The 55,597-nt window shown below is 65.3% G+C and carries 57 protein-coding genes and 2 tRNA genes (1 of these 59 running past the window's edge); 20 read left to right on the top strand and 39 right to left on the bottom strand.

The window, feature by feature from the left end; all coding sequences use genetic code 11:
* Positions 1 to 186 precede the first annotated feature (186 nt).
* From F1609_RS16755 to F1609_RS16765, 3 genes are all read right to left on the bottom strand, one after another.
* Positions 187 to 363, bottom strand: coding sequence for a hypothetical protein (locus tag F1609_RS16755; RefSeq protein WP_167077513.1), 177 nt, complete (start codon positions 361 to 363; stop codon positions 187 to 189).
* Between the two features lie 62 nt (positions 364 to 425).
* Positions 426 to 815, bottom strand: coding sequence for a Cu(I)-responsive transcriptional regulator (gene cueR / locus F1609_RS16760; protein ID WP_167077692.1), 390 nt, complete (start codon positions 813 to 815; stop codon positions 426 to 428).
* A gap of 20 nt (positions 816 to 835) precedes the next feature.
* Entirely contained in the window at positions 836 to 3,034 is a 2,199-nt protein-coding gene (locus F1609_RS16765) for a heavy metal translocating P-type ATPase (RefSeq protein ID WP_167077553.1), read from the bottom strand.
* 138 nt (positions 3,035 to 3,172) lie between these two features.
* Here F1609_RS16765 and F1609_RS16770 point away from each other — a divergent pair, with 138 nt between their 5' ends.
* Genes F1609_RS16770 through F1609_RS16795 form a run of 6 tightly spaced genes read left to right on the top strand, consistent with a single transcriptional unit; the run spans position 3,173 to position 7,461 of the window.
* Positions 3,173 to 3,370: a heavy-metal-associated domain-containing protein gene (locus tag F1609_RS16770; protein ID WP_167077554.1), complete on the top strand. Its 198-nt coding sequence runs from the start codon at positions 3,173 to 3,175 to the stop codon at positions 3,368 to 3,370.
* Positions 3,371 to 3,414: 44 nt separating this feature from the next.
* Positions 3,415 to 3,771 (top strand): hypothetical protein, encoded by a 357-nt coding sequence (locus F1609_RS16775; protein ID WP_167077555.1) that lies wholly within the window; start codon positions 3,415 to 3,417, stop codon positions 3,769 to 3,771.
* Between the two features lie 56 nt (positions 3,772 to 3,827).
* Positions 3,828 to 4,169, top strand: a complete 342-nt coding sequence (locus F1609_RS16780; protein WP_167077556.1) for a hypothetical protein — start codon at positions 3,828 to 3,830, stop codon at positions 4,167 to 4,169.
* Between the two features lie 2 nt (positions 4,170 to 4,171).
* On the top strand, positions 4,172 to 5,596 hold the full coding sequence (locus F1609_RS16785) for a TolC family protein (protein ID WP_167077557.1): 1,425 nt from the start codon (positions 4,172 to 4,174) through the stop codon (positions 5,594 to 5,596).
* Positions 5,597 to 5,609: 13 nt separating this feature from the next.
* Positions 5,610 to 7,004, top strand: a complete 1,395-nt coding sequence (locus tag F1609_RS16790) for a multicopper oxidase family protein (protein ID WP_167077558.1) — start codon at positions 5,610 to 5,612, stop codon at positions 7,002 to 7,004.
* Between the two features lie 28 nt (positions 7,005 to 7,032).
* Complete coding sequence (locus F1609_RS16795) at positions 7,033 to 7,461, top strand: nuclear transport factor 2 family protein (protein WP_167077559.1); 429 nt, start codon at positions 7,033 to 7,035, stop codon at positions 7,459 to 7,461.
* A gap of 1 nt (position 7,462) precedes the next feature.
* Here the strand turns inward: F1609_RS16795 and F1609_RS16800 are convergent, their stop codons facing one another.
* The 6 genes from F1609_RS16800 to F1609_RS16825 form a co-directional block, all read right to left on the bottom strand.
* Positions 7,463 to 7,984, bottom strand: coding sequence for a GNAT family N-acetyltransferase (locus F1609_RS16800; RefSeq protein WP_167077560.1), 522 nt, complete (start codon positions 7,982 to 7,984; stop codon positions 7,463 to 7,465).
* 40 nt (positions 7,985 to 8,024) lie between these two features.
* Complete coding sequence (locus tag F1609_RS16805; protein ID WP_187363043.1) at positions 8,025 to 8,918, bottom strand: SMP-30/gluconolactonase/LRE family protein; 894 nt, start codon at positions 8,916 to 8,918, stop codon at positions 8,025 to 8,027.
* A 7-nt stretch (positions 8,919 to 8,925) separates the two neighbouring features.
* Positions 8,926 to 10,293, bottom strand: a complete 1,368-nt coding sequence (locus F1609_RS16810; protein WP_167077561.1) for an MFS transporter — start codon at positions 10,291 to 10,293, stop codon at positions 8,926 to 8,928.
* An 89-nt stretch (positions 10,294 to 10,382) separates the two neighbouring features.
* Positions 10,383 to 11,963: an aldehyde dehydrogenase (NADP(+)) gene (locus F1609_RS16815; protein WP_167077562.1), complete on the bottom strand. Its 1,581-nt coding sequence runs from the start codon at positions 11,961 to 11,963 to the stop codon at positions 10,383 to 10,385.
* A gap of 20 nt (positions 11,964 to 11,983) precedes the next feature.
* Entirely contained in the window at positions 11,984 to 12,895 is a 912-nt protein-coding gene (gene kdgD / locus F1609_RS16820; RefSeq protein WP_167077563.1) for a 5-dehydro-4-deoxyglucarate dehydratase, read from the bottom strand.
* Positions 12,896 to 13,111: 216 nt separating this feature from the next.
* The gene (locus F1609_RS16825; protein WP_166876257.1) at positions 13,112 to 13,867 is read right to left on the bottom strand and encodes a FadR/GntR family transcriptional regulator; all 756 of its coding nucleotides are present in this window, start codon (positions 13,865 to 13,867) and stop codon (positions 13,112 to 13,114) included.
* Between the two features lie 95 nt (positions 13,868 to 13,962).
* Here F1609_RS16825 and F1609_RS16830 point away from each other — a divergent pair, with 95 nt between their 5' ends.
* Both F1609_RS16830 and F1609_RS16835 read left to right on the top strand, forming a co-directional pair.
* On the top strand, positions 13,963 to 14,229 hold the full coding sequence (locus F1609_RS16830; protein WP_167077564.1) for a YkgJ family cysteine cluster protein: 267 nt from the start codon (positions 13,963 to 13,965) through the stop codon (positions 14,227 to 14,229).
* A 32-nt stretch (positions 14,230 to 14,261) separates the two neighbouring features.
* Positions 14,262 to 14,648: a hypothetical protein gene (locus tag F1609_RS16835; protein ID WP_167077565.1), complete on the top strand. Its 387-nt coding sequence runs from the start codon at positions 14,262 to 14,264 to the stop codon at positions 14,646 to 14,648.
* Here the strand turns inward: F1609_RS16835 and F1609_RS16840 are convergent.
* The 3 genes from F1609_RS16840 to F1609_RS16850 form a co-directional block, all read right to left on the bottom strand.
* On the bottom strand, positions 14,594 to 15,100 hold the full coding sequence (locus F1609_RS16840) for a GDSL-type esterase/lipase family protein (RefSeq protein ID WP_167077694.1): 507 nt from the start codon (positions 15,098 to 15,100) through the stop codon (positions 14,594 to 14,596). The genes F1609_RS16835 and F1609_RS16840 overlap by 55 nt on opposite strands.
* Before the next feature lie 218 nt (positions 15,101 to 15,318).
* On the bottom strand, positions 15,319 to 16,650 hold the full coding sequence (locus tag F1609_RS16845) for a glycoside hydrolase 5 family protein (RefSeq protein ID WP_167077566.1): 1,332 nt from the start codon (positions 16,648 to 16,650) through the stop codon (positions 15,319 to 15,321).
* A gap of 6 nt (positions 16,651 to 16,656) precedes the next feature.
* Positions 16,657 to 18,900, bottom strand: coding sequence for a glycoside hydrolase family 3 C-terminal domain-containing protein (locus F1609_RS16850; protein WP_167077567.1), 2,244 nt, complete (start codon positions 18,898 to 18,900; stop codon positions 16,657 to 16,659).
* A gap of 369 nt (positions 18,901 to 19,269) precedes the next feature.
* On the opposite strand from F1609_RS16850, the gene F1609_RS16855 reads away from it, so the two are divergent.
* From F1609_RS16855 to recQ, 6 genes are all read left to right on the top strand, one after another.
* Complete coding sequence (locus F1609_RS16855) at positions 19,270 to 20,289, top strand: LacI family DNA-binding transcriptional regulator (RefSeq protein ID WP_167077568.1); 1,020 nt, start codon at positions 19,270 to 19,272, stop codon at positions 20,287 to 20,289.
* Between the two features lie 104 nt (positions 20,290 to 20,393).
* Positions 20,394 to 21,602 (top strand): AGE family epimerase/isomerase, encoded by a 1,209-nt coding sequence (locus tag F1609_RS16860; RefSeq protein WP_167077569.1) that lies wholly within the window; start codon positions 20,394 to 20,396, stop codon positions 21,600 to 21,602.
* A 1-nt stretch (position 21,603) separates the two neighbouring features.
* Complete coding sequence (locus F1609_RS16865; protein ID WP_167077570.1) at positions 21,604 to 22,533, top strand: carbohydrate kinase family protein; 930 nt, start codon at positions 21,604 to 21,606, stop codon at positions 22,531 to 22,533.
* Between the two features lie 96 nt (positions 22,534 to 22,629).
* Positions 22,630 to 23,391, top strand: coding sequence for a YoaK family protein (locus tag F1609_RS16870; RefSeq protein WP_167077571.1), 762 nt, complete (start codon positions 22,630 to 22,632; stop codon positions 23,389 to 23,391).
* 138 nt (positions 23,392 to 23,529) lie between these two features.
* Positions 23,530 to 24,363, top strand: a complete 834-nt coding sequence (locus tag F1609_RS16875; RefSeq protein WP_167077695.1) for an undecaprenyl-diphosphate phosphatase — start codon at positions 23,530 to 23,532, stop codon at positions 24,361 to 24,363.
* The gene (gene recQ / locus F1609_RS16880) at positions 24,363 to 26,186 is read left to right on the top strand and encodes a DNA helicase RecQ (protein WP_167077572.1); all 1,824 of its coding nucleotides are present in this window, start codon (positions 24,363 to 24,365) and stop codon (positions 26,184 to 26,186) included. Before F1609_RS16875 ends, recQ begins: the two co-directional genes overlap by 1 nt.
* Here the strand turns inward: recQ and F1609_RS16885 are convergent.
* Complete coding sequence (locus tag F1609_RS16885) at positions 26,170 to 27,075, bottom strand: helix-turn-helix domain-containing protein (RefSeq protein WP_167077573.1); 906 nt, start codon at positions 27,073 to 27,075, stop codon at positions 26,170 to 26,172. The two genes, recQ and F1609_RS16885, sit on opposite strands and share 17 nt — an antisense overlap.
* A gap of 101 nt (positions 27,076 to 27,176) precedes the next feature.
* On the opposite strand from F1609_RS16885, the gene F1609_RS16890 reads away from it, so the two are divergent.
* Entirely contained in the window at positions 27,177 to 28,106 is a 930-nt protein-coding gene (locus F1609_RS16890; protein ID WP_167077696.1) for a DMT family transporter, read from the top strand.
* On the opposite strand, the gene F1609_RS16895 is transcribed toward F1609_RS16890, so the two are convergent.
* The 19 genes from F1609_RS16895 to F1609_RS16985 all read right to left on the bottom strand — a co-directional run bounded on the left by F1609_RS16895 (position 28,030) and on the right by F1609_RS16985 (position 47,373).
* On the bottom strand, positions 28,030 to 29,205 hold the full coding sequence (locus F1609_RS16895; RefSeq protein WP_167077574.1) for a DUF418 domain-containing protein: 1,176 nt from the start codon (positions 29,203 to 29,205) through the stop codon (positions 28,030 to 28,032). The genes F1609_RS16890 and F1609_RS16895 overlap by 77 nt on opposite strands.
* Positions 29,206 to 29,331: 126 nt before the next feature.
* Positions 29,332 to 30,012: a tRNA (guanosine(46)-N7)-methyltransferase TrmB gene (gene trmB, locus F1609_RS16900; protein WP_167077697.1), complete on the bottom strand. Its 681-nt coding sequence runs from the start codon at positions 30,010 to 30,012 to the stop codon at positions 29,332 to 29,334.
* 80 nt (positions 30,013 to 30,092) lie between these two features.
* Positions 30,093 to 30,347 carry a hypothetical protein gene (locus tag F1609_RS16905; protein WP_167077575.1) on the bottom strand — a complete coding sequence of 85 codons (255 nt, stop codon included), beginning with the start codon at positions 30,345 to 30,347 and terminating at the stop codon, positions 30,093 to 30,095.
* Positions 30,344 to 30,730 (bottom strand): hypothetical protein, encoded by a 387-nt coding sequence (locus F1609_RS16910; RefSeq protein WP_167077576.1) that lies wholly within the window; start codon positions 30,728 to 30,730, stop codon positions 30,344 to 30,346. The genes F1609_RS16905 and F1609_RS16910 overlap by 4 nt, the downstream gene beginning before the upstream one ends.
* Positions 30,727 to 31,242, bottom strand: coding sequence for a glycoside hydrolase family 19 protein (locus tag F1609_RS16915; RefSeq protein WP_167077577.1), 516 nt, complete (start codon positions 31,240 to 31,242; stop codon positions 30,727 to 30,729). The genes F1609_RS16910 and F1609_RS16915 overlap by 4 nt, the downstream gene beginning before the upstream one ends.
* Positions 31,232 to 31,480 (bottom strand): hypothetical protein, encoded by a 249-nt coding sequence (locus tag F1609_RS16920; protein ID WP_167077578.1) that lies wholly within the window; start codon positions 31,478 to 31,480, stop codon positions 31,232 to 31,234. Before F1609_RS16920 ends, F1609_RS16915 begins: the two co-directional genes overlap by 11 nt.
* 4 nt (positions 31,481 to 31,484) lie before the next feature.
* A complete protein-coding gene (locus F1609_RS16925) occupies positions 31,485 to 31,817 on the bottom strand; it encodes a hypothetical protein (protein ID WP_167077579.1) in 333 nt (110 codons plus the stop codon).
* 44 nt (positions 31,818 to 31,861) lie between these two features.
* Positions 31,862 to 32,527: a hypothetical protein gene (locus F1609_RS16930; RefSeq protein WP_167077580.1), complete on the bottom strand. Its 666-nt coding sequence runs from the start codon at positions 32,525 to 32,527 to the stop codon at positions 31,862 to 31,864.
* Positions 32,527 to 33,732 (bottom strand): hypothetical protein, encoded by a 1,206-nt coding sequence (locus F1609_RS16935; RefSeq protein ID WP_167077581.1) that lies wholly within the window; start codon positions 33,730 to 33,732, stop codon positions 32,527 to 32,529. Before F1609_RS16935 ends, F1609_RS16930 begins: the two co-directional genes overlap by 1 nt.
* Positions 33,732 to 34,658: a hypothetical protein gene (locus F1609_RS16940; protein ID WP_167077582.1), complete on the bottom strand. Its 927-nt coding sequence runs from the start codon at positions 34,656 to 34,658 to the stop codon at positions 33,732 to 33,734. Before F1609_RS16940 ends, F1609_RS16935 begins: the two co-directional genes overlap by 1 nt.
* Positions 34,655 to 40,354, bottom strand: coding sequence for a coiled-coil domain-containing protein (locus F1609_RS16945; protein WP_167077583.1), 5,700 nt, complete (start codon positions 40,352 to 40,354; stop codon positions 34,655 to 34,657). Before F1609_RS16945 ends, F1609_RS16940 begins: the two co-directional genes overlap by 4 nt.
* Positions 40,355 to 40,377: 23 nt before the next feature.
* Positions 40,378 to 40,632: a phage tail assembly chaperone gene (locus F1609_RS16950; protein WP_167077584.1), complete on the bottom strand. Its 255-nt coding sequence runs from the start codon at positions 40,630 to 40,632 to the stop codon at positions 40,378 to 40,380.
* Positions 40,633 to 40,700: 68 nt separating this feature from the next.
* Positions 40,701 to 41,153 carry a hypothetical protein gene (locus F1609_RS16955; protein WP_167077585.1) on the bottom strand — a complete coding sequence of 151 codons (453 nt, stop codon included), beginning with the start codon at positions 41,151 to 41,153 and terminating at the stop codon, positions 40,701 to 40,703.
* Between the two features lie 178 nt (positions 41,154 to 41,331).
* The gene (locus F1609_RS16960; RefSeq protein WP_167077586.1) at positions 41,332 to 42,543 is read right to left on the bottom strand and encodes a phage tail tube protein; all 1,212 of its coding nucleotides are present in this window, start codon (positions 42,541 to 42,543) and stop codon (positions 41,332 to 41,334) included.
* A 216-nt stretch (positions 42,544 to 42,759) separates the two neighbouring features.
* The gene (locus F1609_RS16965; RefSeq protein ID WP_167077587.1) at positions 42,760 to 43,377 is read right to left on the bottom strand and encodes a hypothetical protein; all 618 of its coding nucleotides are present in this window, start codon (positions 43,375 to 43,377) and stop codon (positions 42,760 to 42,762) included.
* Positions 43,378 to 43,808: 431 nt separating this feature from the next.
* Positions 43,809 to 44,765 carry a toprim domain-containing protein gene (locus F1609_RS16970; protein ID WP_167077588.1) on the bottom strand — a complete coding sequence of 319 codons (957 nt, stop codon included), beginning with the start codon at positions 44,763 to 44,765 and terminating at the stop codon, positions 43,809 to 43,811.
* Positions 44,762 to 46,216: a DEAD/DEAH box helicase gene (locus F1609_RS16975; protein WP_167077589.1), complete on the bottom strand. Its 1,455-nt coding sequence runs from the start codon at positions 46,214 to 46,216 to the stop codon at positions 44,762 to 44,764. Before F1609_RS16975 ends, F1609_RS16970 begins: the two co-directional genes overlap by 4 nt.
* A complete protein-coding gene (locus F1609_RS16980; RefSeq protein WP_167077590.1) occupies positions 46,203 to 47,150 on the bottom strand; it encodes a ParB/RepB/Spo0J family partition protein in 948 nt (315 codons plus the stop codon). The genes F1609_RS16975 and F1609_RS16980 overlap by 14 nt, the downstream gene beginning before the upstream one ends.
* A 7-nt stretch (positions 47,151 to 47,157) precedes the next feature.
* On the bottom strand, positions 47,158 to 47,373 hold the full coding sequence (locus F1609_RS16985) for a helix-turn-helix domain-containing protein (RefSeq protein WP_167077591.1): 216 nt from the start codon (positions 47,371 to 47,373) through the stop codon (positions 47,158 to 47,160).
* Positions 47,374 to 47,462: 89 nt separating this feature from the next.
* Between F1609_RS16985 and F1609_RS16990 the strand changes: the two genes are divergently transcribed.
* The 4 genes from F1609_RS16990 to F1609_RS17005 all read left to right on the top strand — a co-directional run bounded on the left by F1609_RS16990 (position 47,463) and on the right by F1609_RS17005 (position 49,276).
* Entirely contained in the window at positions 47,463 to 48,185 is a 723-nt protein-coding gene (locus F1609_RS16990; protein ID WP_167077592.1) for a LexA family transcriptional regulator, read from the top strand.
* On the top strand, positions 48,185 to 48,487 hold the full coding sequence (locus F1609_RS16995) for a hypothetical protein (protein ID WP_167077593.1): 303 nt from the start codon (positions 48,185 to 48,187) through the stop codon (positions 48,485 to 48,487). The genes F1609_RS16990 and F1609_RS16995 overlap by 1 nt, the downstream gene beginning before the upstream one ends.
* Positions 48,488 to 48,632: 145 nt before the next feature.
* On the top strand, positions 48,633 to 48,788 hold the full coding sequence (locus F1609_RS17000) for a hypothetical protein (RefSeq protein ID WP_167077594.1): 156 nt from the start codon (positions 48,633 to 48,635) through the stop codon (positions 48,786 to 48,788).
* 47 nt (positions 48,789 to 48,835) lie between these two features.
* Entirely contained in the window at positions 48,836 to 49,276 is a 441-nt protein-coding gene (locus F1609_RS17005; protein WP_206752959.1) for a hypothetical protein, read from the top strand.
* Positions 49,277 to 49,354: 78 nt separating this feature from the next.
* Here the strand turns inward: F1609_RS17005 and F1609_RS17010 are convergent, their stop codons facing one another.
* The 4 genes from F1609_RS17010 to F1609_RS17025 form a co-directional block, all read right to left on the bottom strand.
* Positions 49,355 to 49,777 carry a hypothetical protein gene (locus F1609_RS17010; RefSeq protein ID WP_167077596.1) on the bottom strand — a complete coding sequence of 141 codons (423 nt, stop codon included), beginning with the start codon at positions 49,775 to 49,777 and terminating at the stop codon, positions 49,355 to 49,357.
* A gap of 20 nt (positions 49,778 to 49,797) precedes the next feature.
* Complete coding sequence (locus F1609_RS17015) at positions 49,798 to 50,259, bottom strand: hypothetical protein (protein ID WP_167077597.1); 462 nt, start codon at positions 50,257 to 50,259, stop codon at positions 49,798 to 49,800.
* 94 nt (positions 50,260 to 50,353) lie between these two features.
* Positions 50,354 to 50,427: transfer RNA gene (locus tag F1609_RS17020), tRNA-Gly, on the bottom strand.
* Positions 50,428 to 50,514: 87 nt separating this feature from the next.
* Positions 50,515 to 50,590: transfer RNA gene (locus tag F1609_RS17025), tRNA-Arg, on the bottom strand.
* A 277-nt stretch (positions 50,591 to 50,867) separates the two neighbouring features.
* Here F1609_RS17025 and F1609_RS17030 point away from each other — a divergent pair.
* Positions 50,868 to 51,998, top strand: coding sequence for a hypothetical protein (locus F1609_RS17030; RefSeq protein WP_167077598.1), 1,131 nt, complete (start codon positions 50,868 to 50,870; stop codon positions 51,996 to 51,998).
* 25 nt (positions 51,999 to 52,023) lie between these two features.
* Here F1609_RS17030 and F1609_RS17035 read toward each other — a convergent pair whose 3' ends face one another.
* From F1609_RS17035 to F1609_RS17045, 3 genes are all read right to left on the bottom strand, one after another.
* Positions 52,024 to 53,505: a UdgX family uracil-DNA binding protein gene (locus tag F1609_RS17035; RefSeq protein WP_167077599.1), complete on the bottom strand. Its 1,482-nt coding sequence runs from the start codon at positions 53,503 to 53,505 to the stop codon at positions 52,024 to 52,026.
* Entirely contained in the window at positions 53,481 to 54,713 is a 1,233-nt protein-coding gene (locus F1609_RS17040; RefSeq protein WP_167077600.1) for a putative DNA modification/repair radical SAM protein, read from the bottom strand. The genes F1609_RS17035 and F1609_RS17040 overlap by 25 nt, the downstream gene beginning before the upstream one ends.
* 90 nt (positions 54,714 to 54,803) lie before the next feature.
* A protein-coding gene (locus tag F1609_RS17045; RefSeq protein WP_167077601.1) for a putative bifunctional diguanylate cyclase/phosphodiesterase crosses the window boundary here: on the bottom strand, positions 54,804 to 55,597 show its end. The gene runs 1,441 nt beyond the window's last position; only the last 794 of its 2,235 coding nucleotides appear in the window; its start codon lies beyond the right edge, outside the window; its stop codon occupies positions 54,804 to 54,806.

Consider the following 55,597-nt stretch of genomic DNA (forward strand, 5'->3'; position numbering starts at 1 on the left):
CCTGGGACAGGGAGCCTGCTTTCCCGCCTAAAAACATTTCCTAAAGCAACATCCTCACGTATGCTCCTGCTACGGAGAACAGTTCATTTTTGAGGATGCGATGACGGCACAGTCGGACCCATTAATCTGCCAGGGATGCGGTGCCCAGCTGACTTACGCGGCCGGCTTGCAGGCATTGCAATGCGCTTATTGCGAGACGGTCACGCCGATCCCGCGCGCCGCAGCGATGGCCGGGAAGACCGGGCAACGGATCATTCCGCTCTCGGTCGACGACAAGGCCTTCGCATTCGGGGTGCTGCGCTCCTTGTCGCTGAACCATGAGGTGCCGGACGACATGGTCGAGCGCGCCGTGCTGTCGGTCAAAGCTTCCTACCTGCCCTGCCTGGCCCACGACGTCTCGTACACCGCCTCGTGGACAGCCTCGTTCACCCAAGCGACAAATCATCCAGGATCGGGCAATCCGGCCGTTCGTCGCCATGGCAGGCGCCGGCCAGCTTTTCCAGGGTGCGCTTCATGGCTTCCATCTCGCCGATCTTGCGGTCGAGTTCGGCGATGTGCTGCCTGGCCATCGCCCGCACATCCTTGCTGGCCCGATGCTTGTCCTGCCACAAGGCCAGCAGGGTCTTGATCTGTTCCAGCGAAAAGCCCAGCGCCCGGCTGCGGTGGATGAATAGCAGCACCTGCACATCTTGCGGCCCATACACGCGATAGCCGGCATCGGTGCGCTGCGCCTCGCCGATCAACCCGATCGACTCGTAGTGCCGGATCATCTTGGCCGACACGCCCGAGGCCTTGGCCGTGTCGCCGATATTCATCGTCGTCATAGTCATCGTCGTCATGCTGCGTCTCCCCCTGCGCTTCCCGCTACCCAGCGCTTGAGCAGCAGCGCATTGCTGACCACCGATACGCTCGAAAACGCCATCGCCGCCCCCGCAATCATCGGGTTGAGCAAGCCGAACGCGGCCAGCGGCACGCCGATCACGTTGAACACGAAGGCCCAGAACAGGTTCTGGCGAATCTTGCTGTAGGTGCGGCGCGAGATGTCGATGGCGTCGACCAGCAGGCGCGGGTCGCCCCGCATCAGGGTCACGCCGGCGGTGTGCATCGCCACGTCGGTGCCGCTGCCCATGGCCACGCCGATATCGGCCGCCGCCAGGGCCGGCGCATCGTTGATGCCGTCGCCCACCATCGCCACCCGTTCGCCTTTGGCGCGCAGGGCCGCGATGATTGCCGCCTTGCCTTCAGGCAGCACCTGCGCGTGGACCTCGTCGATGCCGAGCTGGTCCGCGATGTGGCGCGCGCTGCCGGGATTGTCGCCGCTCAGCATCACGGTGCGGATGCCGGCCGCGTGCAGCCGCTCGACCGCTTGCCGGCTCTCGGGCTTGAGGGCGTCGCCGAAGGCCAGCATGCCGAGCAGGCGCGTGCCATCGGCCAGCCACGAGACCGTCTCGCCGGCCGCCTCGCGCGCCTGCCCTTGCACGGCCAGGGCGGCGAGGTCGACGCCGTGCTGGCGCATCAGTGCGGCGTTACCCAGCAGCAGCGCGCGCCCATCGACCGTGGCGGCAACGCCCAGCCCGGCCAGGGCACGCGTGCCGACAGCCGGCGCCAGGGTCATGCCCGCTTCCCGCGCCGCGTCGCCCACTGCGCGCGCCAGCGGATGTTCGCTGCCCTGCTGCACGGCGGCGGCCAGCGCCAGCAAGGTGTGCTGGTCGCCGTGCGCGGGGACAGTCGCGGTCAGGCGCGGCTTGCCGGCGGTCAGGGTGCCGGTCTTGTCGAACGCCACGACGGTGACGCCGTGCAAGAGTTCCAGGGCCTCGGCATCCTTGATCAGGATGCCGTATCTGGCGGCCACGCCGGTGCCGGCCATGATCGCCGTCGGCGTCGCCAGCCCCAGCGCGCACGGACAGGCGATCACCAGCACCGCCACCGCGTTGAGCAGCGCCGCGCTCCAGTCGCCGTTGGCCAGCCACCAGCCGATGAAGGTTACAAGCGCGATAAGCACGATGGCCGGCACGAACACGGCGCTGACCTTGTCCACCAGGCGCTGGATCGGCGCCTTGGCCGCCTGCGCGTCCTCGACCGCACGGATGATGCGTGCCAGCACGGTTTCGGCGCCGATGGCGCTGGCGCGGGCGAGCAGCAAGCCTTCGCCGTTGACCGCCCCGCCGATCACGCGCGCGCCCACGGTTTTGCTCACGGGCAGGCTTTCGCCGGTCAGCATCGATTCATCGGCGTGGCTGGCGCCTTCGATGACGTCGCCATCCATCGGAATGCGTTCGCCGGGGCGGATCACAACCTCGTCGCCGACCTTCAGTTTGCTGATCGGAATGTCGCTTTCCACGCCGTTGCGGCGTACCCTTGCCGTTTCCGGGCGCAGCGACTGGAGGGCGCGGATCGCTTCGGTGGTCTGGCGCTTGGCGCGCGTTTCCAGCCATTTGCCCAGCCGCACCAGGGTGATCACCACGGCGGACGCCTCGAAATACAGGTGCGCGCCGTGATGCTGCTGGCCCAGCCACTGGTACAGGCTCAGGCCGTATGCGGCCGAGGTGCCGAGCGCGACCAGCAAGTCCATGTTGCCGCTTCTGGCCAACAATGCTTTCCAGGCGGAACGGTAAAAGCGCGCGCCGATCCAGAACTGCACCGGCGTGGCCAGCAGCCATTGGATCCAGGCGGGCAACATCCAGTCAATTCCCGCAGCGGCCAGCAGCATCGGCGCGAGCAAGGGGATGGTGAGGGCGGCGGCGATCGCGATTTCCATCGGCTCGGACAGTCCGCGCCGCGGCGCCACGGGGGCGGCCACCTCGGCCGGCGCGTTGGCCGAGTAGCCGGCGCGCTCGACCGCCGCGATCAGCTGGGCCGGATCGAGCGCTGCGCCGGTAATTAATACTTTCTCGGTGGCCAGGTTGACGGTGGCGCCCTGCACGCCGGGGACCGCGCGCAAGGCTTTTTCGACCCGTCCGGCGCACGAGGCGCACGTCATGCCGCCAACCTCCAGCGTGGTTTCGGCGGCGTCCTGCATTGTCATGGTCGTCATTTCAAGCTCCTGTTACATTCGCATGCCACCATCATTAAGCTTCCCATTATAGTAAGGTCAAGCGAAAAAACCGCTTGACCTTCCCACAGTGGGAACGTCGACAATGACTTCATTCCATTCACCAACAGGAGTGTTGCCATGATCAAGCTGAGTATTCCCGAGATGAGCTGCGGCCATTGCGCCGGCGTCATCACCAAGACCGTCAAGGAGCTCGACCAGGATGCCGTCGTGACATTCGACATGCCTGCGCGCACCATTGAGCTGGACACGACGGCGGCGCGGGACGAGGTGCTCGCCAGCCTGGCCGAGGCCGGCTATCCCGCCAAGGCCGCTTGATCCGCACGGCGCGGCCCTGATTTTCCATGTGCTAGACTTTGTCCATGAAGTGCTTCCGAACATTGCTGGTGTGGCTGATGCTGCTCGCGATTCCCTTGCAGGGTTTCGCAGCGGCATCGTCGGCGCTGTGCGAAGCGGCCGCCGCGCCGCTCGCCAGCCATGTCGCCGTCGCCAGCATGGACGAGGGCCACTGCGCCGGGCCGGACAGCGCCGCACCGGACAGCACCGCCAAGTGCAGTAACTGCGCTTTCTGCTGCGTGGGCATGGCCATCGCGCCGGCATGTCCCGCAGCAGGCGCCGCGCCCCCGCTGGCCTCCGAATTGATTGCCTACGCCGCCATGCACGTGACGGCGCACATCCCGGGCGGCCTGGAACGCCCTCCTCACTCCCCGATCGCCTGAATGCCCTTGGTCCGTCCACGGACCAGCGTCTTTTAACCAACACGATTGAGGTTGTCATGAATTCCCTTCGCCTGATATGGCCGCTGCTGCTTGCCTGCGCCGCGCCGGCGCTGGCGCAAACGCGCGCCGCGCCACCTGCCTACGACTCGGCGTTTGCCGGGTACCGCACCTACCGGGAGCCGCAAGCGGCCTCCTGGAAGGACACCAACGAACAACTGCTCAAGCGGCCCGCCCGGATGGGCCACATGGGTCACATGAACCACAACATGGACGCCGCCAAAAAACCGGATGCGCCCAAGCTTGACGATCCCCATGCCGGGCACGATATGAGCGGCATGAAAAAGAGCGCGGAGCCGGCCAGAGCCGCGCCGCACCACGGCCACCAGCACAAGGAGTGACGATGCGACGACTATCTACTCCGCTGCGCCGTATCGCGCTGGCCGGCATCTGCGCCTTTGCTGCCGGCTGCGCCTCCTTCTCGCCAGACGGCGGCTACGCCGGGGTGCGCCAGTTCGCGCAGCAGCGTACTGGAGACGCCATTCCCGCCAGCGCACCCGGCACTGACACCGGCAATGTCGAACAGCAGGTCGCGGCCTTGCTGGCCAAGCCCTTGTCGGCCGAAGACGCGGTCACCATCGCGCTGCTCAATAACCGCGGCCTGCAAGCAGGCTACGCGGAACTCGGTATCGCCGAGGCGGACCTGGTGCAGGCCGGCCGCATCGCCAATCCGGTGCTTAGTTTCGGCCGCATGAAAAGCCACGAGGGCGTCGAGATCGAGCGCACGCTGATGCTGCCCGTGATTGGCCTGTTGACCATGCCGGTCGCTACCCGCCTCGAACGGCGCCGTTACGAACAGGCGCAACTGCGCGCCGCCGGCGAGGTGCTGCGCACCGCCGACGCCACCCGGCGCGCCTGGTACGGTGCGGTCGCCGCCCAGCAAAGCGCCGAGTACATGGAGCAGGTAAAAAACGCCGCCGAAGCGAGCGCCGAACTGGCGCGCCGCATGGCGCTGGCCGGCAACTGGAGCCGCCTGCAGCATGCGCGCGAGCAGGCGTTCTACGCCGATGCGGTGGCCGGTCTGGCGCGCGCGCGCCAGGTCCGCACCCTGGAACGCGAACAGCTCACGCGCCTGCTGGGCGTGTCGAACCCGGCTGCCTTCACCCTGCCCGCACGCCTGCCCGACCTGCCAGGGGCCCCGCGCGAGGTGCACGATGCCGAAGCCCAGGCCATGGGCAACCGGCTCGACATGCTCATGGCGCAGAAGGAACTGGCCGGACTGGCATCGTCGCTGGGCTTGAGCCGCGCCACCCGCTTCGTCAACCTGCTCGACCTGAGCTACCTGCGCAACACCGGCGAGACCGGCGAGCGCGCCACCGGCTACGAAATCGAACTGCAGATTCCCCTGTTCGACTGGGGCGGCGCCAGGGTGGCCAAGGCCGAGGCAATGTACATGCAGGCCGTGCACCGCGCCGCCGGCCTGGCTGTCGACGCCCGTTCGCAGGTACGCGAAAGCTATAGCGGCTACCGCACCGCCTACGACCTGGCGCGCCACTACCGCGACGAAGTGGTGCCGCTCAAAAAACGCATCGCCGACGAACAGCTGCTGCGCTACAACGGCATGCTGATCAGCGTCTTCGAACTGCTGGCCGACGCGCGCGAGCAGGTCGTCGCCGTCAACGCCGCCATCGAAGCGCAGCGCGACTACTGGATCGCCGACGCCGCCCTGCAAGCGGCGCTGACCGGCAGCGGCGACGCCGCAGCCGCAGGAACCGCCACGCCACGCGCCGGCAGCGCAGCGCCCGGCGCCGCTCCGGCCCCACACTGAAAGGACATGCAACATGGTCTCACGTAGAAATTTCTTCACTGGCGCGGGCGCGCTTGCGGTCAGCACGGCGCTGGTCTCGCGCGCCGGCGCCGCCTCGCTGCCGGAAGCGGTCATCATGGACAAGGCGGCGACCCAGCCGCCTTTAACGCCGCCCAACGGCCGCCCGTACAACCCGGTGGTCACCCTCAATGGCTGGACCCTGCCGTGGCGGATGAAAGACGGCGTCAAGGAATTCCACCTTGTCGCCGAGCCGGTGGTGCGCGAAATCGCACCCGGCATGAAGGCCAACCTGTGGGGTTACAACGGCCAGTCGCCAGGACCGACCATCGAAGTGGTGGAAGGCGACCGGGTACGCATTTTCGTCACCAACAAGCTGCCCGAGCACACCAGCGTGCACTGGCACGGCCAGCGCCTGCCGAACGGCATGGACGGCGTGACCGGGCTGACCCAGCCCGGCATCGATCCAGGCAAGACCTTCGTCTACGAATTCGTGGCCAGGCGTCCAGGCACTTTCATGTACCACCCGCACGCCGATGAAATGACGCAGATGGCGATGGGGATGATGGGCTTCTGGATCACCCACCCCAAGGACCACAACTTCATGCGGGTCGACCGCGACTTCTGCTTTTTACTGAACGCTTACGACATCGACCCGGGCAGCTACACGCCCAAGGTCAACACGATGCTCGACTTTAACCTGTGGACCTTCAACAGCCGCGCCTTTCCCGGGATCGACCCGATGGTGATCGCGCACAACGACAAGGTACGCATCCGGGTCGGCAACCTGACCATGACCAACCACCCGATCCACATGCACGGCCACGAATTCACGGTCACCGGCACCGATGGCGGCTGGACCCCGCCGGCGTCGCGCTGGCCGGAAGTGACGACCGATATCGCGGTCGGCCAGATGCGCGCGATCGAGTTCGTCGCCAGCGAGCCGGGCGACTGGGCCTTCCACTGCCACAAATCGCACCACACCATGAACGCCATGGGCCACGACGTGCCGACCCTGATCGGGGTCGACCAGCGCGAGGTGCTCGGCAAGATCAACAAGCTGGTGCCGGGCTACATGGTCATGGGCGACAAGGGCATGGCGGACATGGGCGAGATGGAGATGCCGCTGCCGGACAACACGCTGCCGATGATGACCGGCTACGGCCCGTTTGGCGGCATCGGCATGGGCGGCATGTTCACCGTGATGAAGGTGCGCAAAGGCCTGGCGCGCGGCGACTACAAGGACCCGGGCTGGTACAAGCATCCGCCGGGCAGCGTGGCATACGAGTGGAAGGAAGGCGGGATCGCCAGGCCGGAGCCGCTGCGTGCCCCGGATGCCGACAACATGGCGGCGAAACCGGGCGAGAAGGTGCTGCAAGTGACCAAACCGGGCAAAAATCATGCACACTGACGCTTTTTTCAACCATTGAAAGAAGCTGATGCGCCAATTCGTTCTGCTTGCCGTCCTCGGACTGGCATCGCTCCAGGCCCTGGCGGCGACGCCTGGCGAAACGCTGGCGGCCTTCCACGCCGCCCTGCACGCGGGCGACGAGGCGCGCGCGATGACGCTGCTCAGCCCCGAGGCGGTCATTTACGAGGCCGGTCACGTGGAACGTTCGCGCAGCGAGTATGCCGATCACCATCTGGCCAACGATATTGCCTTCGCCAGGGTGACCACGCGCAGGGTGGTACGGCATAAGGAACGGTTCGAGGGCAATCTGGCGATTTTGCTCGACGAGGTCGAAACCAGGGGGGCCTTCAAGGGCAAGACCGTCAATGCGGTCGGCACCGAAACGGCCATCCTGGAGAAAAAGGGCGACGGCTGGGTGGTGCTGCATTTTCACTGGTCGTCGCGCAAGGCCAAATAGGTCAGTCCAGGTCCGCCAGTGCGCGCCACATGTGGACCTTGGACAGATAGCGTGCGCCGAGTGCGATGGCGTACGGCTCCACGCCGAACGTGGAAAAACCGAGCCGCTGGTACAGGCTGCGGGCGGACGCATTGGCTTCGGTGACCGTGAGCTGGATGATTTTTGCATGCGGACGCGCGCTGGCGTAATCGAGCGCGGCGTTCATCAATTGCGCACCAAGGCCCGAACGGCGGCAGCGCGGCGTGACGTACATGCCGAACAGGGTGACCTTGTGGCGGCCTTTTTCGCGTGCTTCGAACGACAGGCCGGCGCTGCCAACGAGGGCGCCATCGTCGTCAAAGGCGCCGAGCACCACCTCGTTCGAATCCGGATCGGGGTTCAGGCGCGCTTCCCACCATGATGCGGGACGCAGCGCGCGCTCGTCGGCACTGGAGGTGTAGGCGTCGGGATGCAGCGCGAGCGCCTCGAGCGTGATCGCGCGGTATGCCGGGGCGTGGGCTGGATTCAGGCGTTGGAGCTTCATGCTCCCATCTTAACCAAAAAGCGGGCCCGCAGGCCCGCATTTATCCGCGAAACGCGGTCTCCGGCATGCCCTGCACGCCAGGGCGCACCAGCAGCACGGCGCCAGACTCGGTATCCTCGGGCAGCCTGCCGGCCGCGATCGAGGTGACCAGCAGGGTATCCATGCCGGCGCCGCCGAAGCTGCACATCGACGGTTTCAGCAGCGGCAGGTCGATGGTGCGATCGAGCTTGCCCTCGGGCGTGAAGCGCAGCAGGCAGCCGCCGTCGTTCCCGCAGATCCAGTAGCAGCCGTCGACATCGACCGCCGCGCCGTCGGGACGGCCGCGGTGGGCGTTCATGTCGACCAACACGCGCTGGTTGCTCGGCGTGCCGCTGTCGGTGTCGTAGTCGAAGGCCCAGATCAACTGGCGCGCTACGTGCGAGTCGGACAAATACATGGTGCGCCCGTCCGGCGAAAAACCGAGGCCGTTCTGCACCACCAGGTTCGACACTACCGGCGCTGAAAAGCCCTGCTCGCGCGTGTAGCGGTACAGGCTTCCCTCGGCGCGCAGTTCAGGCTTGTCCAGGTACAGCGTGCCGCTCCAGAAGCGCCCCTGGCGGTCGCAGCGGCCATCGTTGAAGCGCATACCCTGTTTCATGCCGGGCAGCGCAGCGAGCAGCACGGCATGGACGTGCTGCTCGATGTCCATGGTGAGCTCGAACACGCCGGTTTCCATCCCGGCCACCAGGGCGCCACTGTCGGTGAGCGCGATACAGGCAGGCATTTCGGCGGTAAACCAGATACGCTGTTCGCCGCTTGCGGCATCAAGGCGCCAGATGCGCCGGCCCAGGATGTCGACCCAGTACCAGGCGCCCTCCCGCGCGTTCCACAGCGGGCTTTCGCCCACCGCGCAGTGAACGCCGGGTACTTTTTCGATGCTCGCTTGCGTGCTCATATTGCCCTTACAGATCGGTGATTTCGCGGTAGCGCGGTACCAGTGTTTTCATCATCATCCATGCCGCCAGGTAGGCCAGCGCGCAGATCGAGAACATGATCATGTAGCCGGTACTGATCTGGCCCATGGCGCCATAATAATCGAACAGCCAGCCACCGAGCTTGGTCAGCAGGACGCCGCCCATGCCGCCGAACATGCCGCCGATGCCCACCACCGAACCGACGCTATGTTTCGGGAACATGTCGGACACGGTGGTGAAGATGTTGGCCGACCAGGCCTGGTGCGCGGAGGCGCCGATGCCGATCAGGATCACCGGTACCCAGAAGCTGAGGTAGCCGAACGGCTGCGCCAGCAGCACCACCAGCGGAATGAAGGCGATGCACAGCATGGCCTTCATGCGGCCGTCGTAGGGATTGTCGCCGCGGTTGATGAAGTAGGTCGGGAACCAGCCGCCGCCGATACTGCCGACCATGGTCATGCTGTACAAGACGGCCAGCGGCACGATGATGTCGGTGCCTTTCAGGCCATAGGTCGCGGCCAAATATTTGGGCAGCCAGAAAAGGAAGAACCACCACACGCCGTCGGTCATGAATTTGCCGAGCGCGAAGGCCCAGGTCTGGCGGTAGCCGAGCAGCTTGAACCACGAGGTCTTCGGCTTGACGACGCCTGCCACCGGCTCCGGCACCACCGCGCAATCGCTGTTGATGTAATCGAGTTCCGCCTTGCCCATGCGCTTCTGTTCGGCCGGAGTATCGTAGAACACCATCCACAACGCCATCCACACAAAGCCGATCGCGCCGATGATGATGAAGGCCATCTGCCAGCCCCACGCGGCGGCGATCAGCGGCACCGTGAGCGGCGCCAGGATTGCGCCGACGTTGGCGCCGGAGTTGAAAATGCCGGTGGCGAACGAGCGCTCCTTCTTGGGGAAGTACTCGGCGGTGGCCTTGATGGCGGCGGGGAAGTTACCCGCTTCGCCCAGCGCCAGCACGGCGCGCGACATCATGAAGCCGGCGATCGACACCGGCACCACGGTCATGCCAAGGCTGGTCAGGATGCCGTTGATGCCCTCGCCCACGCCAATGGCGAAGGCGTGCATGATCGCGCCCAGCGACCAGATGGTAATGGCCAGCACGAAGGCGCGCTTGGTCCCGAGCTTGTCGATCACGCGGCCGGCGAACAGCATCGAGAACGCGTACACAAACTGGAAGGCCGCCGTGATGTTGGCGTAATCGGTATTGGACCAGCCGAATTCTTTGGACAGGTCGGTGGCTAACAGGCTCAGGACCTGACGGTCCAGATAATTGATGGTGGTGGCGAAGAACAGGAGGGCGCAAATGGTCCACCGGTACTTGCCTATGACTTGCTGGTTCATCGGTCGCTTCTTTATGGTTGTTTTTAGAAACAGCGCGCTGCCGCCAGGCGTCTCCACACCTTGCATCGACGGCAGCGCGACCAGCCTTCTTACTTAGGTTGTTGCATGCCTCCGTCGACAAGGCGGGTCAGGCCCAGGGGATTATGGTCGGCCAGTGCCTCCGGAAGCAAGTCCGCCGGCAGGTTCTGGTAGCACACCGGACGCAGGAAGCGGTCGATGGCGGACGCGCCCACCGAGGTGCTGCGGCTGTCGGAAGTGGCCGGGAACGGGCCGCCGTGGACCATGGCATGCGCCACTTCGACGCCGGTAGGGTAGCCGTTGAACAGGATGCGGCCCGCCTTGCGTTCCAGGACCGGCAGCAGCGCAGCGGCATGGGCGCGGTCGGCGGCCAGGGCGTGCACGGTGGCGGTCAACTGGCCTTCGAGGTGTTCGGCGACCTGCTGCATTTGCCCGGCGTCGCGGCAGCGCACCAGCAAAGCGCACGGTCCGAAGATTTCGGACTCCAGCGCAGGAGTGGACAGGTACGTGGCCGCGTCGCACACGTACAGCGAGGCTTGCGCTGCGCAGCCGGCGCCGTCGGCTTTGCCCTGGGCCACCAGGGTCACGCCGTCGATGCCGGAGAGCTGTTCAACGCCGCCGACATACGCCTTGTGGATGCCTGGCGTGAGCATGGTGCCGGCGCCCTTGGCTTGCAGCGCGGCGGCTGCCGCTTCGATGAACTGGTCGAAGTGGTCGCCCTTGAGGCCCATGACCAGGCCCGGGTTGGTGCAGAACTGGCCGACGCCCAGGGTCAGCGAATCGACGAAGCCTTGCGCCACGGCGGCGCGGTCGCTTGATAGGGCCGCCGGCAGCAGGAACACCGGATTAATGCTGCTCATTTCGGCATACACGGGAATCGGTTCCGGGCGCAGGGCCGCGGTGCGCATCAGCGCCAGGCCGCCCTGGCGCGAGCCGGTAAAGCCAACCGCCTTGATGGCCGGATGGTCGACCAGGCGCTGGCCGATCTGGCGGCCTTCGCCGAACAGCATCGAGAACACGCCTTCGGGCAGTTGGCAGTCGGCCACCGCTTGTTGAATGACCTTGCCAACCAGTTCCGAGGTGCCGAGGTGGGCGCCGTGCGCCTTGACCACGACCGGGCAACCGGCCGCCAGCGCCGAGGCGGTGTCGCCGCCGCCGACCGAGAAGGCCAGCGGAAAGTTACTGGCGCCGAACACGGCGACCGGGCCCAGTGGGATCTTGCGCAGGCGCAGATCGGGACGCGGCGGCACCCGATCCGGCAGGGCCGAATCGATGGTGGCGTCGATGAAGTAGCCGTCGCGCGCGACCTTGGCGAACAGGCGCAGTTGATTGACGGTGCGGCCACGCTCCCCTTCCAGGCGCGCGGTCGGCAGGCCGGTCTCTAACGCGGCGCGTTCTATCAAGGCAGGGCCGAGATTGAGGATGCCTTCGGCGATGGTCTCCAAAAAGACCGCGCGCTGTTCGAGCGTGGTGTTGCGGTACGTGTCGAAGGCGCTTTGCGCCAGGGCGCAGGCGGCATCGACATCGGCGTCGGTGGCCAGGCCGAAGTCCGGGCCCATCGAGTCGTTGCGGGACGGGTCGATCGCGCGCACCACGCCTGCCGTGCCGCGCAGGGTGCGTTGGCCGATGACCATTTCTCCATTGATGTGCATATGCGTTTCCTCGGTCCGGATTATTGGGCGCCCTGGGCGCTGATCAACTTCTGTAGCATCGCGTCTTCTTCCGCCGTCATGTCGGTCAATGGCGCGCGTACCGGGCCGGCCGAGTGGCCTACCAGGCGCGCGCCGGCCTTGACGATGCTCACTGCGTAGCCGGCCTTGCGGTTGCGGATTTCTAGGTAAGGCAGGAAGAACTGGTCGAGCAGGCGGTTGGTGGTCGCGTGGTCGTCGGCGGCGACGGCGTGGTAGAAGTCCATCGCCATTTTCGGCATGAAGTTAAAGACGGCCGACGAGTACACCGGGGTTCCCAGCGCCTTGTAGGCCGCTGCGTAGACTTCGGCGGTAGGCAGGCCGCCCAGGTAGCTGAAGCGGTCGCCCATGCGGCGCCAGATCTGCACCATCAGTTCGATGTCGCCGATGCCGTCCTTGAAGCCGATCAGGTTAGGGCAGCGCGCGGCCAGTTTTTCGAGCGAGTCGGCGCTCAGGCGGCACTGGCCGCGGTTGTAGACCACGACGCCGAATTTGACCGACGCGCAGACGGCTTCGACGTGGGCGATCAGGCCATCCTGGCTCGCTTCGGTCAGGTAGTGCGGCAGCAGCAGGATGCCGTGGGCGCCAAGGCGCTCGGCTTCCTGGGCCAGGGCGATCGCGGTGCGGGTCGGGCCGCCGGCGCCGGCCAGGATCGGCACCTTGCCGCGGCAGGTGTCGACTGCGGTGCGGATCACGTCCGAGTATTCGCTTGGGGTCAGGGAGAAGAACTCACCGGTGCCGCCGGCCGCGAACAAGGCGCTGGCGCCGTACGGAGCCAGCCACTCGAGGCGCCCGGCGTAGGTGCGCGCGTTGAAATTGCCCTGGTCGTCGAAATCGGTCAGCGGGAACGACAGCAGGCCGGACGACAGGATTTGTTTGAGTTCTTGCGGATTCATGAGGTCTCCAGATTTTGTAGGCGGGTTGTTTGGCACTAGTGATACGTCATCGTACAACTAGTCTTCGACATAAGCAAGCACAACGTTGAGACGGATTGCGGCGCCGCCGGGGCGGACTGGGAAGGCGGGAAGCGGGAAGGAAGCGGGGGGAAAGCGGCGATGAGCGGGAGCGCTGGCGGGCAGGCTCCCTTGGGGACGATCGGTGAGGCGGCGGCGTCAGGCCCCGTTCGACTCCAGTTGCTGCTGCGCCTGGCGCAGGCGTTCGCGGCTGTTGCTCAGGTGGGTGCGCATGGCGGCGCGCGCCGCTTCCGGGTCCTTGCGCAGGATCGCGTTGAAAATGTCTTCGTGCTCGCGGTTGACCCGTTCCAGATAGGCGGCCGGATCGTCGTGCCCGAGCTGCGGCATGTTGATGCGCGCACGCGGGATGATGGTGGTGCCCAGCTGGCTCAGGATGTCGACGAAATAGCGGTTGCCGGTGGCCTGTGCGATCAACAGGTGAAACTGTACATCGGCGTCAACGGCGGGGCTTCCGCGCGCGACGCTGCGCTGCATGGCGCCCAGCACCTTGGCCAGTTCGGCCACCTGCGCTTCGCTGCGCCGGGCCGCCGCCAGCCAGGCCGCTTCGGCCTCCATGCTGATGCGCAGCTCCAGCATCGCCAGCACGTCCATGACGGTGACGATGCTCTCGGCGTTGATGGCCAGGCCCGCGTTGCTGCGTTCGATGACGAAGGTGCCAATGCCGTGCCGGGTCTGCGCCCAGCCGGCCGCCTGCAGGTGCGAAATGGCTTCGCGCACCACGGTGCGGCTTACGCCGTGCTGCTCCATGATGGCCGACTCGGTCGGCAGCTTGTCGCCGGGCTTGAGCACGCCCTGCTGGATGCTGCCCGTGATGTGTTCGACCACGCCTTGGGCAAGGGTGCGGTGTTTCTTGCGGGGCGGCGGCAGCGCCTGGGCGGGTGTGGATGGTGTCATGCACATATTATACAACTTGAATAGTTGTACGACATCTTATGATTGGATGGGGTGTATACTTGGTCGACCTAGAATACCCATAGAAATGAGCTGGCATGAATTGCCGTGACAATTGCGGCGCCTGCTGCACCGCCCCTTCCATCACCAGTCCGATTCCAGGCATGCCCCATGGCAAAGCTGCGGGCGAGCGCTGCATCCAGCTGGGCGCGGACAATCGCTGCCTGATTTTCGGCAAGCCGGAACGGCCCGCGTTTTGCGGCGGCTTGCAGCCGTCGGAAGAGATGTGCGGGAGCAGCCGCGAACATGCGATGCAGTGGCTGGGGGAACTCGAGCGGGAGACCGCGCCGGCGTGCAATGACTGATCTATAACTGCCCGGCCCAGCGCAACGACGCCGTGCCAGCTTTCAGAGCGGTACAGGATGTCGACGCGGTGAACGCCAGCCTGGCGCTCGTGCACTCAACCGATGGCATGCGGCGTTGCGGACAGGAGGATGATGCGCGCAGCCCCACCATCGATCACCACCTCGATATAGCTGCACTCACCGCTGGCGGCGGCGTCGACCGACAGCGCACTCCGGGATCGGCGAAGCGCAAACTGCCGTCGGCCTGCGCCACGGTCCTGCCCATGCGCGCGATGCGCGGGTCGTCCGCGCGCACCGGAGGCTCGGGCCAGGCGCGGCCACAAGCGAGCATCAGTGCGACCGCCAGCGCGCTGCGGCTCATGACTTACTTCATCAGCTTTTTCACGTCGGGCAGCATGGCATCGGCCCAGATGGCGTAGCCCTTTTGCGTCAGGTGCAGATGGTCGCCCATGATGTCGGTGCCGATGCTGCCGTCAGGGCGCACGAAGGAAGCGCCGTAGTCGCGGAAAACGACGTGGCGGCCGTCGTCCAGGGTCGCCACCATCTTGTTGAGCGTAACGACATTCTGGCGCCCCTCGCTCTTTGCCAGTTCGCCGGTCGGCAGCACAGCATTGAGCAGGATGCGCGCCTCCGGATACAGCTTACGCAAGGCCGCGACCACCGCCTTGATGCCGGCGAAAACCTGTTCCGGCTTCTCGTCGCACAGCCCGAAGTTGTTCACGCCGATCAGCAGCACGATCGCCTTGGGCGAGAGTTTGGCCATGCGCTTGTCGTGCAGGCGCCACAGCACATTGCCGGTATTGTCGCCGCCGATGCCGAAATTGCCCGCCTTGTAGGCGCCGAAACTGGCGACCCAGATGTCGCGCGACAGGGCCGGCCAGGGCGCCGGCCACCAGGATGGAAAGAATACGCAAGTTCATGAACGACCGGCGTGCTTGCGCAGGCCGGCCTGCTTGTCGAGGATGCGCAGCACGCCGAAGGCCGAACACCAGTTTCCCGAACTTCTGCGCATGCGCGTTCGCGGCCAGCAGCAGTCCCGCCGGGATCAGCAGCGTCCTGATGATGTTCATGGTGGCCCTCTCGGCAGGTTTACTTCTGGAGTGAGCGCAGTTTGTCGGCGTGGTCCTTGATCAGCGCCAGCGAGCTGGCGTCGGAGTCGAACACCGAGTACAGGCCCTGTTCTTCCTGCGGCGGGTCGCCCATGAAGTCATTACCCTGCTTCCACCAGTAGTCGGCATTGGCGGCGCGTCCGGCGCCGCCCCAGGCCCAGAAGTTCCAGCCTGCGATCGGGTCGCCGGCGGCGGCGCGCCGGCCGATCAATTCAAAAATCTCGCCGTAGAAGCGGTCGCGGATTGTGGTGCCGGCCTTGATGTCGAACGAGGCGCCGTCGCGGTCAAGGCCAAATTCTTCCAGCACGATCGGTTTGCCCAGGGTCTTGGCCATGTCGATGTGCGAGTTCAGGTAATCGCGGCTCCTGGCGATCGCGCCGTCCCAGCTCTCGACCGGCTTTTTGGAATCGAACCAGCCCCAGTTCTTCGGCCACAGGTGGTACGTCAGGTAATCGACATGCTTCGACGAATGCGAGGCCATGAACAGTTTGGCGTCCTGCGCCGATCCGGCCAGGCCTTCGCTGCCGCTGCTGACCAGGTGGTTCTTGTCAAGTTCATGGATGTACTGCGCGGTGTCGGCGATCCAGGTGGTGTAGATCGCCTTTTCCTTGTCGCTGGCCTTGCCGTTGCCCGGACGCGGCTCGTTCGCCAGCTGCCACGACATGATGACCGGGTCGTCGCGGTAAGACTTGCCGTTGATGGTGTTGACGCGCTGGACGATCTTCTTGATCGTGCCGCGATACTCCGTCTGCGCCTCCTTGTTGGCGTAAAAGCGCGCCGTCTTGGCCATGTAGCCGTCGTAATCACGGGTCACGTTCGGGTCCAACGCCGGCGTGCCCTCGAACCAGTTCAGGTACTGCGTCATTCCGCCCGACCACTGCCAGAAGTTGTTCAGGTAAAGCACCACCGTCATATCGCGCTTGCCCAGTTCATCGACCAGGAAGTCCAGGCCCGCCAGCAGGTCTTCATCGTACTTGCCCGGGCCGTTGGTGGTGGCCGGACGCACTGCGCTGGTCATCTCGGTTTTTTCGGAGACGGCCAGCACGCGCACGTTATTGATGCCGATCGCCTTCATGGTGTCGAGCTCCTTGCGCAGGCGCGCGCGCTCGCCCACGCCGGACGGTGAACCCAGATAGCCGCCGTACCAGAAATTGGCGCCGGCGATGTAATACGTTTGGCCCTTGCGCGCGAAGTGCGTCTGCTTGACCGTCACGAATTCGCTCTTGTCCGCCGCGCCCACCGGCGCCGCCGCTGCGCCACTGACCAGGCCCGCCACTGCCAATGCCGCAACCACTTGGTTCATCTTGATCATCGCGTTCTACCTTTTCACGTTGGAAGGAAGTGATTTGCCATGAAGGTCAAGCGTGTGCGCCGGCAGGTCGACCATGATGCTGCTTTCACCGGTGCCGGCGGCATCCTGCGCCAGTATCAGCTTGTACTTGCCCCTGGCGATGCGCCAGGTCTTGGACGGGCCGTCGAGCACGGCCAGCATGCGCGGCTCCACGCTCAGGGTCACGTCGCGGCTTTCGCCGGGCTGCAGGTCGACCTTGTCCCAGCCGGCCAGGCGCTTGGGCGCTTCCCAGCGGGTGCTGACGGGAGCCGCGTACAGCTGCGCCACGTCCTTGCCGGCCACCGTGCCCGTGTTAGCGACCTTGAAGCGCACCTGCAACTGACCGTTCTTGTACTCGCCCGCCAGGCCCGAATAGGCAAACTGCGTGTACGACAAACCATGCCCAAACGGGAACAGCGGCTTGTGTTTTTTGAGGTCGAACCATTTGTAGCCGACCGCCGCGCCTTCGTGATAGTCGACCTTGAACTGCATCTGCGGCTTGGCCGGATCGCCATCGATCACAGGGCGCGGCAATTGGGCCAGCGAGGCCGGGAAGGTAGCCGGCAGGTGGCCGGACGGATTCACATCGCCAAACAGCACGCGCGCGATCGCTTCGCCGCCGCGCGTGCCGGGGTACCAGGCTTGCAGCACGGCCGCCGACTTGTCGAGCCACGGCATCAGTACCGGCCCGCCGGTCTCCAGCACCACCACGGTGCGCGGATTGGCGCTGGCGACGGCGTCAATCAAGGCATCCTGCCGGTCCGGCAGCGACAGGTCGACCGCGTCGTTGGCCTCGCCGATCCAGTGGGTGCCGAACACGATCACCGCGTCCGCCGTGGCGGCCAGTTGTGCCGCCTTGGCAGGGTCGGCGCCGCTGTCGAAAACGATCTTTGCGCCGGGCGCCAGCTTGCCGATTTCGGTAACCGGCGCGGACGGGTGGTACACCACGGGACCGGGCCACGTGGCCGGCAGCAAACCCTTCACGGCGCTGCCGCCAATCGGATACACCTGCGACGACCCGCCGCCGGACAACACGCCCTTGTCGGCGTGGCCGCCGATCACTGCAATCGTTTTCACGTCTTTGCGCAAAGGGAGCGTTTGATTCGCGTTCTTGAGCAGGACCATGCCTTCTTCAGCATCCGTGCGGCTGATCAGGCCATGCGCGGCGAAGTCGATCGCGCCGTCCGGCTTGACCGGATGGTCGACCACGCCCTTGTCGAACATGGCGAACAGGATGCGGTACACCATATTGTCCAGGCGCGCCTGCGGCACAGCCCCGGTCTTGACCGCTTCTTCGAGCGCGCCCGCAAAGTACGGCGACTTGTCGAATTCGGAGCCGGACTGCTGGTCCAGGCCATTGTTGGCCGAGGCCACGGTGCTGTGCACCGCACCCCAGTCGGACATCACATAACCCTTGAAACCCCAGTCCTGCTTGAGCACTTCGTTGAGCAGCCACGCGTTCTCGCACGCGTACGGACCGTTGACGCGGTTGTAGGCGCACATGACCGAGCCCGGGTCGCCCTGTTCGATCACCAGCTGCATGGCCATCAGGTCGCTGGTGCGCGCCGCCACATTGCCGATGCGCGCATCGAGTTCGTTGCGGCCGGTCTCCTGGTTGTTCAGCGCATAGTGCTTGACGGTCGAAATCAGATGGTTGGACTGGATGCCCTTGACCGCCTGCCCCACCATGACCCCGGACAGCAGCGGGTCTTCGCCGGCGTATTCGAAATTGCGGCCGTTGCGCGGATCGCGCATCAGGTTCACGCCGCCCGCCAGCATCACATTAAAGCCCGAGGCGCGCGCTTCAAGCCCGATCATCGCCCCGCCCTGGTACGCCAGCGCCGGGTTCCAGGTGGCCGCCGTGGCAAGGCCGGATGGCAGCGAAGTGCGCTCGCGCGGATTGGCGCTCGCTTGCGAGGCCACGCCAAGGCCGGCGTCGGTCTCGAACAGCGCCGGCAAGCCAAGGCGCGGCACACCCGGAATGTAGCCGGCCGATGACGGCAGGGCGGCGGCGATCTTGATGGTTTTCCTGGGTGCGAAGTCGGCGCCGAAGTAGCCGTACACCCATTGCAGCTTTTCTTCCTGCGTCATTTGCTTGAGCGCCAGGGTGGCGCGCTTCCCGGCGCCGAGCGCAGGGTCCAGCCAGGGCTTGGGTATATCCGCCGCGCCGGCCAATAGCGGCAGCGCGGCCGCGATCGCCACGGCCAGGGCGTGCTTGATCAGGGTACTCATCGTGCTTGTCTCCTTTTGTATTTACCCGCTCGGCGCCTGGAAGGGTCGCCGGCCGGTTTATATGGATGAGACGAGTGTGCATGCGCAGCCTTTGCCGGTCAAACAAAAAATGGCATTTTCGACCATGTTTAGCCCTGATCACTAAACACGCGGAAGGCCGCTTGCGGGGCGCTGCGGCGTCCCTGGCACGCTTCTCTGCCCTGTTTAGTAAAACCCGGCTAAACTGTTTGCAAACCGGACCAATCGTTTGACCATGGGCGCATCGATATGCAAGACTCACAGCATAAAAAGGCATCTGCCACTGGAGAACCTTGTGACACATCCGATCCCGTACCGCTTGACCACGCGCAGCCCGGGCGTCCCGCTCCGATGAGCGCCGCCAGCCCATCGAACGTCACCATCCGCGACATCGCCAAGTTTGCCGGCGTCTCGGCGGGGACCATTTCGCGCGCGCTCAAGAACGAGCCGGGACTGACCGAGACCACGCGCCAGATGGTGCTGTCGGCCGCCCATACACTGGGCTACGATTTTGCCAACCTGCGGCGCAAGCGCATGCGCCGCCTGACTTTTCTGCTGCACCGCCAGCACAACACGGCCGCCAGCAGTCCGTTCTATTCGCCGGTGCTGCACGGCGCCGAGGAAGCCTGCCGCAAGCAGGGCATCGTGCTCTCGTTCATGGCGGTCGGCCCGGCCGACGGCGTGACCGAGCAGCTGCGCATGCACGCGCCGGACGCGGTGGTGTGCGCCGGCTTTTTTGAACCCGAGCTGCTGGGCGCCCTGCGCGCGAGCGGCAAGCCGCTGGTCCTGATCGACATGAAGCTGCGCGGTTACAGCTCCGTCAATCCGGATAATTTCATGGGCGGCTACCTGGCCACCAAACACCTGATCGGCCTGGGACGCACCCGCATCGGCATGATTTCGGGTTCGCTCGGCCACTACAGCGTGCGCGAACGGAACAAGGGCTACCGCCAGGCCCTGTTCGAGTCGGGCATGCTGGCCGACCCGCGCCTGGAAGCGAGCCTGCCCGAAGGCGTCGACCTGGAAACCGGGGCCGCCGAAGCGATGCAGTCGCTGCTGGCCCTGCCCAACCCGCCGGACGCGGTGTTCTGCTACAACGACAGCGCCGCCCTGGTGGCGATGCGCTGCTGCCTGGCGGCCGGCCTGACGGTGCCGCACGAGGTGTCGATCGTCGGCTTCGACGATATCTCCAGCGCGGTGCTGGGACACCGCCCCCTGACCACGCTGCGCATCGACAAGAAGCAGCTCGGTGCGATGGGTGTCGAACTGCTGCTGCGCGACCATCAGGAAGCGCCCGTGGAGCAGGTCGCGCCGGTGGAGCTGATCGTGCGCGCCAGCACCGTGTGCGACCACTTCGGGCCGCACAAATAGAGCGAACTTCCTTTACCGACTGACCAAGCGATGCGCAAGCGCGGCCTTCCGGCCCGCGTCCGCACGCTTATTTTTACACCCTTTTTTGACGACGAGACTTGACGATGGCCCCCGATTTCCGATCACGCGACACCCTGCTGGACCACATTCGCCACACCAAACGCTTCTACGATCCGCGCTGCGTCGATCCGAGCGGCGGCTTCTATCACTTCTACAAGGATGACGGCACGGTCTACGACGCGCACACGCGCCACCTGGTCAGCAGCACGCGCTTCATCTTCAATTATGCGATGGCGTTCCGCCAGTTCGGCGACCCGGCCGACCAGCAGCGCCTCCTGCACGGCCTGGACTTCCTGCGCGCCGCGCACCGCAACCCCGCCACCGGCGGCTATTGCTGGCAGTTGCGCTGGGCCGACGGCAAGGGCGAAGTTCTTGATGCCACCAACCACTGCTACGGCCTGGCCTTCGTGCTGCTGGCGTACTCGCACGCGCTCATGGCCGGCGTGCAGGAAGCGCGCCAGCATATCGAAGAGACCTTCGCGCTGATGGAGCGCCGTTTCTGGGAGCCGCAACATGGCCTGTACGCCGACGAAGCCAGTGCCGACTGGTCGCAACTGGCCCAATATCGCGGCCAGAACGCCAACATGCACGCTTGCGAAGCCTTGATCAGCGCTTTTGAAGCCACCGGCGAGAAGGTCTACCTGCACCGCGCCGTAACGCTGGCCCACAACATCACCATGCGCCAGGCCGCGCTGTGCGACAACACGGTGTGGGAGCACTACCACCAGGACTGGTCGGTCGACATGGACTACAACCGCCACGACAGCACCAACATCTTCCGCCCATGGGGATTCCAGCCGGGCCACCTGACCGAGTGGAGCAAGCTGCTGCTGATCCTGGAACGCCACCAGGCGCACCTGAACGGCGACAGCAAGTGGCTGCTGCCGCGCGCGTCCGCCCTGTTCTTGCAGGCGATGGAAAAAGCCTGGGATGCGCAGCACGGCGGCATTGTCTACGGCTTCGCGCCCGACGACAGCATCTGCGACGGCCACAAATACTTCTGGGTGCAGGCCGAAAGCCTGGCCGCGGCCGCGCTGCTTGGCGCGCGCACGGGCGATGCTGTGTACTGGGACTGGTACCAGCGCATCTGGGAATACAGCTGGACCCACTTCGTCGACCACCAGCACGGCGCGTGGTACCGTATCCTCAGCCCCGCCAACGCCAAGCTGACCGACGAAAAAAGCCCGGCCGGCAAGGTGGATTACCACACCATGGGCGCCTGCTACGAAGTGCTCACCGTACTGAAGGACTGACATGGACGCACCGATATTCCCTGCGATGTTCCCTGCTTTCGTGGCCGCCGGCGAAGCGCTGACCGACATGATCGCCGCACCGGGCCAGCAACAGTGGCGCAGCCAGGTGGGCGGCTCGACCTGGAACGTGGCGCGCGTGATGGCGCGCCTGGGCGTGCCGAGCGCCTTCGCCGGCGCGATCAGCTGCGACGTCTTCGGCGACCAGCTGTGGGACGCCAGCGTGGCCGCCGGGCTGGATATGCGCTTCGTGCAGCGCGAGGCGCGCTCGCCGCTGCTGGCGATCGTCTGGCGGACCGACCCGCCCAGCTACTTTTTCGTCGGGGACGACAGCGCCGACCTGCACTTCGACGCGGCGCGCCTGCCCGATGGCTGGCGCGCGCACTGCAAATGGGTGCACTTCGGCGGCATCAGCCTGGCGCGCGAGCCGCTGGCGGGCAAGCTGCTGGCACTGGCCGCCTCGCTCAAGGCCGATGGCGTGAAGATCAGCTACGACCCGAACTTCCGGGCGCTGATGGACCAGCGCTACGACGCCACCCTGCAGCGCATGACGGCGCTGGCCGATGTGATCAAGGTGTCCGACGAAGACCTGGCCGGGCTGTTTCGCACCAGCGACCTTGAACAGGCATTTGCCACGCTGCGCGGCTGGAACCCGGGCGCCACCTACCTGTACACGCGCGGCGCGCAAGGCGCCTCGCTGCACACCGGCGCCGATAGCTGGCACGCCGCTTCGCCGCGCATCACCGTTGTCGACAGCGTGGGCGCGGGCGACGCCAGCATCGCGGCGCTGGCCTGGAGCTTTCTGCACGCGCCGCAGCGCGCGCCGGCCGGGCACCTGCGCTTCGCGGTGGCCGCCGGCGCCGCCGCCTGCCAGTCGGCAGGCGCTGCACCACCGTCGCTGGACGCCATCGAAGCGCTGATGGACGGCGCTTAAAGCGCTGGCCGCAAGCCGCCAAGCGCCAAGCCGGCGCCCGCGCTGCCGGCGCGCAGCGCGTTACAATGCGTGATCGGTCACGAGAAAGCGCCGCCCATGCCCGTCAACTACGCCAGGAAGCTCACCGCCCCAAGCCGCTCGCGCGACGCCAATGCGCACCTGGGCTACCTGCTGGCGTTCGTGGCGGGCGCCATCAACGCCGGCGGCTTTCTGGCGGTGCAGCGCTACACCTCGCACATGACCGGCGTGGTTTCCGCCATGGCCGACGACCTTGTGCTGGGCGCGCACGCGCTGGTGCTGACCGGCCTCGCAGCGCTGCTCTCGTTTACCGCAGGCGCGGCATGCACGGCCATCATGGTCAACTACGGCCGCCGGCGCGCGCTGCACGGCGAGTATGCGCTGCCGCTGATGCTCGAATCGGTGCTGCTGCTTTGCTTTGGCCTGATCGGTGCGCGCCTGGCTCACGTGGACGGCCTGTTCGCGTCGGCGACGGTACTGCTGCTCAGTTTTATCATGGGACTGCAAAACGCCCTGGTCACCAAACTCTCGCGCGCCGAAATCCGCACCACCCACATCACCGGCATCGTCACCGACATCGGCATTGAGCTGGGCAAGATGATGTACCTGAACCGGCCGGCGCCCGGCCAGGACGGACTGGCGCCGGTGGCGGGCGACCGCCAGCGCCTTAAAGTGCTGTCCACCCTGGCCGCCAGCTTCTTTCTCGGCGGCGTGGCCGGTGGCTTCGGTTTCAACCGCATCGGCTACGTGGCGACGGTGCCGCTGGCGCTGGTACTGATGTGCCTGGCCATCCTGCCGCTGCTGGACGATCTTAAAAATATTGCAATCAGAAAACAATAACCCGCCGCCCCGGCGAAAAACAGGCTGCGCATGCGCCCGGATAAGAAGCCGGAGGCGTGCTCGTGGTAAGCTTCGACCCCGCACCGTGCCGTCTTCCGGTTCGACTTCCCCGATAACAATACAAACTGCTTAATGGACATAACTCTCGCTCTCGCGCTCAAGGCCATCATCATGGGCCTGGTGGAAGGATTCACCGAATTCCTGCCGATTTCCTCGACCGGCCACCTGATCCTGGCGGGCAGCCTGCTCGACTTCACCGACGAAAAAGCGAAAGTGTTCGAGATCGTGATCCAGGCCGGCGCCATCATGGCGGTGTGCTGGGAATACCGCGCGCGCATCGCTTCGGTGATGTCCGGATTGACGAGCGACCCGAAAGCGCAGAAGTTCATGCTCAACCTGATCGTCGCCTTCCTGCCGCTCGCGGTGCTGGGTCTTTTGCTGGGCAAGATGATCAAGTCGGCCCTGTTCAAGCCGGTGCCGGTGGCGATGGCCTTCATCATCGGCGGCATCATCATCTTGTGGGTGGAGCGCCGCAACAAGCTCAATCCCCCGGTGGTGCGGGTCGAAACGGTGGACGACATGACCCTGCTCGACGCCTTCAAGGTCGGCTGTGCGCAAGCCGTGGCGCTCATTCCCGGCACCAGCCGCTCGGGCGCGACCATCATCGGCGCCATGATGTTCGGCCTGCCGCGCAAGGCCGCCACCGAATTCTCGTTCTTCCTCGCGATCCCGACCCTGCTGCTGGCGACCGTGTATTCGCTGGTCAAGGAACGCGATGTGCTGTCGATGGCCGACCTGCCGATGTTCAGCATCGGCTCGATCGCCGCGTTTATCTCGGCCTTTTTGTGCGTGCGCTGGCTGCTGCGCTACATCAGCACCCATGACTTCACGGTCTTCGCCTGGTACCGCATCGTGTTCGGCATCGTGGTGCTGGCCAGCTCGCACTACGGATGGGTCGTTTGGGCGGAATAATGGACTCGGATCTCTCAGCGCGCGCGCTCGACCAGCTGCAAACGGTCTTCGGCTACCCGGCGTTTCGCGGGCAGCAGAAGGAGATCGTCGAACACGTCGCCAGCGGCGGCGACGCACTGGTGCTCATGCCCACCGGCGGCGGCAAGTCGCTGTGCTACCAGATTCCGGCGCTGCTGCGCGACGGCGTCGGCGTGGTGGTCTCGCCCCTGATCGCCCTGATGCAGGACCAGGTCGACGCCCTGGCCGAAGTCGGCGTGCGCGCCGCGTTCCTCAATTCCACCCAGACCTACGAAGAATCGATGCGCATCGAACGCCTGGTGCGCACCGGCGAGATCGACCTGGTCTACGTGGCGCCCGAGCGCCTGATGACGCAACGCTGCCTGGACCTGTTCCAGGCGTCGAAAATCGCGCTGTTCGCGATCGACGAGGCGCACTGCGTGTCGCAGTGGGGGCATGACTTCCGGCCCGAGTACATCAAGCTGTCGATCCTGCACGAGCAGTTCCCGGACGTGCCGCGCATTGCGCTCACCGCCACCGCCGACCAGCAGACCCGCGCCGAAATCGCGCTGCGCCTGCAACTGGGCGATGCGCGCCAGTTCGTCTCGTCGTTCGACCGTCCGAACATCCGCTACCAGATCGTCGAGAAGGCCAACGGCCGCAAGCAGCTGCTCGACTTCATCACCACCGAGCATGGCAGCGACGCCGGCATCGTGTACTGCCTGTCGCGTAAAAAAGTCGAAGAAACCGCCGACTTCCTGAACGAAAACGGCATCCGCGCCCTGCCCTACCACGCCGGCATGGACTACCCCAAGCGCAGCGCCAACCAGGCCCGCTTCTTGCGCGAAGAAAGCATCGTGATGGTCGCCACCATCGCCTTCGGCATGGGCATCGACAAGCCGGACGTGCGTTTCGTGTGCCACCTCGATCTGCCGAAAAGCATCGAGGGCTACTACCAGGAGACCGGACGCGCGGGCCGCGACGGCATGCCGGCCAGCGCCTGGATGGCCTACGGCCTGCAGGACGTGGTACTGCAGCGGCGCATGATCGACGAGTCGGAAGCCGACGAGACCTTCAAACGCGTGCTGTCGATGAAGCTCGACGCCATGCTGGGACTGTGCGAAACCCTCAGTTGCCGGCGCGTGCGCCTGCTCGAATACTTCGGCGAACAATCGACCCCGTGCGGCAACTGCGATACCTGCCTGATTCCGCCGGTGTCGTTCGACGGCACGGTGCCGGTGCAAAAACTGCTGTCGGCGATTTACCGGGTCGACCAGCGCTTCGCGGCCGGCCATGTGATCGACGTGCTGCGCGGCGTCGAAACGGACCGCATCAAGCAGTGGCACCACGATTCGCTGTCGGTGTACGGCATCGGCAGCGAACGCACGGAAGCGGAGTGGCGCGCCATCCTGCGCCAGGCGATTGCGATCGGGCTGATCACGGTCGACCATGAAGTTTACAGTTCGCTCAAGCTGACCGACGCCGCGCGCCCGGTGCTCAAGGGCGGGCAAAAGGTGCAGCTGCGCCAGTATCAAAAACCGGTCAAGCAGAAGCGCGCGCCGGGCGCCACGTCCAAGCCGCATGTGGAAATGGAGCTGTCCAAGTCCGAACAGGCGATATTCGAGAAGCTGCGCTGGTGGCGCATGGAGACCGCGCGCGCCCACAACGTGCCGGCCTACGTCATCTTTGTCGACGCCACCCTGCGCGAAATCGCCAAGGCCAAGCCGACCTCGCTGCAGGAACTGCGCGGCGTGACCGGCGTGGGCGAAAAGAAGCTGGTCTCCTACGGCGACGAGATCGTCGCCATCATCATGGAAATGAGCTAGCGCTTGCTCCAAGCGCCTGGCGGTAGCGTCCCGGCGGGGCGCCCACCGCCTTGCTGAAGCGGTGGCTGAAGTGACTCAGGTCGGCGTAGCCGCAGGCGGCGGCAATCTGCTGCAAGGGCAGCTTGCCGGCCTTGAGCAAGGCGCGCGCGCGTTCGATGCGGCGCTGCGCCACCCAGCTCGACGGCGGCATGCCGAACGAGATGCGGAACATGCGCGCCAGATGAAACTCCGACATGCAGGCCAGTTGCGCCAGTTCGCCCAGGGTGACCGCTTGGGCCAGGTGCTGCTCGATGTAGTCGGCCAGGCGGCGCCGCACCAGTGGCGCCAGGCCGCCGCGCAGGCGCAGGTCGCGCCGCACGATGGCTTGCGAACGAAGCAGTTCGCTCAGCGCTTCGTGGCTGATTTCGTTGGCGCGCAACAGGTCGTCCGGTTGTTCCCACGACTGCGCGAGCAGCGCTTCGCATAGCTGCACGATGCGCGGACTTTCGAAGTAGGTGCGGTCGGCCAGGGTCAGCTCGCGCGGCTCGCGGTCCAGTTCCACCACGGCGCGCCGGGTGAAATGCTCGGGCATGAAGTACACATGCAGCAGGCGCAGATGATCGCGCACCACCCATTGCGACTCGTGCCAGTCGGGCATGGAACAGAGCCGCTGCGGCGCGCCGTAACGCCCCGGCACGCCGGCGCGCTCGGTACGGTAGCCGCCGCCCAGGTAGCACGACAGGGTGTGGTGGCCCGGCTGGACGTAGCTGGTGACGGCTTCACGGGTGTCGCGCTGCCAGATCGCCGCAGCCATGCCGTCGCCCAGCCACGCGAAGCGTTCGAGCGTGGCATCGGTGCCGCTCATGGTGGTGAAGACCGCGTGCGAAATAGGTAATGGGCGTGAGTGCATGCTGAAAAGTCTAGCATGGCATGCTCGCCGTTGCCGGCCGGCGGCGCGAAATGCGCAAGATCAGACAAGCCGCGCCAGCCCTGCACATTCATGATGGCGGCATGAATATCTTCCTCTACTTTCTCACGGTCCTGATCTGGGGCACCACCTGGATCGCCATCACCTGGCAACTCGGCGTGGTGCCGGCGCCGGTGTCGATCGCCTACCGCTTCTGGATCGCCAGCGCGGTGCTGATGCTGTTCCTGGTCGCCACGCGTAAACCAGTCTGGCCGCCGCGCAGCGCCTGGCGCTATCTGCTGGCGCAGGGCATTGCGCTGTTCTGCTGTAATTTCCTCTGCTTTTACTACGCCAGCCAGTCGGTGCCGAGCGGGCTGGTGGCGGTGGTGTTTTCGACCGCGCCGATCTGGAACGCCATCAATGGCCGCCTCTTCATGGCTCGCCCGATCCGGCGCCAGGTGCTCGGCGGCGCGCTGCTGGGCCTCGCGGGCATCGCCCTGCTGTTCCTGCCGCAGATGCGCGGACACTGGAACGACAGCGGCATGCTGTTCGGCCTGGGACTGGCGCTGCTCGGGACATTGTGCTTCTCGACCGGGAACCTGCTGTCGTCGCGCATGCAATCGCTCGGCCTGACGCCGTGGCTGACCAACACCTGGGCCATGCTGATCGGCGCCACCATCCTGGGCATCGGCGCGTGGCTCCTGAACATGCCCTTCGTGGTCGAACCGGGCGTGCGCTACGCCGCCTCGCTGCTGTACCTGGCCATTCCCGGCTCGGTGGTCGGCTTTACCGCCTACCTGCTGCTGGTCGGGCGCATCGGCCCGGACCGCGCGGCCTATTCGACGGTGCTGTTTCCGGTGGTGGCGCTGAGCGTGTCGACCGTGCTCGAAGGCTACCAGTGGAGCGCGCTCGCCGTGGGCGGCCTGCTGCTGGTGTTGGGCGGGAACCTGATGGCCTTCATGCCGGCCGGTGCGCGCCCACCCAGGTCGCCCGGTGCCACAACTGTTCCAGCGGCCCCTGCGCGTGGCGCCTGAGCCACCAGGCACAAAAGGCGCACTGGAGCAGCGCCAGCAACGCGCCGATCAGCAGGCACACGCTGGCGCCGGTGACCTTGTACAGGCCCAGGCCGAAGCCGTAGTAGATGAAGGAACCGATGATCGACTGCGTGAAGTAGGCGCTCAGGCTCATTCGGCCCAGGGGGGCCAGTACGCGCAGCGCGCGGGTGAGTGCGCCGCCCTGGTACAGCATGACAAAGCACGCCACCAGCACCAGCATGAAGGCACAATTGGACCATGAGGCGACCATGGTGACGAGCGGGCGGCGCACGGCGGCGCTGGCGACCCAGTCCGGCAGCAAGATGCGCACGGTGTACAGCGGCAGGAACAGCACGGTGGCGGCCAGCAGGGTGCGGCGCCAGAAGCGCATGGCCTGCGCGCTGGCCTCGAACAGGCCGCGCCTTCCGGCCAGCATGGCGAGCATGAACAGCGACAGGATCTGGAAGATGCGGCCGTTTTCCCAGCTCCAGTGGATCACCGCCAGCTTGCCGTTGGTGAGGTTGCCGGCCCAGGCGCGCAGCATCGAGTCGCCCGTCAGGTAATCGTTGATGCGGCCGAAATACTGCCACGAGACCGGGTCGCCGATCTGCACCTCCGGATGGCGCAGCGCGTCGGCCAGCACCAGCCATTCGTAAGGCTGGAGCATGAGGATGACGGCCAGTGCCAGCAGGGCCCCATCGCGCAGGCGCGCCACCGGCAGCAGGCACAGGCCGATGACGGCATAGATGGTGAGGATATCGCCGTGGAAGAACATCGAGTTGAGCATGCCGAAGCCGAACAGCAGCAGCAGGCGCCAGGCGTAGCGTACGCGAAAATCCTCGCCGCGCTCCTTGCGCGCCTGCGACTGCAGATGGAAGGTCAGGCCGAACAGCAGTGCGAAGATGGCATACGATTTTCCGCCGAAGAGGAAGAAAGCGACTTCCCACACGGCTTTGTCGAGGGCGGCCAGCCAGGGTGGCGCGCCGGCGACGACGTAGTACAGGTCGAAGTGCTCGATGTTATGAAGCAGCATGATCGACACGATAGCAAAGCCACGCAATGCGTCGACCACGCCGAGGCGGGGGGCTTGTGAACCCATCGTATTGACTCCTCGCAAAGAAGTACCAGAATACGTATTCTATTTGGAAACGCTACCACTTTGGAGAAAAATAATCGGCGATGCAGCCTGCACGGCCGCATCGCCGACTGCCTGTTTACGAGCAGCTTATTTTTTGATGAAGACCAGGTCCCAGACGCCGTGACCGAGCTTGATGCCGCGGTTTTCGAACTTGGTCAGCGGGCGGTAGGCCGGCTGCGGCGCATAGCCCTCGGCCGTGTTTTGCAGCAGCGGTTCGGCGCCCAGCACCTCGAGCATCTGGACCGCATAGTCTTCCCAGTCGGTGGCGCAATGCAGGTAGCCGCCCGGCGCAAGGCGCTCGGCCAGCAGCTTGACGAACGGCGGCTGCAGCAGGCGGCGCTTGTTGTGGCGCGCCTTGTGCCACGGGTCCGGGAAGAACACGTGCACGCCGGCCAGCGAGCCGGCCGGGATCATCTGATTAAGCACTTCAACGGCGTCGTGCTGGATCAGGCGCAAGTTGGTCAAACCCTGTTCGCCGATCTGCTTGAGCAGGCTGCCCACGCCGGGCGTGTGCACTTCGACGCCGATGAAGTCCTTCTCCGGCATGCCCTTGGCGATGTGCGAGGTGGTGTCGCCCATGCCGAAGCCGATTTCGAGGATCACCGGCGCGGTGCGGCCGAAGGCTTGCTCGAAGTCGAGCGGCGCTTTTGCGTACTCGACCAGGAACTTCGGTCCCAGTTCTTCGAGCGCGCGCGCCTGTGCGATCGACAGGCGGCCGGCGCGCGTGACGAAGCTGCGGATGCGATGTTCAGTCGGGTCGTACAACATCGGGCGGTTCGGGGTATCTGCGGACATGGGGATGGATGAAGAAAAAAAGGCCGGACGGCATTATATCGTACCGGCCGTCCCTACAGGCAGCCGGCCAGCAGCGCTTCGAGCTGGGCCTCGTAGCGCAGGTGCAGGGGCAGGTCGCGCGCAATGGCCAGGATTTTCTCGCCATCGCTGGCGTCCGGCGCCAGCGTGCGCGTGGCAAAGACCGGGCGCTCGGGTGCGCCCTTGATGCACGGCGTGTACACCGGCACGCGCACTTCGCGCAGCAGCGGCGGCGCGGTGGCGCAGGCGGCCAGCAGTGCGCCCGCCATCAGCAGCGTGATCGCCTTCATCGGATCGACTCCAGGATCAGGTTCACGGCCGGCATGGCCTCGGCGCAGGTGGTGGCCTTCACGCCCGCGACCCGGGCCAGCGCAAGGTCGAAGCGGCGTGCGCTGGCCGCGGCCTGCTGGCGGGCCGCTTCGCCGCGCTGTTCGGCCAGGGTGGTCGCCAGGCCGGCGGCGGCGACGGCCGCGTTCTGCGCATCGAGCGCGCCGCGCAGCTGCGTCACCAAGGTCTGCTGTGCGCGCAACTCGGCCTGGGCCTGGTCGCGCGCGCTGGCGGCCAGCCACCAGGCGGTGACGCCGGCCGACGAGGTCACCAGCAGCAGCGCCAGCAGGACGGCGCTGGCGAGCTTCCAGACGCTGCCGCCGGCCAGGGTGGCAAAGGCGCTCATGCCAGCACCTTGAGCGCGCGCGCGGTCAGCGCCAGGCGTTCGACCAGGCCATTGGCGCCGCCGTTGATGCGGCGCGTGAGTTTGACGAACTCGCGTGCATCGGCCAGGGCATTGAGTCCATTCGCATGCCAGAACCAGCCGGCCGAACGGCACGCGTTGGCCGGCTGCTCGAGCAGTTCCGGATGGGCGATCAGGTCCATCCCGAGCGCCTTGCCGCATGCGCTGTAGTTGCTGCGCCCGGTAAGCTGGATCAATCCGCGTCCGCGAAAGCGCACGCCGTCGCCCGCCACCACGTTGCCAAGATCGCGCCGGCCTTCGTAGGCGGCGCCGCTGGCCAGCTCGCGCACGTAGCGCAGGTGGCCGGATTCATGGCCCACCTGCGCCAGGAATGCCGCCTGGCGCACCGGCGTGTCGATGTCGAATTCGGCCATCGCAGCGTTCAGGCCGGGCAGGAACATGCCGGCTTTGGCGCGCGCGAACGGCATGATGCTGCGCAGTTCTTCAAGCGTCATGCGGTTCTCCGCGGCGGTTGCCGGCGACGTACAGCGCAATGCCGACCGCGAACAGGCATTCGAAAATGTCGCGCGCAACCACGCACGAGGCCACCCCGGCGGCGCTGCCGGCCACCAGGGCGATGTGGGCGTAGCGCACGCCAGGCGCGGTGCGCTTATCCATTTTGTTGAGGGCCAGGGTACTGGCATAGGCGACGTACAGGCCGGCCAGCGCCTGGATGATTGAAACGATCGGCATGCGGTTATTCCTTCGGGTCATTGTGTTCCGACAACCATGGCAGCTTGATGTCGCGCAGGCGGTCGATCAGGGAAAACAGGACGGGCACCGCGCGCATCGCCGCCAGGCCGGAAAAGAACGCGATTGCGCGGTCGAGTTCTTGCGGCAGGCCGAGGTAATGCAGGATCAGCGGCGTTGCCATCACCGACACCACCGTGCCGACGGTAATGGCGGTCAGCGCCTGGGGGCGCGTCATTTCTTTTGCGTAGCTGAGCGAGACTGCGGCGCCGATGAAGGAAAAGATCAGCACGCTGTATTTGATGCCCGCGACGCTGTCGCCAGTCGGATCGATTTGCATGGATGCCTCCCATAAAAAAAACCCGCCGAAGCGGGTTGGGTGGGTTACTGATAATAACTGAGGCTGACCCATCCGCCGGGCGGAACCCCGATCGGGTAGGGCTGGCCGGGAGCGACGGCAAAATCGCCGTCCGAAAGTTGGTTAGCCGGGCCTCCCACACCGCCAGGAAATGTTCTCCCAAAAGCGCTGGCGGGCGCACCGTTGGTGGCAGGAATCGTATACCTGGAGTTAAGCACGGCACTGGCACTGTTACGAATCTCCCCGTTTTGCGGAAACACACCGTTATACGTAATGTAGGCCGAACCCGGGACGAAATCGTAGTAAGGCACCAAGGTGCTCGTCAACCTGTACTTGTCGCCAAAATTCGGGTGAGAGTACTGAGTGACTTGCGTCCGATAAAAACCGGCCGCGCCGCCACCGTTGTTCAGGCGCGCCGCAGCGTCGTATTCCGCATCCTCCCAGGCACTCCACCAGCCGTAGTTACCGAGCGTAAGACCTTCGGGGAACTGACCATCATTAATGTACGTCACCTCGGTACAATAGGTCGATACGGCAGCACTCGACTGGGCCGTCCCTGATGATCCCTGTCCAACCAAAGAAACGATGCGGGTGGTGGTCGCCGGGCAGGGCCACGTGGTGTTCGAATAGAACGTCAGGTTCACCAGCTGGCGCGAACCGCTCATGCCTTGCCGGAAAAGTAGCATACTCATCAGCGCATCACCTTTCCGAAAATATTGACCCCGCCATCGACCGTCCACAGCAAGATCCAGTCGGCGACGGTGGTGCTTGCCAGCATCGTCACCGGCACCGCGCCCAGGGTGGCGGCATGCGAACCATCGGACTTGATCCACTTGATGTTGGTCGGATTCCAGCGTCCCGACAGCGCGTAGCCTTCGATCAGCAGTTCGCCCAGCTGCCCGGCCGGCGGCCAGTTGACGATGTTGAGCACGTTGGCGCCAGCCACCGGCGCCCAGCGCTGCACCTGGCCGTTGCGGAAGTCCAGGGTGTTGACTGTGCCGGCGTCGTAGCGCACCACGCGCGCCGCCACCGCGCTGCCGTCGGCGCGGGTGATGGTGGCACGGAAGGTGGTGGTGGTCAGCGCCAGCACCTGCACTTCGTCGCCCGCCGCCAGCACGTTCGAGCCGCCCTTGATCACCAGGTTGGCGTCGCCCTGGATCGGCGTGTTGCCGGAGGCGATGAAACGGCGCGTAGCGCCGGCCTGCGGCGCCGGCGGAAAGCCGGTAATCGCATCGGTGGTGGTCAGCACCACCGTGTTGCCGCCGGCCGCCCAGATGTCGGGCCTGGCCGAGGACACCATGTCGGCGCCACGCTTTTCGTTGATGGCGTCGGTCGCGTTTCCGGCCAACACGCTGCTGCCGGCCGGACCGGCGGCGCCGGCCACCGAGATGTTCCAGTTCGATACCGTGCCAACCCCGCTGAACGAGGTAATGTTCAGCACCAGGCTGGTCCCGGTATAGCTGACCACGGTGCCGAACATGCGCGCAGTCGGATCGCTGGCCGACACGGCCACCATCGGCACGTTGACGCGGAACTGCTTGGCCGCCTGGGTCTCGAACGTCCGGTTGCCATTGCCGATCGGCAGCGGCGACACGCTGGTACTGGTGAGCTGGGTGCCGTTGGCCGTTTCGGCCGCCGCCGCCGCCAACGCCGCCGAGTCGGACGAAGCCTTGGCCGAGTCCTTCGACGCCAGCGCCGATTTATCGGCCGCCGTGGCGCTGGTCAGGGCCTCGGCGGCGTTATGCTCGACGTTGGCGGCCACCGCGACGAACTGCGGCACGCCGGCGATGATCCAGCGCACGAAGGCGTCCAGGCGGCTGGAAAAGGTCGCGCGGTCGCCGCGCTGGATGACCGGGACCGGGCCCGGGGTAATTGGAGGTGGAATTTCGATTGCCATTAGATAAATCCTTTCACTTCGAGGTTAACAGTACAGAGATCGGGGCCGTCGAACGAGAGCGTCGGCGTGCCCAGTCCGAACACCCGCAGGGGTGAGTAATCGACCAGGTCGGTGGCGATCCACACGCAGGGAACCGCCTGCAGTTCCTTGAGCGTGGCGTAGACCGCCGCCGCGTCGCTGATGCCGAGCTTGGCCGCCAGGCTCATGTCGGTGGTGTTGGCGCCCAGTTCGATGGTGGTGCGGCCGAATTTGTCGACATCGACATAGCTGAAGGTCTGCGGCGTGACCTTGGCGCCGTACTCGGTCAGGCCGAGCGGGCGCATGTCGCCCAGGGCGATCAGGCCGCACTTCACCGGCCCGGTGATCTTGCTCAAGGTGATCGTCACCTGGGCATCGTTGTAGGCTTCCAGGCCGGTGCCGACAAAATCGGTCTGCGGCTTGAAGCGGTCGAAGCACCACTCGTAATAGTCGGGCGGGTCCGACCCTTCCAGGTCGTCCGAATAGCTGTAGACCACCTTGCCGCCGGGAGAATCGAGCACCGTGATGTCGATCCTGTCGGCGTCCAGGCCGAACATGGCGATGGCGTTGAAGGCGCCCACCCGCAAGGTCACGCTCAGGGGCGAGGCAACCGTGCACTGGGTCGACACGTAGCCGTCGAACATGGCCCACAGATTGGTCGGCCCCTGGTCGACCCACCACGGCACGGCGCCGAACTGGTTGATCAGCAGGGTCGGATCGTGGCCGCTGTTGGGCGAGGCCGAGACGCTCTCGTAAATGCGGTGGGTGACGGTGCTGATGCACCGCTCGCCCAGCGCGTAGGCCTTGTTCGGGAGGTAGGCGCCATAATCGTTTTCGAGCACCGAGGTGCTCACGATCATGGCGCCGGTGACCTTGACGGGCACCAGGACACTGCAGGGTTGGCTCATGCGATTGCTTTCGTTCGAAGGTTATTGCCGCCGGAGCTGACGTTGTTGAACTGCTTGGCCAACTGATCGCTGCTGCCGGCCGTCTTGCCCGTGTTGGACGAGATCTCGATCAGTGCTTCGGCCTGCGACTGCACCACCATGCGCAGCTCGCGAATTTCGCCGGCCAGGTCGCCGCTGCCGGCGTTGACCAGCAGCGAGCGCGTTTGCCCGGCGTTGTAAATGCGCGCCGGACCGGTCGCTTCGAGTTCCGGACCGTTCTCGCCCACCAGGCGCACGCCGCCCTCGAACTGGCCGCCGTCGGCATAGCCCGGCACACCGTGATCGCGCAGGAACTGCGCCAGCGTGCCGTTCTCGCGCGCCTGCAGTTCCGGCAGGGCCGCTTTCCTGAACTCGAGCTCCTCGACCGCATCGACCGAAGCGCCGAAGGCGTTCTTCCAGAACGTCAGCCCGGCTGTCTCGCCGCGGCGATGCAGGATGTTTTGGTACAGCTGGTCGACCGTCAGCAGCGTTGGTGCGGCCCCGACCGATGTGACCGGCGCGGCGCCGACCGAAGTCAGCGGCGGCGCGCCGCCCCCGCTGGCACTGGATGGAATGCCATGCTCGCTCAGGAATTGCTGCCAGGCGCCTTTCTCCTTGGCCTCGAGTTCGGGCTTGGCCGCCTTGGTGAAATCGGCCACTTCGCCGTCGTCGATCGATTCGCCGAAAGCCTTCTTCCAGAAGTCCAGCCCACCCTGCTCGCCCTTGCGGCCGAGGATCTGTTCGTACAGACCCTCGACGGTGCGCGGGCTTTGGGTGGTCTTGACCACGGTCAGCGCCGTGCCGAATTGCTTGAGCGCTTCGGTGACGGACAGGATGCCGGTGTTCAGGCCCAGGGCGGCGTCGAGTTGCAACTTGGCGCTGTCGATGATCTCCTGCTGCTTTGCCATCGCATCTTCGTGCTGCTTCTCGAGCAGGCGCAGTTCCGCTGCGGTACCGCCCTCGATGGCGCTGACTGAGCGGTTGATGGCCGCCACGGTCAGCTCCGCCACATCGATCTCGGCCTTCGCGTTCTGCTGCAAGGCGGCAATGCTGTTGCCGGTGCGTGCCTGGTCGCGCGCCCATTCCTCGAAACTCCGGAACAGTTGCTGCGATGGTTTGGCGATGGTTGCCAGCGCGTCGTCCAGGCCCTTGATATCGGCCGTGCCGCCGCCACGCGTGGTGGCCGCTGCGCGCGCCAGCAACTCCTGGGCCGACCTGCGCTGGGCCCCGTCGAACGCTTTCGATTCGATCACGGTCGAGGCCAGCGCCGTGTTGAGTTTCTCGAACACGGCGCGCACCGCATCGGCGCGCTGGGTAATGCCGTCGATGGCCACCTTGGCGTCGTCGGCGCGCTTCTGGATCGCCTTGACGTTGGCCTGGTAAGCCGTTTCCAGATCGGCCTTGTCCTGCTCGACCGCCGCTTTCACATTGTTAAAGGCGGTATTCGCGCCGGTGACGGCATTGCTTGCCGCCAGCGCCTGGTCCTGCAAGGCGTTGCGATGCTTGACCAGGGCGACGGTGGAGGCTTCCAGTCCCACCAGCTCGGTTTCGCGGGTGGCCTTGAGCGCACCGATCTTGTTACCCGTCAATTCCATGATCTGGATTTCGATGCTGCGGTTCTTGGCTTCCAGCGCCTTGGCCGTGGCCAAGTCCTGCAGCGCGTTGCGCTCCTTGACCAGGGCCGCAGTCGATGCCTCCAGTCCCACCAGCTCGGCTTCCCGGGTGGCCTTGAGCGCACCGATCTTGTTGCCCGACAATTCCATGATCTGGATTTCGATGCCGCGGTTCTTGGCCTCCAGCGCCTTCGCTGCGACCACGTCCTGCAGCGCGTTGCGCTCCTTGATCAGGGCCACGGTCGACTCGTCGAGGCCGACCACTTCCTTGGCGCGCTGCTCGGCCAGCGTCAGCGCGGCATTTTTCAAGGCCTGGATCTGGTCATCGATGCCCTTGTTCTTCTCTGCCAGGGCCTTGGCTGATAACAAGCCCTGCACTTCATCGAACAGCCCCTGGTTTTGCGTCGCAATGTCGCTGCGGCGTTTTTGCTGCAAGTTCTCGGGCGTCATCTTCAGTTCGTCGCGCTGGGCCTCCAGCCCCTTTTTCTCGCTGGCGATATCGGCGGCCGTTTTCACCACCTCGTCGATGGCGGGAACGACCGAGGCAAACGCTTCCTGCAGCGCCATCAGGGCCACATAGGTCTTGGCATCGCCTTCCTTGGTGACATCGAGCGCCAGGACGGTCTCCTTGAACTCCTTGCGCGTGTCGACATGGCCCAGCTGCAGTGCGGCCATCTGGGTCTTGACGAATTTCTCGACCGGCGCCAGGCGCTCGGCTTCATTGAGAAAATTGTCGGCAAAGCCGCTGATATTGTCGGACAAGGCATCGATGCCGCCGGCCAGATGGATGAAGTCTTCGCGCGCCTGCAAGCTCGACAGGCCGGTGGCGCTGAACGCCATGCCGATCGAGCCAAGCGCAACGTCGAGCGCCTGGTAGTTCGAGGCCACCCTCACCAGGGTCTCGCCCAGGCCTTCGCCGACCTTCACCAGGTCGGCCAGCATCGGGAACGCATTGTTTGCGACCGTATCGAAGGCCGCGCTGACGCCGGCCGACAATTCATCGACCAGCTCCTGGCCCTTGAGATTGCGGGTGCTGACGCCAAAGTCGATGACCACGGCGTCGATGGCCTTGGTCAGGCCGGCGCCGTCGACACCGAGCTGGGCGCCGGCGCCGACCAGCAGGTCGCCGAGGCTGTCGAAGATCAGCGTGAATGGCTTGAGCGCTTTCGCCTCGAGCGCGCGCTTGTTGGTGAAGTCCTCGCGGCTGTCGCCGTGGAACCAGCCGCCGTCGCTGGTCTTGGTGACGTCTTCGTACTGGAAGCCGCTGCCTTTGCCGGTGCGCAGCGCGCCCAGCGTCCCCTGGAAGCGCACGCCGGTATCGGTAATGGTGGTGCTGGTGTCGGAACCGAAAAACGATTCACTCTTGGCGTCGCGGGTGCCGAAGGCGCTGCCGCTGGTCAGGCCGGCGGTCTGGAAGATGCCCCTGGCCGCGCCGCCGAGCGCCGATTCGATGTTGCGCAGCGCTTGCAGCATGCGGTTCTGGTAGGTCAGTTCGACCGACGAATTCTTTTCCAGCAGTTCGAGCGACTTGGCCATCGATTCCGACTTGGCGGTTTCGTCACCGAACACGGTACCGGTGCCCTGCGTCTTCTGGCGCTCTTCAAAGGTGGTGGCCACCGGCGCGCCACCGCCACCGCCGCCCGACACCGCCACGCCGATCGCCGCCAGCATCGCCGCCACAACGGCGAACGCCGGCAGGCAGGCCGGGAACGGCAAGGCCAGCGAGGCGGCCAGGGCGGTCACGCCGAACACGCCCTGTTTGGCGGTCTCGACAGCCACGACCGGCGCCAGGGTCGATGTTTCGGCGGCCACTTCCGTGGCCTTGGAGGTGACAAACAAGCCGGTGAACGCTTCGAGCAAACCGGTCTTGGTCAGCATCGACTTGATCGCCATCGCCGTTTCGACTGCGCGGAAGGTTTTTTCCGCCGCTTCCAGCGATTTGTAGCCAGTGCTGCCCTCCTTGAAAAAGCCCTTGGCGGCGGAGGCCATGTCGCCATACGAGCCGAGCCGATCCTTGGTTTCCTTGACCGCGATCTGGCGCGTCACTTCAGCGAGCTCCTTCGATCCGCTGGCGTACTTGCTGGTCGCGTTCTGGCGTGCCTTGGCGGTCGCTTCTTCCTTGGCGCCATACTCGCCGAAGACGGTGATCATCTTGTTCATCGCTTCGCCGGCGCTGCCGAACGCCTGCTTGAGCGCTGCGCCAAAATCGAGGGCCTTGCCCGGATCGAGGAACTTGTCGAGTTCCTCGCCGGCCTTCTTGAGCGCATCCATGCCCTCGATCTGCACGCGCAGCGTGGTCCTTTGCTCGGTCAGGTTCAGGGTTTGCTGGATGGCCGTGGTTTCCTCCGGCGTCGCGCCGTCCACCAGCTTCTTCTTCAGTTTATTCGTGTCATGCTCTTCAACTTCCTTGGCCGATTTGCCATGGACCTCTTTCTGGCGCGCCAGGGCATCGACCTCGTCCTTCATTTTCTTGGCGCCATTGGTGTACACCTCGAGCGCAGCGGCCGCGTCTTGCTGGCGCTTCTTCTCGGCCTTGCTGGCCTCCTCGTTGGCGGCCGTCTCCTTTTTGATCGCCGCCGCCAGTTCCAGGATGCGCTGGCGCTGCGACTCCTGCGGCGCCTTGGCCGCTTCGCGTTCGGCCGTGCTCTGTTTGACCGCCGCTGCCGACAGCCCGATTTCGCTCCGCTCCTTCTCCAGGGATTTAATATAGTTATCGGTGTCCTTGTTCGCGCTAGCACGGTTTTCCTCGGCCCTCTTCTTGGCCGCTTCGCGCTCTTTCTGTTCGCGCAACAATTCATCCTTCAAGCCGATTTTCTTCCGATCTTCCTTCGGTTTCTCGGGCGCATCGGGGGAGAACACCTTTTCCATCCTGCCGAACGTGGCGCTCATGCTGTCGATCTTGTCCTGGCGGATGTCGGCGTTCATGGCCGTAATCTGCGCGTAGGTCTGCTTGGCCGAAGCCAGGGCGCCACTCCAGTCGCGGTTCATGAGTTTGCCGATCGCCTCGCCGTAGCCACCGACGCCGACCGCGATTTCCGCCATCATCCCGCCGATCGTCTTGCCAACCTGAGAGAAGACTTCGCCCACCATGAGGGCTACGGCAAACAGCGATTTCAGGAAACCGCCAAGCACATGCGCTGCAAAGCCGAGCAGTTCGCTGCTCTTCATCGTCTCCAGGAACACGCCCGACAGATTGGTCAGGGTCGGCAGCAAGTCGGCGGCGATGCGGGTGGCCATCCCCGTGGCGCCGAGCTTGATCAGGTCGAGCTGGCTGTTGAACTTGCCGGCGCTCTCGGCCGTTTCGTCGCTGATCGTCAGGCCCAGCGCGCGCGCGTTCTCTTCCATCTCTTTCAGGCCCTTGGCGCCGTCATTGAGCATTGGAATCAGGGCATCGCCACCTTCGCCAAAAATCTTGACAGCCAGCGCGCTCTTCTGGGCGCCGTCCTCCATGCCCTTGAACGCCTCGGCCACCGAATAGAGCACGTCCTTGCTCTTGGCGAAGCCGACACCGACCGTCTCGGTCTTGATTTTCAGTGCGCCAAGGCCGCTATTGCCTTCAGCGATGCCGGTGGCGAGCTTGGCCATCGACTTCTCGAACACCGTGCCGCTGGCGCCGCCTTGGGTGAATGCCAGTTGCAAACCGGCGACGTCCTTGGTGGCGATGCCAGTCTTCTTGGCCAGCGCGCCGACGGCATCGGCGGCATCGATGCCGCCCTTGATCCAGGCAGGAAAATCCATCACCATGTTCTTGGCATAGCCGACCAGCGCGCTATTGGCGGCCGCCATCGCCTTGCTCATCGCGCTCGCCGCCTGTCCGCCTGCCGCGGCCACGCCGCTGGCCGCGTTCGTGGTCAGCGTGGTCAGTGCGCTGGCGGCGGTGGCGACCACGCCATTGAGGTTGTTGACGGCGTCACCGACCGTGGTCGAAATATTGCCCAGCGCGGCAACGATCTTCTTTTGCATGTCATCGACGGAAGTCCTGACCAGGACGTCGACATCCTGCATAAAGCGCTGCAGCTGCGCAATATCAGCGCGCAGCCGGGTTTCCATGTCTCCAGCGATCATGTGCGGTCCAATCTATGTTGTGGTTACTGTGTTTTGTTTGATACGTCGATCGCGATGTGGTCGAACATGGCCAGCATGTCCAGTTCCCAGCGCGTAAAACGGACGCCGTAGACGTCCTGGTAAGCGGCGATTTCCTGCGTACTGATGCGTTCCACGCCGTTCATCGACGGCGCCCTGACGAGGCGCGTGAACGCCTCCCAGACCGGCAAACCCAGGCGCGGCCACTCGATGAGCAGCCGCGCGTCGCGCTTGCCGGTGTTGGCCGCCAGCCTGAGCAAATGGGTGCGCAGGCTGGCGCCGTCGCCTTGCCGCGCCGCCAGCTCATACTCGGCGCGGCAGCACTCCGCTAGGCTTTCGCGGAGTCTTTGATAAAAAGCTCAGTCTTGCGCAGGCCGGCCAGCGCCTGGGCACGCACCCATTGCTTTTTCGGATCGGTAAACAGCTTGCGCGCGGCCTCGGCCGTGAACAGCACCGGGGCGCCGCCCTGCGACAGGTTCCAGCCCAGGGTGGAGGCGACCAGGTAGTCGGTCTCTTCTTCGATGTCGTCGACCGGGTCGGTGCTCGGCATCTTGCCGGTCTGCGAATATTCGGAACGCAGCTTGCGGGTGCGCGCCAGGTCGATGCGCTTGCGCGCCTGGTGTTCCGGGCTGGCCAGTTCGATGTAAGCCGAGCTCGGCTCGTTGGTCTTCGGGTTGAGCAGCACCAGGCGGCCGGCCACGATGTCTTCGTAGTCGTCCAGGTCCAGGTTGTTGATCAGTTTGAAGGTGAGGTCGCTGACGTTGTTGTCGATGGTGTTCATGTGGTTTTTCTTTCGCGAGTAAATGGGGGAATGACAAATGAGGGAATGACAAACAGAACTGCAATGTGCCCGTGCCGGAACGCCGCGCCCGCGAAAGGCGACAGCGGTCCGGCCGGTGCTGGTGATGCGGCGCCAGGCAATCCCGGCGCAGCGTTGTTGCGTGAAGAAGCGCGGCCGCTTACGCTGCCGAGTCCTGGATGGCGATGGTGGTCAGGTCGGTTGCCAGGGCGGCACCGCCGGCGTTGTTGAGCAGCGCCTGGAACGGGAAGGTCTGGATGATGGCTTTTTCGCCGTCGTCCTTGGACGCGCCGCCGATCTTGATGCGCGGGATGCTGAAGGCGATGAAATCGGCCGCGCCGGTGTTATCCGACGTGAACACCGCGTACAGGCTGATTTCGCTTTCGTTGTAGAAGGCGTCGCGCAGCGCGGTCGAATCGAACGTGGCCGTGATCTGGCCGGTGACGATCACCCGTCCCGCGGCCTGGAACGTGACCGTGTTCGAGCCGACCGTCGGCTCGCCGGTCTGGGCCGCGGCGATGTCGATGCTCAGGCCGGTCACGTTGGCGACCGTCATGCCGCCCACGCGCAACACGCCGTTGACCGAGGCCATGGTGCTGGTGGCCGTGACCGGCAGCGGGTTGGTGAAGTACTGGCCGACATTGGTGACCGCGTTCTGGCCCTGGAATTCCACGTTGCAGGTGGCCATGCCGGTCGGCGGCAGCGAGATGCCGATTTTCGACACTTTGCAGCCGGTGAACACTTCGCTGGTCGGCACTTCCGGATACCAGTGCTCGATCGAATACGACTTGTCGGCGTGGCCGGTTTGCGGGATCAGGGATTTCTTGCCCCACACCGTCACATTGGCCGATGCGATCGGGCCTTCCGACGCCAGCGAGGTGCCGTTGAGCACCAGGCAGGTCAGCACCAGCGCGCTGACGTTGGTGACCAGGATGTTCTTGTTCAGGTTGGCAGGGTTGAAGGCGCCGACCGTGAGGCGAATGACATCGCCGATCTTGATGCCTTCGAGCAGGAACGAGCCGGCCGCGCGGGTGATGCTGTAAGCGCCGGGAACACCCGAGATGGTGATGGCGGCGCCGACGATGGCGGGGGTGGCCGTGAATGGCTTCTTCAGGGCCGCAGCCATGAAGTCCGCATAGGTCTTGGCCGACAGCTCGCCGCTGATCGCGCCGCCGACCTTGCGCTGGCCGTGACGGAAGTCGCTCATCTGGAAGTCGGTGCGGATCTCGTTGGACTGGTAGGTGTCCTTGGTCATGTCCAGCGACGAGGTGACGCGGCGCACGGCTTGCGATGCGGCCGCGGCCGGCTGCACGCCGTAGGTGAGTTCTTCTTTGTAGCTGACTTGTTTGTAAATGCCGCTTGCAGTGCCCATGTTGATTCCTTTAGACGAAAAAAAACCGCAAGCGAATGCTGTGCGGTTGTGGTTGGATGATTCTGATCCTGCTGTGATGGTGCGGGATTGCACCTTGGTGTCGATTGACTGGGTTGTCCAGGCCGGTGCTGTTTGCGCGCCCCAATGCAAAAAGCCCGCTAGGTTAGTAGCGGGCTTTTCTTTGGACGAGCGAACCCGACCTGAGCCTCAATTATATCAAAACAAAATGCCCGTGCAAATGTTTTTGCGAAGTTTTTCGCGCAGTTGCGCACGCGCCTCGGCCGCCACGTCCACCAGCGACGCGTTCGGAAACGCCCACACCGTGGCCAGGCTGCAGGCGCGGTAGATGGCCCACACGTGGATGCGCTCGAGGCTGCCGATCATGGCGTCGGTGGCTTCGGCCATCTTGATGTCGCTGGCCTGCTGCGCTTCGTACAGGTCGACGCCGTGGCCGTCGCCGTCGCCGCGCAGGCCGCGCATGGTGCGCGTGCCCAGGTCGCGGTCGGCGTCGCCGGCCATCCAGCGCTTCCACAGTTCGAGGCACAGATTGACCGGATCGTCGGCCAGGCGCTCCTGCACCGGCCGCGCCGGCGCCAGGTCGTTGGAAGCGGCGCGCTGCTGGTTCTGCTGGTTCTGCGGATTCTGCTTGCCCGGCGCATCCTGTGCGCCGCAGGCGCGCAGCGCCGGCATCCGCGGCGACGCGGCCGCTACCGGCGCCGGGGCCCGGGTCAGCACGCGTGCGCGCGCCGGTACGGCCGCTTCGGCGCGCAGCTTGCCTGCATTGCCTGCGCTGCCCGCGTCGTTGCCGCGCCATGCCATGGTCAGTGTGTCCATCGTGTTTGCTCCCTTGGTGATGCAGTTGGTGTTCATATGTCGATTCCCCATAAGTGGTCATTAGAGGGGTTGGTTGAACCCTCTTGATTGCATGTGTAAAAGAGGTGGTTTCCCGCCCCCTGAGCAAAACAGACAAAAACTGCTATCGCACGTAGCCGCTTCACGGGTGGTCAATCCCGCCAAGGTGCAGCCCTTACCTCCCCTCGGTCCGCTTGTCGGGCGCACTCTTGTCGAATGCGACCTGCAAGCGGGCCAGTTTTTTCAACACTCACCGCTGTTCGCTCCGGACCGTGCTCGCGGTCCTCGGCAAGGCCCCCTCGCGCCTTGTTCTTGTCTTGCCTGGTGTATGGCTGGCGGCCAGTCTTTGCGCGGTGTGGGCCGATACAGGCCCGTGCACGTTTTTTCGGGTGTCGTCCGCTCCACCCGGCGCCCTACATGGGACGCACCAGACGCGCTTCGCGCATGACCTTGTGTTTGATTTCGGCGAACACGCCGGCCTGCATCTGCAAGATGGCGTGCCCATGGCGCAGGCCGGGCCGCAGTGCGGCGGCGCGCGCTTCCAGCTGCGTCGACAGGTAATCGTTCCAGTCGCTGCCGGCGCACTCGGGATAGGCCACGCCCACGCCGAGCAGGGCCGCCGCTGCGCGCGCGTACTCCAGGCCCGGATTGCGGCCGATGCGCGCCGCGGTTTCCCAATCGTTGTCGGCGCACACCACGGCCAGCCCGGCGGGCCGGCGCGCGCTGGCGACGACCGGCAGGTTGCCGGCGTTGAATGCGACCACCACGCGGCACGCGGGCACGGCGTGAAAGATGGTCAGCCCGGTGGCGAAGCCTTCGGCAAAGGCCGTGAGGGTCGCGCCGGGACGCTCGATGACGTAACAGGCGCCACGCGTGGTGGCGCCCGGATGAAAGCGTTTTTCGCCGTCCGCCGCAATGCGCTGCAGGCTCAGGATGGCGCCGTCGCACAGCATCGGCACCACCAGCGCACCGGCGGCGTCGACCCGCAGGCCGTGGCAGCCGGCCACGCCGAAGCCTTTGCCGGCCAGGTAAGGATGTTCATTGCGCAGCGGCGCGCACTGCGCGTAGCGGCTGCGCGCACTCAAGGTGGCGGCGGCCAGCGCGGCGCGCCGTTCGGCCTGGCGGCGCGCGATCAGGGCGCGCTCGAGCGGCGCCGCCAGCGCACCGGCGCGGCCGGCGCGCCACATCAGCGGCTCGGCATGGACCGCGTAGTCCTGGCACCAGCCGACCTGGCCGTCGTCGGCCAGCTTGATGCTGCCGTTCTTCTTGCGCGGGTGGTTTTCGGTGCGGCAGCGCTGCCATTTGCCCGGCGTGAGGTAGTCCGGCGCGATGATGCCGTGCGCGCCGATGAAGGCAAGGAAGCCGCTCATGCCTGCCTCCCCTTGGCAAAGGCGATGGCGCGCGAACGCACCCATCCCAGCACGGCCGCCGTGGGCGCGCGCGGCGCCGGCGCCGGCTCGTCCGGCCAGGCGCCGTACTTTTCCCTGAACTTGTTGGCGGCCCAGCCGTGCGCGTAGCCGCGTTGGTGCGCGATCGCCAGCAGCTGGGCGTGGAAGTCGGCCTTGTCGGCCGTGCCGGGGCGCGCGGCGGCGGCCACTTCGTGCAACGCGCCCTCGGCGTGCTGGGTCAGGGTGCGCGCGTCGTGCATTTTTCCGCACACCGGGCAGGCCGGCAGCGCATCGTGCACATGGGCGCAGGCCGGGCACCTCATCGGCATGCGCTCCCTGGGGGTGCGGGCGGCGCGCGCGCCCCGTTCGGCGTCGTCCAGCACGCTGGCGCCATGTTCCAGGAAGTCGTGCATGGCGCTCCAGAAGCGCAGGCAGTTGCCGCTGTGATCGAGCACGATGCATTCGCGCTTGCCCGCATGGCTGCGCAAGCCGCGCCCGAGGATCTGCATGTGCTCGGCCAGGCTCGACTTGAGCGGACGCGCCATGATGATCACCTCGACATCGCTGACGTCGAATCCCTTGCTCAGCGCGCTGACGCTGATCAGGCCGCGCAGGTAGCTGTCCGGCTTGCGAAATTCGGCAATCGCCGCGGCGCGCGCTTCGTCGCCGCTGCGGTAGGTCACCAGCTCGCACAGGACGCCGGCGGCGGCGAACTGGCGCTGCATCTCTTCGCAGTGGCGCACGTTGCAGCCGAAGGCGATGAATTTCTTGGCCGCGCCGTGACGCAGGTACTCCTCGACGCAGTCGCCGATGATCGGCATGGCGCGCTCGGCGGCGGCATCGTCGCTCCATTCGCCGGCCACGGTCTTGACGCCGCTCATATCGGGCTCGCTGGCGGCGAAGACGCGGAACGGCACCAGGAATTGTTCGCGGATCAGGGTATTGGTGGTGGCGACGGTGACGATGCGGTCGTAGAAGCGCCCCAGCCCCCTGGTGATGGGCGTGGCGGTCAGGCCGATGCAGACGGTGGCGCGCGCGATGATGCGTTCGGTGATGGTCTTTTGCAGGGCGTGGCATTCATCGACGATGATCAGGTCGGCCTGGGGCCAGCCGCGCCGCGCCAGCGTTTGCACGCTGGCCACCTGGATCGGCTCCGCCGGGCGATAGCGCCAGTGCTGGCCCTGCAGCACACCGTGGTCGATGGCATAGCGGTCGAGCGTGGCGCTGGTCTGGTCGATCAGGGCGATGCGATCGGCGACAAAGATGGCGCGCCGGCCCTTGGCGCGGCACTCGGCCATCATGTGCGCGGCGATCACGGTCTTGCCGCCGCCGGTGGGAATCGACAGGATCAGGTTGCGCGCGCCGTCGCGGATATGCGCGCGCAAACCGTCCTCGGACTGGCGCTGGTAATCGCGCAGTTCAATGGCGTGCATGGGCGGCCTCCTTGAGCGACGCGATGGCAGGCACGATCGCGGCGTTGGCGTCGACGCCGAGCAGCGCGCGCACGCGCTCGAGCAGGCGGGCGTAGCGCCGCGCCTTGCTGTCGGCGTCGTTGCAGGTGGCGTTCAGCTGCGCCAGGCGGCCGGACAGCTGGTCGAAGCGCAGCGACCAGGCCGCGACCTGCTGCGCCAGGTCGGACGTGCTCAGTTCGCGCACCAGCGCGCCGAGGCGGCGGATTTCCTTGTCGGCCGCTTCGAGTTCGATCAGCAGCTCGGGGCGCGCGGGGTGCGCGGCTGCGCCGCCCGATACAGGCTGCGATGGCGATGGCGGCGCGGCGAGGCGTTCGTGCGCGGCGGGCAAGCTCAATTCGCCGCGGCCCACCATTTTGGCCAGCTCGGGCGCGGCACGCGCGACCTTGTCGGCCATCTTCTGGGTGCGGATGCTGGCGCCCGCGCGCGCGGCGCGCTCGGCCACGGTATCAAGGTGCAGCCTTGCACCCTGCCCCGCCGTGCGGTCGCCGCCGCTGCGCTGGGCCCGGCTCCAGTCCTGCGCGCTGGCGACGATGGCGGCCTGCTGCCCGGGCGACAGATGGCGCCGGTGCAGATTGGCCGACAGCACATACGCGGCCGCGCCGGTGCCGTCCAGTTCGATGAAGCGCGGCGCGGTGCCGGTGTCGAGGCAGGCGCGGTAGCGGTTGCCGCCGTCGAGGATCGCGCCCTGGTACAGCACGATCGGCTGGCGCATGCCATGGGCGGCGATGTCGCGTTTGAGCGCATCGAACTGGCTGCCGGACAGGCGCGGAAACAGGGTGCACAGCGGGTGCAGTTCGTACACCGGCGCGGGCTGCGAGGAGGCGCTGCCGCTAGGGTGCGGACGTGACTGTCCCGCACCGGCGGACAAGCCGCTGGCGTGATGGGTGTTGCTCATGTTTGCCTCAGGTCAGTTCATCGATCCGCTTGTGCGGGCATGAGGACGTTTCAGCGTGGAGCGCGCAGATCGCGTGAAAAGTGGCGATTTTGCATTCCGCCTGACCGTTCAGGATACGGTTGACGGTCGGCTGGGTTGTTCCCAGGGCCGTGGCAATGCGCATTTCCGTCCACCCGGTAGCGTCTTTGATTTCCCGTAACAGGGTGGAGATATCTTTATCCATGTACACATTCTATACGCAATCGAATAGATTGGCAACAAACCTGTCGGATTTTTCTGGTCATTTCTATTCGTCTGTGTATAATCTCGGTCATGACTATCTCACACCGACTCACACAAGCGATGGAAGAAGCCGGTTTCCAGTCGCAAAGCGCGCTCTCGCGCGCCTCCGGCGTACCGCAGCCGACGATTAACCGTATTCTCAACCGCAGCGGCGCGCGCGGTCCCGAGGCGGCCACCCTGGCCGCCCTGGCGAGCGCGTGCAATGTGGCCTTCGAGTGGCTGCACGAAGGCACCGGGCCGATGGCGCGCCGTGGTGCCGATGGGGCCGATGGGGCCGATGGCGCCAGCCTGGCGCGCATGCAGCCCGTTGTCGTTGCGGAAGACGGCGATCCGCGCTTCGTCAAGATCAAGATGGTGACCTTGCGCCTGTCGGCCGGCATCAGCGGTTTCCAGGCCGACCCCGAGCACGACCCCGGATCCACCTTGCCGCTCGACGCCGGCTGGCTGGGGCGCAACCACTATGTGGCCGAGCGCCTGGTGGCCACGCGGGTCAAGGGCGAGAGCATGGAGCCGACCTTGTATGACGGCGATATCATCGTCATCAACACGGCCGATAACCGGCCGGCCGATGGCGCTGTGTTCGCGGTCAACTACGAAGGCGAGGCCGTGGTAAAGAGGCTCTCGCGCGACGCCGGCGACTGGTGGCTGGAGTCCGACAACTCCGACAAGCGCAAGTACCATCGCAAGGTGTGCCGCGGCAGCGACTGCATTATCGTGGGGCGCGTGGTGCGCAAGGAAAGCGACCGCATCTGATGCGCGTGCGCGCCGGGCCGATGAAGTCGGCCTGCATCACGGTGGGCGGCCTGGTGCTGGCGATCGTGCTGGTCGACTCCATCGACACGCGGCCCGAACGCGGGCCGGCGCTGCTGGTGCGGCTGCAGCCGCATTTCCCGGCACTGCCGATCATGCTGGTATCGATCGAGGATAATGGTTTTCGCGCTTTCGCCACGTTCCAGACTAGCGAACTGCTGGCGCTGGTGCAGCTTGAGCACGTGGCATTTGTCGAGATCGATATCGATGCCGCATCCGCGGATACCGCTCAACTGCCGTTCTAGCTCACCTCGAATCAGGGTCCGACAGCTTCGCGTAGCGTCCCGCGTCGGGCCCCTCCGCCATAATTATTGCTTATCTGCACGTTATAATGCATAAAGTCGGCACGATCTTTACATCATCTCCTTACCAGCACTGCGCTCATCGCCTATGATCTTCAACGTCGAAGCCGCTGTCGTGCTCGGAATAATCGCCGCCTTGTTCTATGGTTTCTGCGCGCTTTTCCCGACATTTTCCTACGTTGGCACGCCCTTTGTCCTGGCAGCGCTGACGCTCGGCATTAGCGGCGGCGCCGAGTTTTTTTAGGAATGCAGCCAAGAATCGGCCTGGTCATGCCGGTATGGTGGGTGGGTGTGGGTTTGTTTGCGTTCAACATCATGATTTTCTGGGGCCCGATCCCCTTTTATGCGCTGCTGGCCACTACCGCGCTGCTTGTTTACTGGCGCCGTGTGTCGCTTGAGAAAACGAAGTGGCTCGCGGCGCAGCGCGCGCTGCGCGACTACGAGGCCGACGACAAGCTGCCCTTGCAGGAACGCGGCCAGCTGATACGCAGCGCGCTCTTCTGTACCACATGGACAAGGACCCGTCCGCAACACATGCTTCATAATCAAAACGCGATGACGTATCTGCTCAGGGACCTGGGAGCGTGGCTCACGGCAGACGAGCGTTCGACCATCAACGCGATGCTGGCCGAAATGACATCGCGCTATCGCCAGCGATACGTCAGGCAGGTGAAGGACTTCCTGGAGCACAAAGGCGAACGCCATGGCATCGGGCAGTTTCGCGCCAGCTGAGCAGACAGGCTGATAGGGGTACAGGTGGACAGGTGCGCCACATGTTCATTGACTGTAGCGGTTGAATGCCGGTTGCCGTTATTGCGCTGTGGCGGGCGTCTTGCCGGCAGCGGCGTCGGCTTTGATGCGGCGCAACGATGCCAGGATCTGCTCCACGCTCTGGCCGCTCGGATACGCCATCACGTGCCCTTTGCCGTTTGGATCAAGAAAATGCACTCCGGCGACGCCAATTTCCGGTTGCCGGTCGCAGCTACTTTCGTAGGCAGGCACGCTGTCGAGTTGCGGCCCTTTGAAATGCTCCAGAACCTTGACGGTGACGCGCTCGCCGCTGGGGGAGTGCACCAATTCGCCGCCCTCTGCGTACACCACATGGGCGGCGATGTTGTAGAGCTGCTCGACAGTGTAAGGCGTAAATTTGCCTGCCGGCGTGCATGCCGTAGCAGTGGCGGGAAAGCACATCAGTGACGTCAGCCAGAGGAACATACTGGAGATTGTCTTCATGCTGGCCTTAAGATAGGGATTCACTGATGGGCGTCGAGGATGTGCAGCACATCCTTTGGCACGTCGCCGTTCGCGAGGCGCTTGCTCAGCATGCTCATCGGATGCACCCGCCCATTCTCGACATAGCCGACGATCAGCCATTCCGCACCAGCCTCGACCGAAAAATCAAACACACCATCGCAGCTTGAACCCGTTGGCTTTGCAACGTACCCGCGTCCGGACACCATCTCCCGGGGCGTCCCGCGCCACCAGCGCGTCGTTTCAAACTCAAAATTTTGATCAACGAGGAGCAAAGGCGATGCTGGCAGCGATACGACCGACGTTACTTTTCCAAGGAACACGACTTGCTTGGGATCTTTTTTGGCCAAAAATGCTTTGAGGTCGTACGCTTCCTCAGCAAGTTTGCATGCATGGGCAGGCATAGCAGTACTGAAGAGTGCCAGGATAAGGGAGACGGAGAGCGAGGTTGCAATGGCGCGCATGGATCCTTTCGTTCGCCGGAATGAACGCAGGCCAGGCTCGCGCATGCTCGATGGATTTTATGCGTTCACTGCAGACGACTGAATGCTAGTTCACTGGAGCGGGTGAAGGGAATCGAACCCTCGTCGTAAGCTTGGGAAGCTTCTGCTCTACCATTGAGCTACACCCGCGTGCAACGCATTTTACGCTTGAATGACTGCTACCGGCAAGTTTACCCAGCCGCAAAATGAAGATGCCGGGAAACGATGATGTTTTGGTGGTGCGGCTGGCGGGGATCGAACCCACAACCCTTGGCTTCGGAGGCCAATACTCTATCCATTGAGCTACAGCCGCATTCCTGGTCCGCTTCGGACGCTTGAATGACCTGAACGGTCGCAGGCATTATAAGCTCCCCGCCGCCCCGCACCCAAGGGTTTTCGCCATCTTGGCCCTGATCCTCCGGTGCGCCTGGCCATCCCACCCGGCGCCGGGCGGTTTTCGACACTTGCAGCGCGTCACCGCAAAGATCCGGTCAAGGCTTGCGACTTTGTCGCGCCACAAACTAGCGCCGATCACATGCATAGACAATGGGCCGCCGGGCTGCCGTCCGAACCATGCCAAGGAGCGCGCAATGAACAGACGCTTTGCAACATTTCTCGACATGTCGCTGTGGATCAGCGCCCTGATGGCGCTCGTCTATCACGTGCGCTTCCTCATGTTCGTCGATTACGACGCGGTGCAGGCGCGCTCGCTGATCGACCAGATCTTCTATTTCCTCACAGGACTCGGGCACGAATCGTTTGCCGTGTTTTTCGTCATCAACGGCATCTTCGTGGGCCTGTTCCTGCGCCACATGCCGGCGGCCCAGGGCGATCGCGCCCTGCTTGCGCGCTGGTGGCGCTCGCATCTGGCGCTGTTGCCGCTGCTGGCGCTGGGCGGCCTGCTCGACCTGGGCGGCGTACATTTCCTCAACGGTTCGGGCGTGTATTCGGACTTTCCGGCCTTTAGCACCGTCACCCTGAGCTGGACCACTTTTTTCGGCAACCTGTTCATGCTGCAACCGGCCCTGGTGCCGACCTTCGGCAGCAACGGCATGCTGTATCTGTACGCCTACCTGTGGTGGTCGTGCTGCCTGCTGGTCCTGCTGCGGTGCGCATGGCGCAGCCGCACGGCGTGGCAGATGGCGGCCGGCGCCGCGCTGCTGCTGGTCCTGGCGCTGTGGATGCCGCCGACCTTCTGGCCGTGGCTGGCGATCTGGCTGCTCGGCGTGGCGGTCGGCCTGCGCGGACCGTGGCCGCGCCCCCTGCTCCATCCGCTGGCGGCCTGGGCCTTGCTGGCGGCGGCGATCGTGTTTTCGCGCGTGGCCGGCGCCCGCACCGACCTGCTGCCGGCGCCCTGGGGTGAGCTGCTCATGCTGTGGAAGTACGTGATCGTCGGCGTGGGATTCGCCGCCGTCGCCAGCGTGCTCTACCGCAGCCCGATGTGCGCGGCACCTGCGCCGCGCGGCGCGGCGTCCTCCTTCTTTGGCAGGCTGAACCGCCATCTGGCCGACAGCGCCAGCGTCGCCTTCCTGTTTCATTTTCCCTTGATGATGCTGCTCACCGCAATCGGCGCCGACCTGTTCGGCCACCGCCTGATGCAGCAGCCAGGGCCGCTGTGTTACGTGCTGGTGGGCGCCATCGTCGTGGTGTGTTACGCGGCAAGCCATGCGCTGGTGCGCTGCGTCGGCACCCGCGCCGGCGGCTTGCGGCCGATCGTGTGACTCCCCTGTCGCAGCGCGCGCGTCTTCAGGCAAGCGCCGCCGGCGCCGCCAGTTCGCGCGCCTGGCGAAAGCCGTCGACCAGCACGCCGAAGGCTTGCGCCTTCATGTCCTCGCCCGGCACCCGCAAGATATACGAGGGGTGGTAGACCACCACCACCCAGCGCCCCTCGTGCATGAAGGGTTTGCCCAGCACCTCCTTGAGCGTGGCGTGCGGATTGCCCGTGACCGCCTTGAGCGCGGTGCTGCCGAGGGCGACGACGACCTCGGGCTGGACCTGTTCCAGCTCGCTGCCGAGCCAGTAGGCGCAGGCGTCGACCTCGCGCTGGGCCGGGGTCTTGTGCATGCGCCGCTTGCCGCGTGGCTCCCACTTGAAATGTTTGACGGCGTTGGTGAGGTAGATCGTGCGCCGGTCGAGCTCGGCCTTGGCCATGGCGCGGTCGAGCAGTTGCCCGGCCGGGCCCACAAACGGCAGCCCGGCCAGGTCTTCCTGGTCGCCCGGCTGCTCGCCCACCAGCATGATGCGCGCTTCGAGCGGGCCGACCCCGCCCACGGCCTGGGTCGCGTGCTGCCACAGTTCGCAGCGGCGGCACTGGTCGAGCGTGCTGGGCGCGTCGCGCTGCGGCTGGGCCTTGTCGGCACTGATGGGAATGACGGTGCCGCCGCGCTGCCCCACGCTGTGGGTCTGCCCCACCCTGCGCGCGCCGGCCGCCGCCTGCGACACCATCTCGGGCACCAGCGCGCCTTCGGGCAGGTTCTTCCAGAAACGCGTGGGGATGTGTCCGTGCATCAGGTCGGCATTGAGGCGGGCCGGATTGAAGATGCTGCGGTAGTAGGTGAGCCACAGGGCTTCGCCGGCGTCGTCGATGTCTTCGGGGCCGCGCATCAGCGGGCCGGTGCTGTGCAGGGTGGCGCCGTCCCACAGCACGCTGGCCTCGGGCGTGGCGATCATCCAGCTGACCTTGCCCATGCGGCTGGTAAAGTGGCGCGCCACCTGCGGCAGTACGTCGTGGGCGGGCTCGAACCAGGCCACGAAACGGGGCGGACCGGCGTCTTCGCGGCGCTCGCGGAAACGGATGTAGGCATGCATGTCATGCTCCTCGCGGCGTACCGCCTTGACCATGGCGTGCAGGCGGGCGCCATCTTCGTCGGCCGCCGAGAGCACGTCTTTTTCGCCCTGCTGCCAGCGCCACAGCACCAGGTACAGGAACGCCCAGCGGTTCGGCACGCGGCAGCAAGCCGCGCTTTGCAGCATGTCCATCAGCTGGCGCGGTATGCGCATGGTGGACTTGCTCTCAGCTTGGACCGCGCCAGAAGGCTGCGGTTCCTCACCCTGCGAAAAAAGATCGCCGTCATCCTTGTGCGAAATCCATTGCACCGCATGGGGCGGCACCTTGTGCGCCAGCAAGTCGCGCGCGGCGTGGCGCCACTGCTCGAAGGAGTGGACCAATACCGGACGCCCGGCCGCAGCCGAGGCGGCCGCGCTTACGCCGCCTGCAGTTCCGCCCATAAATCCAGCTGCCGTGGTGAGTGCTCGGCCATGGAGCGGCGCAGGACCTCGGACGCGGTGGTGTCCGAGGCCGGGCGGTAGTCGGCCGTGACGATGAACGGGGCGATCTTTTTCATGCTGCAGCGCAGGCGCGTGAGGTCGGCGTAGCGGATGCGGCGCAGGCGGCGCAGTTCCACCAGCCGTTTGGCGTTGCGCAGGCCGATGCCGGGCACGCGCGCGATCATCGATTCTTCGGCCATGTTCAAGTCCATCGGGAAATGCTCGCGGTGCGCCAGCGCCCACGCCAGCTTGGGGTCGATGTCGAGCGCCAGGTTGCCGGCTGCCGGCAGCAGTTCGGCCGCGTTAAAGCCGTAGCTGCGCATGAGAAAGTCGGCCTGGTACAGGCGGTGCTCGCGCTGCATGGGCGGCGGCGCTGCCGGCACCGAGTCCGGGCTTTGCGGAATCGGGCTGAAGGCCGAATAGTAGACCCGCTTGAGCTTGTAGCTGCCGTACAGGGTTTCGGCGGTGTTAAGGATGGTCTGGTCGTCGCTGGCGTCGGCGCCGACGATCATTTGCGTGCTTTGCCCGGCCGGCGCGAACCTGGGCGCGCGTGGTTCCTGGGCTTTTTCGTCGAGCTTGCGGCGGATCGAACCCATGGCCAGCTTGATGGTGTGCACGCTCTTTTCGGGCGCCAGGCGCGTGATGCTGCCCTCGGTCGGCAGCTCGATGTTGACGCTGAGCCGGTCGGCGTACTTGCCGGCGGCGGCGATCAGGGCGGGGTCGGCGTCGGGAATGGTCTTGAGGTGGATATAGCCACGAAAATTGTGGACTTCGCGCAACTGCCGCGCGATGGCGACCAATTGCTCCATGGTGTAGTCGGCCGACTGGATGATGCCGGAACTGAGGAACAGGCCGTCGATATAGTTGCGCAGGTAAAAGTCGACGGTCAGCTTGACCACTTCATCGACCGAAAAACGGGCGCGCGGCACGTTGGAAGTGCGGCGGTTGACGCAATACTGGCAGTCGTACACGCAAAAGTTGGTCAGCAGGATCTTGAGCAGGGACACGCAGCGCCCGTCCGGCGTGTAGCTGTGGCAAATGCCCATGCCGTTGGTGGCGCCGATGCCGTCCTTGCCCTCGGACGAGCGCTTGGGCGCGCCGCTGCTGGCGCAGGAAGCGTCGTATTTGGCCGCGTCGGCGAGGATTTCGAGCTTGTCGGTCAGTTCCATGGCCTGGTCTTTAACTGTATGTATATACAGTATGGTACACCATTCCCATGGCGCGGTGCACGCGATAGGCGTGCACTGTACGCAAGGGCGTCAGGCGCGCTTGGCCTGCGGCACGCCGGCGTGGCAGGCCGCCAGCTGCACTTCCTGTTCCTGCAGCACGTCGAGGAAGCGGCCCAGCGAGACCGGATGGTGGAACAGGTAGCCCTGCATGGTCAGGCAGCCGTTCGACTTGAGGTAGCGCGCCTGCACCTCGGTTTCCACCCCTTCGGCGATCAGGTGCAGGCCCAGGCCGCGCGCGATCGAAATGATCGCCAGGATGACCGGGTAATGCCCTTGCTCGTCGTGGATTTCCTTCACAAACGACTGGTCGATCTTGATCGTGTGGATCGGGAAGCGGTGCAGGTAGGACAGCGACGAATAACCGGTGCCAAAATCGTCGATCGCCACCGACACGCCCAGTTGGCACAGCTTGTTCAACTGCTCGATCGCGTACTGCGGATTGCGGATGCAGATATTCTCGGTGATTTCGACTTCGATCTGCGCCGGCGAAATCCCGTAGCGCAGCAGCGCGCCGCGCATCTTCTCGAAAAAGTCGCCGCGGTCGAGGTATTGCGGCGACAGGTTCAGGGACAGGCGAATCGCTTCGCCGCCGTGCTCGTTCCAGACCAGCATGTCGCGGCACAGCGCGCCCAGCATCCAGTCCGAAATCGGCAGCATCAGGCCATTGTCTTCGGCGAACGGCAGGAACTCGTTGGCGGTCAACAGGCCGCGCTGCGGATGGTTCCAGCGCATCAGCCCTTCGGCGCCGATGATGCGCCCGGTGATCACGTCGATCTGCGGCTGGTAGTACATTTCCAGCTCGTTCTGCTCGAGCGCCTTGCGCA

This window comes from Massilia aquatica, from assembly GCF_011682045.1.
GTDB classification, from domain to species: Bacteria; Pseudomonadota; Gammaproteobacteria; order Burkholderiales; family Burkholderiaceae_D; genus Telluria_A; species Telluria_A aquatica.

Coding starts and splice junctions, on each gene's coding strand:
- F1609_RS16815 (WP_167077562.1), bottom strand. CDS start 11,963: ATGCACATCAATGGAGAAATGGTCATCGGCCAACGCACCCTGCGCGGC.
- F1609_RS16855 (WP_167077568.1), top strand. CDS start 19,270: ATGAGCGCCGCCAGCCCATCGAACGTCACCATCCGCGACATCGCCAAG.
- F1609_RS17000 (WP_167077594.1), top strand. CDS start 48,633: ATGATCTTCAACGTCGAAGCCGCTGTCGTGCTCGGAATAATCGCCGCC.
- F1609_RS16910 (WP_167077576.1), bottom strand. CDS start 30,730: ATGAGCGCCTTTGCCACCCTGGCCGGCGGCAGCGTCTGGAAGCTCGCC.
- F1609_RS16765 (WP_167077553.1), bottom strand. CDS start 3,034: ATGACGACCATGACAATGCAGGACGCCGCCGAAACCACGCTGGAGGTT.
- F1609_RS16995 (WP_167077593.1), top strand. CDS start 48,185: ATGCGCGTGCGCGCCGGGCCGATGAAGTCGGCCTGCATCACGGTGGGC.
- F1609_RS16940 (WP_167077582.1), bottom strand. CDS start 34,658: ATGAGCCAACCCTGCAGTGTCCTGGTGCCCGTCAAGGTCACCGGCGCC.
- F1609_RS16810 (WP_167077561.1), bottom strand. CDS start 10,293: ATGAACCAGCAAGTCATAGGCAAGTACCGGTGGACCATTTGCGCCCTC.
- F1609_RS17010 (WP_167077596.1), bottom strand. CDS start 49,777: ATGAAGACAATCTCCAGTATGTTCCTCTGGCTGACGTCACTGATGTGC.
- F1609_RS16885 (WP_167077573.1), bottom strand. CDS start 27,075: ATGCACTCACGCCCATTACCTATTTCGCACGCGGTCTTCACCACCATG.
- F1609_RS16905 (WP_167077575.1), bottom strand. CDS start 30,347: ATGAAGGCGATCACGCTGCTGATGGCGGGCGCACTGCTGGCCGCCTGC.
- F1609_RS16990 (WP_167077592.1), top strand. CDS start 47,463: ATGACTATCTCACACCGACTCACACAAGCGATGGAAGAAGCCGGTTTC.
- F1609_RS16780 (WP_167077556.1), top strand. CDS start 3,828: ATGAATTCCCTTCGCCTGATATGGCCGCTGCTGCTTGCCTGCGCCGCG.
- F1609_RS16965 (WP_167077587.1), bottom strand. CDS start 43,377: ATGGACACACTGACCATGGCATGGCGCGGCAACGACGCGGGCAGCGCA.
- F1609_RS16960 (WP_167077586.1), bottom strand. CDS start 42,543: ATGGGCACTGCAAGCGGCATTTACAAACAAGTCAGCTACAAAGAAGAA.
- F1609_RS16845 (WP_167077566.1), bottom strand. CDS start 16,650: ATGATCAAGATGAACCAAGTGGTTGCGGCATTGGCAGTGGCGGGCCTG.
- F1609_RS16785 (WP_167077557.1), top strand. CDS start 4,172: ATGCGACGACTATCTACTCCGCTGCGCCGTATCGCGCTGGCCGGCATC.
- F1609_RS16935 (WP_167077581.1), bottom strand. CDS start 33,732: ATGGCAATCGAAATTCCACCTCCAATTACCCCGGGCCCGGTCCCGGTC.
- F1609_RS16945 (WP_167077583.1), bottom strand. CDS start 40,354: ATGATCGCTGGAGACATGGAAACCCGGCTGCGCGCTGATATTGCGCAG.
- F1609_RS16860 (WP_167077569.1), top strand. CDS start 20,394: ATGGCCCCCGATTTCCGATCACGCGACACCCTGCTGGACCACATTCGC.
- trmB (WP_167077697.1), bottom strand. CDS start 30,012: ATGTTGTACGACCCGACTGAACATCGCATCCGCAGCTTCGTCACGCGC.
- F1609_RS16975 (WP_167077589.1), bottom strand. CDS start 46,216: ATGCACGCCATTGAACTGCGCGATTACCAGCGCCAGTCCGAGGACGGT.
- F1609_RS16825 (WP_166876257.1), bottom strand. CDS start 13,867: ATGACACCATCCACACCCGCCCAGGCGCTGCCGCCGCCCCGCAAGAAA.
- F1609_RS16985 (WP_167077591.1), bottom strand. CDS start 47,373: ATGGATAAAGATATCTCCACCCTGTTACGGGAAATCAAAGACGCTACC.
- F1609_RS16830 (WP_167077564.1), top strand. CDS start 13,963: ATGAATTGCCGTGACAATTGCGGCGCCTGCTGCACCGCCCCTTCCATC.
- F1609_RS16925 (WP_167077579.1), bottom strand. CDS start 31,817: ATGCAAATCGATCCGACTGGCGACAGCGTCGCGGGCATCAAATACAGC.
- F1609_RS16800 (WP_167077560.1), bottom strand. CDS start 7,984: ATGAAGCTCCAACGCCTGAATCCAGCCCACGCCCCGGCATACCGCGCG.
- cueR (WP_167077692.1), bottom strand. CDS start 815: ATGAATATCGGCGACACGGCCAAGGCCTCGGGCGTGTCGGCCAAGATG.
- F1609_RS16795 (WP_167077559.1), top strand. CDS start 7,033: ATGCGCCAATTCGTTCTGCTTGCCGTCCTCGGACTGGCATCGCTCCAG.
- F1609_RS16850 (WP_167077567.1), bottom strand. CDS start 18,900: ATGAGTACCCTGATCAAGCACGCCCTGGCCGTGGCGATCGCGGCCGCG.
- F1609_RS16895 (WP_167077574.1), bottom strand. CDS start 29,205: ATGGGTTCACAAGCCCCCCGCCTCGGCGTGGTCGACGCATTGCGTGGC.
- F1609_RS16770 (WP_167077554.1), top strand. CDS start 3,173: ATGATCAAGCTGAGTATTCCCGAGATGAGCTGCGGCCATTGCGCCGGC.
- F1609_RS16980 (WP_167077590.1), bottom strand. CDS start 47,150: ATGAGCAACACCCATCACGCCAGCGGCTTGTCCGCCGGTGCGGGACAG.
- F1609_RS16955 (WP_167077585.1), bottom strand. CDS start 41,153: ATGAACACCATCGACAACAACGTCAGCGACCTCACCTTCAAACTGATC.
- F1609_RS16870 (WP_167077571.1), top strand. CDS start 22,630: ATGCCCGTCAACTACGCCAGGAAGCTCACCGCCCCAAGCCGCTCGCGC.
- F1609_RS16915 (WP_167077577.1), bottom strand. CDS start 31,242: ATGACGCTTGAAGAACTGCGCAGCATCATGCCGTTCGCGCGCGCCAAA.
- F1609_RS16920 (WP_167077578.1), bottom strand. CDS start 31,480: ATGCCGATCGTTTCAATCATCCAGGCGCTGGCCGGCCTGTACGTCGCC.
- kdgD (WP_167077563.1), bottom strand. CDS start 12,895: ATGAATCCGCAAGAACTCAAACAAATCCTGTCGTCCGGCCTGCTGTCG.
- F1609_RS16865 (WP_167077570.1), top strand. CDS start 21,604: ATGGACGCACCGATATTCCCTGCGATGTTCCCTGCTTTCGTGGCCGCC.
- F1609_RS16970 (WP_167077588.1), bottom strand. CDS start 44,765: ATGAGCGGCTTCCTTGCCTTCATCGGCGCGCACGGCATCATCGCGCCG.
- F1609_RS16790 (WP_167077558.1), top strand. CDS start 5,610: ATGGTCTCACGTAGAAATTTCTTCACTGGCGCGGGCGCGCTTGCGGTC.
- F1609_RS17035 (WP_167077599.1), bottom strand. CDS start 53,505: ATGGGCGGAACTGCAGGCGGCGTAAGCGCGGCCGCCTCGGCTGCGGCC.
- recQ (WP_167077572.1), top strand. CDS start 24,363: ATGGACTCGGATCTCTCAGCGCGCGCGCTCGACCAGCTGCAAACGGTC.
- F1609_RS17040 (WP_167077600.1), bottom strand. CDS start 54,713: ATGGAACTGACCGACAAGCTCGAAATCCTCGCCGACGCGGCCAAATAC.
- F1609_RS17015 (WP_167077597.1), bottom strand. CDS start 50,259: ATGCGCGCCATTGCAACCTCGCTCTCCGTCTCCCTTATCCTGGCACTC.
- F1609_RS16805 (WP_187363043.1), bottom strand. CDS start 8,918: ATGAGCACGCAAGCGAGCATCGAAAAAGTACCCGGCGTTCACTGCGCG.
- F1609_RS16890 (WP_167077696.1), top strand. CDS start 27,177: ATGAATATCTTCCTCTACTTTCTCACGGTCCTGATCTGGGGCACCACC.
- F1609_RS16930 (WP_167077580.1), bottom strand. CDS start 32,527: ATGAGTATGCTACTTTTCCGGCAAGGCATGAGCGGTTCGCGCCAGCTG.
- F1609_RS17030 (WP_167077598.1), top strand. CDS start 50,868: ATGAACAGACGCTTTGCAACATTTCTCGACATGTCGCTGTGGATCAGC.
- F1609_RS16775 (WP_167077555.1), top strand. CDS start 3,415: ATGAAGTGCTTCCGAACATTGCTGGTGTGGCTGATGCTGCTCGCGATT.